This is a genomic window from Bacteroides sp. 3_2_5 (assembly GCF_000159855.2).
Classification (GTDB): Bacteria; Bacteroidota; Bacteroidia; order Bacteroidales; family Bacteroidaceae; genus Bacteroides; species Bacteroides fragilis.
Map to the genome: position 1 here is coordinate 1,076,527 of NZ_JH636044.1, position 57,671 is coordinate 1,134,197.

Consider the following 57,671-nt stretch of genomic DNA (forward strand, 5'->3'; position numbering starts at 1 on the left):
GGATTTTTGTTTCATCAATATCGAAATGGTAATGTTCCCAGGTACACCATCCCAGATAGTTCAGAGCCTCAAAATAGTTCTTTTCCGTGCGCTTTTGCAGGGCCGATACGTTCCGGTCGGATATCAGGGTTTCGTAAGCCTGCCGGAATACCTGATAAATGTTGCCGGCACTTTGAACCAGTGCTACCGGTACTTTGTGTTCGAGCCGGTCGGTTCCCAATGTCGATACATATAAATTGAGCGAGCCGTCGGTATTTACCTGAAACCAGCTGAGGCTGTTATCACCCGCTACTGCTTTGGTGAACAGATAGCTTCCATCGGTCAGTTGCAACAATAAAGCGTCTCCCAGTGTAGAAGGACGTGCGTTGGAAGGAATACCCGGATAGTCGTCCCGGGTAAGGTCTGTCAGATGATTGAACATCCAAGGTAAGAGGCGATTGGTATTGTTGGGCCATTCGTAATCTCCGGGGCGGGAATCCCGACTGAAGAATGTCCCCCGTACATAAGACGGCAGTTGGATGCGGTAGCATATAGTGGTTGCATTCTCAGGAACTGCATTCTCATAAATGACCGGTTCTGCCGTTCTGTCCAGGCGGATGGTCTGAGGCATTGGAGAGGCGTTTACATCTTTAAACGATTTACCTTTTTCGTAGATAAAAGAACTTTGGGCAAATACAGCCGTCAAAGGAGCGACCGTACTTGCCAAAGTAAGCAAACTTATGATGAAATATCTTTTCATGCGTATGAATTAGTTGACAGAAAAAGCACTGAAATTGATAATATCGGGTAATGCAGTGGATTGCAGTACGGTTAGCCGTAATGCCGTAGCTTCTACCGGATCGAATTTTTCGATGCGTTTGTGTCCGACAGATTCTCCGGAACAAACTGTTTGCCACTTTCCATTTACCTTGGCTTCTACTTTATATTGGCGGATACGTTCTCCGTTCTGTATGTTTTCTTGAATGATGCAGTAGTTTACCGGTTGCTTTTTGTCCAGTTTCAAGGTCAAACTTTTTTTCTGTCCCGATATCTGGGCTAATGGAGAAGAGAAGCGACGATTGATTTCTGTCCCGAATTCTTTCAGGCGTTGTTCGTCTCCTGTAGGTATTAATCCGTTCGGGTCGGGTGTCAGGCCTAAAATCAGGGTAGCGTTCCGTCCTACTGATTTTTCATATTTATCCATTAGTTCGTTCAATGGATAGATGTTGTTTTCGTCATCCGGTTCCCAGAACCATTCGTGACGTCCGTTGGCTCCACGTAAAGGAGTATCTGCCATGGCCGGTACCCAGTATTTTCCATCTTTGTCGCCATGCTTCAACAGTTCGATTTGATCGACATTGCTTTCTATCCGTTTGTGATGTGAACAGGGAGCGGGGAAGGTGGACCAGCAGGGATAACCTACGGTACCGGTCTCGGAACCACCCCAACGGAAATCTGCACGATCTATATTATGATAGAACAGGCAATTAGGCTGATATTTATTCACAATAGGCTCTACGTCCGGTCCGTCTCCACGAGGATCATCGGCGCCGCCGTCAAACCAAATCATGTATAGATCTCCATAACGGGTACAAAGTTCGGTCACCATCTTTTCACACAGTCGTTTGTACCATGCTTGCCGGTTGTGAGCAAATTCTCCTTCTCCTTCTGCCTTAAAGTTATGTATGCCCAAAAGAGAATTCCACCGGATACCGATGTAGATACCCGGTTGTAAGCCGTATTTGCGGCAAGAGTTGACAAAGTCACGGACGATATCCCCTTTGCCGTCTCTCCATTTTACGGCTTTGAGGCAATAAGGATTTACGTCACTCTGCCAGAGACCGAAACCGGTTTCATGAGTGGCAGTCAGTACGGCAAACTTACATCCGGCTGCTTTGGCTGCCAGCACCCACTGGTCTGTGTTTAGTTCCGTAGGGTTGAATATGTTGTAATCTTCTATCGGATTGATGCGGTTGTTGCCTTGTCCGTAGCGTACTCCGTCGAACACATGCAGATCATAATGGAATACGGCTCCCATTTCCGCTTGATGCCATTTCAACTGAAAGGGCTTGGGAACGGGGATAGTAGCCTGTTGCGCCAAGCAATAGACTGAGCAAAAAAGTAAGAGTAGGATGGTGTTGATTCTGTTCATGATTATTTAAGTTTTATATATTGGGCAAATGGGTCATTGGTCTTTTCAAGCCATGTTTTCAGTTGCCGGTTAAATGTATGGGTAAGTTTCAATTGTTGGCTGGCAATGTTATTCATTTCATGGGGATCATTGGTACGATCGAAAAGAATGACATTATCGATCTTTCCGTCTGTTGCGTGTACGGCATATGTATATCGGTCGGTACGGAGTCCGCGATAACCTGTTGCATGGTTATCGAATTTTACGAAATAGTATGGTTGTACAAGATCTTTTTTGTTTTTTCCGGTCAGTACTTCATTGGACAGGTCGAATGTCTGTACTGTTTCCGGGATTTCTTTACTGAATCCCATCATTGACAGGAGTGTAGGGTATAGGTCGGCAAAAGCAATCATCAACGGGTCGCTTTTACGTGGTTTTATTTGATCCGGCCAAGATAGAATCATGGGGATACGCATAGACTCTTCATAGAAGATATCTTTTCCGGCATTTTCGTGAGCACCCATACAGATTCCATGGTCAGAGGTAAAGACCACGATCGTATTATCAAATAAATTATTTTGTTTAAGGGCCTCGATGATTCGCCCTACATTTTCGTCTACACCGGTGATGCAGGCATAATAGTTCCGGATGTTATTTCGGAAGTAGTCTCCCATTTCCGTACCTTTGGCCGGGATATCGGGACGTCCTTTGCAAAGCGCCTCTACATCCAGATCTTTGTATATCTCTTTATATCGGTCCGGCACCAATTCATATCCCGTGTGTGGAGGATTCATCGATACCACCAATGCAAACGGTTGTTTTTGGTCTTTCTGTCCGTTGATGTATTCGATAGCTTTGCTTGCCTCGTATTCCGGACCCCATTGGTTGACATAATAGAAGCTGTCTCGTGGAGCAGTGGTATTCCAGTACATCGGTTTCAAATGGTAATCATATGTTCCATAAGCTATCCAATGGTCGAAACCGTGGCGACGTTCGGGGGGACACCATTCGTTCCATGCCACTTTCCCGCGATTATTGTAAGTGTCTACATAGGGCTTGTAGGGTGCATCCAGATGCCACTTTCCGATGTATCCCATATTGTATCCCTGATCTTTAAGCACATCGCTCCAACAGCGGGCGTTTTGGGAAAGTTCCACTCCGTAAGGAGCGGTTTCGGAGTTACAGTTCCCGGTTACTTTACTGCCAATGGGATACATACCGGTCATTAGCATTCCTCTTGCCGGCGATGATACCGGATAACTACTGATAGCATTGGTGAAGTTAATTCCTTCGGAGGCAAGCTTGTCCAGGTGGGGAGTCTTTACAGGTTCTTTACCGATGCAACCGATGGCATCTCCACGATATTGGTCGGCCATGATGAAGACTAGATTGGGAGTCGGTTGCTTTTCTTGTGCTTGTAGTCCAGTGCTCAAAATAGGCATGGTAAGCAGTGCTTGAGGGATGATATTTTTCATAATGCTGTAAAGTTACTCTTTTTTGGGTAGAATACAATTTTTATTGAAAATAATAAGATCTCCTCCTTTTTTGGGGGAGGAGATCTTGTCTTGAGTAAGATATTTAATCTACTGAAAACTAATCTCCTTCAGGGAGACTACTCGTTTCTATCTTCCATCCTGGATTTTGATAAATCGTAGAGGTTGTATAGTCGGTTGATCCTTCTTCTGCTGTCGTCAGACGGAAGTGGTCAAAAGCAATTGGATTTAAATATTTATTTTGGTTCCAATTATAGCCATTGTATGCAATGTTGTTTGTATTGATCCGGTAAGGACGTAAGTACTGACTTTCTGATTTAGCTGATACATTAGCATTATTGTTACCTGATTCAATCAGATTAATGACAGAGAGAGTGACGTCTGCAACTGGTATTGGGCTAGGAGTTTTGTAACGTTGATAATTTTCACTCCATAAATCGAATCCTTCTACGTGATAACCTTGCATCATGTCTAGTGCACGCCAGCGTTTCAGATCATTTAGGCGTAATCCTTCGGCCGCAAATTCGATGCGACGTTCCCGACGAATATTATACAAAGTGGTTGAAACAAATTCAGAACCTGAATAGCGGGCAAAATCGATCTCTTTACTCAGATCTGTAGCGTCTATTGTTTTTTGAAAATCGGTATCCATTCCTGCTCGATTTCGTAAAGCTTTCCAGTATTTGGAACTGTTGGCATCAAGCGAGTTATTCAGTTCATAATCAGCTTCCATATAATTCAAGTATGCCTCTGCTGCACGGAATATGACACAGGCTGTAGTTGATGGGAGTGTAGGTCCTTGTGCGGCATCTGTTGCTAATCCCTTTTTTACTGAATAGCCGGTGGGACATTTGTTTTCGTCCTGTCCAAGTACAATTGGTGCACGATAATAATAACCATATCCTTTGACTAGATATTCAATGTTACTTCCTCCTTCAGATAAGAGATCTCCAGGTAATAAAGTATTATAAATCAGTCGTGGATCACGATTGGTTGCAACTGCTTCATAAGTTTTATCTCCTTGATAACCAGAATTGTTTGCGTATATTGGCAAGCCATTTTCCATCAAATAACTTTGCATCATACTACGAGTCCATCCGGTATTCCCACCTCCATTGCGTTGGATGTAACCGACAACAAAATGGTTGACTGCCGGAGTTAAACTGGCGTCGTAGGCTCTCCACAATAACACTTCCGAAGCGTTAGCTAATGATTGGCTGTTGAATAACGACGGATAATCGTTAAATAAAGTGTATTTATCAGCTACTATTTGAGCGGCAGTTTTAGCTTCTGTCAGGAAGTATTTAATTTCAGAATCAATATTGATAGTGAAGTCCTTTAAATAATCTTTGTTTGCTCCTGGCCATCCCGGACCTCCTGGTACACGTGCGGTCCCTTTGTGGTATTTTTCCCAAGTACCTTCAAATAATGCCACACGACTTTTCATGAGGGCAGCACAGTCTTTGGTTAGGCGATTGCTCATTGGTGGGGTTGCTTTCATATAATAGTAAGCAGAATCTAAATCTTGTATGATGAAACGTGCTACTTCATTGCGTGGGCGCCGTTTACTTGCCTCTCTAACTGTTTCATAATCTTCCGAAATCCAATGTTTTAAGATAGGGAAATCACCGAGTGCAACTAATTTAGTAAAGTAAATATAAGCGCGAAAGAAATACATCTCTCCCAGATAGTGCATATTGTTAGCTTCTACTCCACTAAGTTCGCCGGCTTCCAGTCGGGGACGTACCTTATTGATGAAATAATTGACATTCCGGATTTTCCCAAAATCCCAAGCACCTCCACTTTGAGCCACACGTGTTTCTCCCTTTACAAATGAACCGTTTGGATTACTTGCTGCTTGGTTGTCACTATTATTGTCTGTTGCAAATACTCCCATACTGTATTGGCCTGGAGTGTGGGATGGAAGTTGATCATATAGATTAGCCGAATAGGCTGCTAAATCGCTTTCTGCCAAAAGATATTTGTCGGTAGGTACGGCATCTAGTGGCTCTTTGTCGAGAAAGTCATTGCAAGAGCATAAAACACTTGCTAAACTAAAAATATATAATAGATTCTTTTTCATTGTTCTTGCTTTTTAAAGAGTAATATTTAATCCAAATGAAATAGTCTTTGACAGCGGATAAGTCTTTCCGTTGCTAAATCCGTTACCGGCTGTTGCTTCTGGATCGAACATATCGGCAATACCACTGATTGTGAATAAATTCTCTCCACTGACATAAATGCGGAGCTTTTCAATTTTTGCTTTATTCATCCAAGCTTTGGGGAATGTATATCCTATTTGCAGATTTTTCATACGCATGTAAGCACCATTTTGCAGATAACGCGTTTGAGTTTGCTTGTTTTTGTTTCCTTTGTCTCCTAAGTAGGCTTTGGGATAGTAGGAGTTCAAATTTGCTCCGAATATAGAAGTTGTATTTTCAGGACGGAAATAATCAAGATGTTCGTCAAAACCTACTGATTGCCATTCTCCTCCATCTGCTCCCCAGAACATTGGTCCGCTCAACCATAAATCACGTTTCATGACTCCTTGGAAAAACATTTGAATATCGAAACCCTTCCAGTCAGCTCCTAAGCTTAAACCGAAACGAAGGCGTGGAGTGCTATTTCCGATTTTCTTTAAATCACCATGGTCTGTGGCAGTACTGTTTCCTTTGTCTACTATACCATCACCATTAAGGTCTCGATACATGATATCACCTGCACCCCAAACTGAACCTATTTTACTCTGATCATTGCTAGCCAGCCATTCGGTCATCTGTGCGTCTGTTTGGGCAATACCTTCAGTTTCATACCCCCAAATTTCCCCGATAGTCATTCCGTTGTAATAAAGAGTATTTCCATTAGAATCCCATAGGGCTTTAGAAGCGTTTGGATATGAAATTACTTTGGCGCGGTTGTCAGAAAGGTTAAATCCTATATTATAGTTAACTTTTCCAATATTATCTCTCCAATTGGCCTGTAGTTCCCATCCTTTATTTTTCAACTCAGCATTATTGGTATTTGGCAGAGCAGTTCCTAATATTGCACCGACTTCGGCTGCAGGGCCTACCATGTCTTTCGTTCTACGTATGAAGTATTCAAAAGTCATGTTCAGACGATTGTTGAACATACCAAGGTCGATGCCTAAATTGGTATTATAGATTTTTTCCCATGTGAGTGTACTGCTGACCATTCCAGGAACTCCGGCTGTTGTTGGTCTACTGCCGTCCATTAGCCAATTGCCACCATTGGCTGTTACACTTTGTGTTAAATAGAACGGATAGTAAGAGTCTGTGTTCTGGTTACCGAGCATACCCCATGATACGCGGGGTTTTAGTGTATTAATAATGTTGTTAATTGGTTCAAAGAATGATTCACGTGCTAAGTTCCATCCCAAAGAGAAAGAAGGAAATACATTCCAACGTTGATCTTTTAAAAAGCGGGATGATCCATCGTAACGAACATTTACTTCAGCCATGTAGCGGTCTTTGTAACTGTAGTTGAGACGTCCGAAGAACCCGGCTGTAGACCAATCATTGTATTTTGAACTATTGATTTTATCTTCTCCCGTTGCTGCACTAATTTCTGGAATGAGACTACTAATCACGTCAGGACGTTGTGCGGCAAGTTCGCGATATACATATTCTTCGGTATTCATTCCGACTAAAGCTTTGAAATAATGATCTTTTATTTGTAATGTGTAATCGGTGTACACACTTGTCGTATAAAAGTTACTATTGTGGTATGCTGAACGTGCAAATGAAGATCCTGGTGAGTAACTTCCGCTGAAAGCCAATGCTAATGGATTACCGTTTACGTCGTGCTCATAGATTGGATTAAGGTTGGTTTGCTTATTTTGGTTGATGACTCTCATACCTGCTTCTGCATAGATATTCCATCCTTTTAGCGGATGAATAACTAATTGTCCCTGAAGATAAATATTGTCATTATGTGTTTTGGCACGTCCACCGTCAGTCAATTGATTGAGTTTTCCATTTCTCATATAATAACCGTTCGGATCTTTAAAAGGCATCATAGGCCACATACGTGCAATGTCATGATAAAGAAGTCCACCTTCCTCAAGATATACTGGATTGTCAAGATCAAAACGAACAAATTTGGTATTAATGTTGAAATCTACATATTTGTTGATTTGGGTATTGACTTTTGCTGTTGCGTTGTAACGTTTATAATTATCATTTCCATAACGAAGATTACCATCTTGGTTTAAGTAGCTCCCTGAAACATAGTATTGTAACTTCTCTGTTCCTCCATTTAAACTGATATTATGTTCGTTTGACCAGGCCCATTGAAAATGTTTTTTCCACCAGTTTACGTTATCATTTGCTTTTTCGTGGAAATGCCAGTTGGTACCGTTAGCTATGGTGGTGGTTGTAATCTCGCCTGCCATATACTTTTGGATACGGTCAATGGTCTCTTCATCAAAGATCACACTTCCTCCTTGATTAATGGCTGCATCATTGAAATAATTGGCAAAACGATAGGAATCAAGTTGATTAGGAAGGCTGGTTGGTCCGGAATAGCGGAAACTATTGTTATAGTTCACTTGCATTTTGCCCGCTTTTCCTTTCTTTGTAGTGATTAAGATAACACCGAATGCAGCACGTGAACCATAGATGGAAGAAGAAGCAGCATCTTTCAAGACAGAGATATTTTCAATATCTTCTGGATTCAGATTATTCATATTGCCTTCCATTCCATCAATCAGTATAAGTGGTGAGGCACTTGATCCTTTACCAATGGTTCCTGTTCCGCGGATGTTTACGTTCATTGTTTGTCCCAACTGTCCCCCTAAATCAGGAGTCGATAGATTTAAGCCTGGAACTACACCTTGCAGGGCTTGACCGACTTGTGATACCGGACGTGATGCTAGTGCTTTGGTATCTACACTTGTAACCGCTCCGGTCAGATTTACTTTTTTCTGAGTACCGAAGCCTACTACCACTACTTCATCAAGAGTTTTTGAATCTTCACTTAACTCAATCCTGAAGGATGTTTGTGTACCATTGAGAGGAATTGACTGAGTGGTGTAACCTATGTAGGAAACAGTCAGTATACCTCCTTTGCTAACGTTTTTTAGAGAAAACTTACCTTCCATGTCCGTGATGGATCCATTGTTCGTCCCTTTTACTTGGACTGTGGCACCGATGATTGGCTCATTGAGCTTTTTGTCAATCACAGTACCCGTAATGTTCAATTGCTGTGCATATAATGTAGTAATGCCAAGCAACAACATGAATAAGATTGAAATTTTTTTCATTCGTTTCTTATTTAAAGTTATACATAAGGTTTAATTACATGGCAAATGTACAGGGATTGAGAGATTACGTAGGGGCATGTCTATATCATTCAGCATACACGTTTAATTCAATACCATGTTTTTTTTGAATCTCTTTTGTATGTTTAGGCTTTATTTCGTTCTTTTGCAATAAATTGATTATTAATATGAAGAAGCTAAATCTCTTTTTATTGGTTTTGTTTATATGTAATTGTCCGGTCGTTTCTGGTTATGCTTTTTTTGATAGAGATATTCGTCTGTTAACCATGCAGGATGGGCTGGCGGATAATACTATTACATCTATCTACAAAGATCGGGATGGCTTTATGTGGTTTGGTACTAATAATGGCTTGAGCCGTTATGATGGTAAATTAATAAAAAACTTCTCTTCTTCACCAGCGTATATGTATGTTTCCGAAATTGTAGAGATGTCAGATCGATATTTGGGAGTTATCGCTGGAAATACTTTATATTGTTTTGCTCGGTCGCTGGAGAAATTTATACCGATCGTCCATGCAACGGATTATAGTTCTGTACATGTCTCTCACTTATTACCTATAGATAATAACTCTTTTTGGGGACTGTCAGGGAATAAATTATATCTATATACACAGGAAGAAGTTAAAAATGAGAAAGGAGAGGTTGTTCAGATTAAATTGAAATGTGAGAAACAGTATAAAGATTTGATTGATTCTGGTGATAATTTCTGTGCAATGTGTTATACTGATAATCATGAAATGTTATGTTTGGTTACACAGCAAGGAAATTTGCTATTGTTTCAGCCTGAATCTTCGGAGAAATCTAAAAAGATATCTTTGTGGAAAAATAAAACTTGGGATGCAACTTCGGTATTATATGATAAAGGAGTGGTATGGGTTTCTACTATTGGACACGGTATTCTGCGTTATTACGTTTCTTCTGGGTATATAGACAGAATTACTTATAAGGAAAATAATAAAGAAAACAGTCTATCCCATACAGATGTTTTTCAAGTTATTCCAATTAATAATAATCGTTATCTTGCAGTGACTTGGAGTGGGTATACTTTATTATTTCAGGATAAGAATGATCCGAAAAGAATGATGACAGAAATATACTATAATACAGCTTCACAACTTCACCGCAACTTAGAAACAAGAATGATTTCAGCGTATTACGACCCCAGTGGGATTGTTTGGATAGGTACTAATGGGGGAGGAGTGATTTATTCTGATCTACGGTCACAATTTTATAACCAATTTCATCAAGAGAGGCATAATGAAATTTGTGGTATAGTCATGGATAATAGAAAATATGTTTGGATGGCTACGTTTCATCAAGGGATTATGAAAAGTGAGCAACCTTTTGAACCAGGAAGACGAATGAATTTTACTAGGGTTGGTACTCCGGATATTCAAAGTAAAAATACAGTTCTTTGTGCCATTAATGATAATAGAGGTTCACTTTGGTTTGGAAATAGGGATGGAACATTAACTTCATATAATGAGGCAACAAAACAATTTCGATTACATTTTTTACAAGATAGAGGTAAAGTGAATACTGTGTCAATTTGGGCATTATATTGGGATACTAATCGAAATTTATGGGTAGGTACTAATGATGGAGTTTGGAAATTGAATATAGATTCTGGATTTTGCAAAAAAATCCCTATTGAGATTTTGTTTAAGGACCCTACTCCTATTTGTATACGAGCTATTGCCGGCACGAAGGACGGAACTATATGGTTAGGTACAAGTAATGCAGGAGTTTGCAAATTGAAAATTGATTCTAGAGGAGAGATGTCTTTAGAGACAGGCTATGAGAAGAAAGCGAATATCAAAAATAATTCGGTTCGTTCTTTGTTAGTATCTTCTGATGGTAATGTATATGTAGGTTATATGGATGGTTTCGCTATTCTTTCACCTAAAAAGGATGCAATACGTGAGTATTATACAACTAGAAATGGATTATGTAGTAATTTTATAGGATGTCTGGTCGAAGATAACCGAGGACATATTTGGTTGGGAAGTAATTCGGGAGTCTCTCGTTACAGTAGGCATCAGCACCTTTTTTATAATTATTATATAAGTGGAAGCAATCGTTCGGCATTACTTGCTGATAATACACTATTTTTTGGCAATAATAAATCGCTCACTTATTTTGATCCGGATGACGTGGGTGGTCATTTGGATGAAGATCAGGTTCTTATTACTGGACTTGAGGTAGATGGTCGTCCTGTAGGGATTGGGGATAAAATAAATGGGCAGACTGTATTGGCAGAAGGCATTTCATATACTAGTTCGATTACTTTGAATAATGAAAATCGTGACTTTGTTTTATCTTTTAATAATCTTTCTTATGCAGAGGAACAACAGAAGTACAATTACCGCTTATTACCATATCAGACGCATTGGTTGGTTTCTAATGATGGAGAGAAGGCTACTTATATGAACTTACCCGAAGGGGATTATACATTTGAAGTGAAGAATATTTATCCTGACGGGAAAGATGGAAAGGTTACATCACTCCAAATACATATTCTACCGCATTGGAGTCGTACATTGCCTTTCCGATTATTTATTTTACTGTTATTGGCCGGTGGTGTGGCTTATTTGATTCGTCTTGTCAAACATCGTCAGATGCGTATGGAACGTGAAATGCGCATGGAACATGAACTTCTGTCAGTAAACTTAGAGCGTGAGAAAGAGCGACAAATCCGGATGGAGCGTGAGAACTTTTTTACAAGTGCGGCACATGAACTACGTACGCCGCTAACCTTGATTCTTGCCCCATTACAGGAATTATTGGAACACATAAAGGCATCCGATCCACTGTATAGCAAGCTATATACCATGTATAAAAACAGCTCCTCGCTACATACACTGGTCGATCAGTTGCTCTATGTACAAAAAATAGAGGCCGGGATGGTGAAACTGCGTTTGTCAGAAGCGGATATTGTGGAGCTAGTGAGAGAAGTAGCAGAGTCTTTTCGCCAAATGGCAGGGATAAAAGGATGTACATTTCAGGTAAGACTTCCGGAAGATCCTGTTTTCCTATGGATAGATACGGAGAAAATAACTTCGTCGGTCGGAAATCTACTATCTAATGCTTTTAAATACACTTCTCCCAATGGAGAGGTATTGCTCACTCTTACCCGTATGGAACAGGATGGAAAGCCTTTTTGCCAGATAACAGTATCGGATACGGGTGAGGGAATACCGGATGAGTTTCAGAAGCGCATTTTTGACTCTTTCATTACGGGTGATAATTCACCGGCTTTCTCTACTAAAGTAGGCATTGGACTGCGGATTGTGAAAAATACGATGGATCTGCATCATGGACAGGTCATTCTTGATAGTGAGCCGGGAAAAGGTTCTACATTCGTATTATTGATACCGGAAGGTAAATCTCACTTTACTGGTGATTTATATGAAATAGTAGATTATCGCGGGCATGAAACGGAACCGCAGTTTCAACCTCTATCTGTACAGGAAAAATCGGAAGAAGGAGTTCCGGTCACAAAGAAAACATTGCTGATTGTTGAAGATAATGTAGATGTCCGTCAGTATATTCGCTCTTTGTTTGTGACAAAATACACGGTACTTGAAGCGGCTGATGGTGAGGAAGGGGTCCGGATTGCTACCAATGAGATACCCGATCTGATTATCTCGGATGTAATGATGCCGGTTAAAGATGGGTTTGCCTGTTGCCGGGAGATACGTGAACGGCAAGAGACCGCTCATATTCCTATCCTGATGTTGACGGCCAAGGCAGAAGATGCAGATGTATTGCAAGGATCTTATAGTGGGGCGGATGACTATATGATGAAGCCTTTCAATCCGGAAGTATTGAAAGCAAAGGTAGAGAACCTGATTCTTCAGCGCGAACGTCTGAAACGCATTTATACCAAAGCATTGATGTTGAAACGAGAATCGGTTGAAGATGAAGAGGCAGATGACGAATTTATACAAAAACTCATTCACGTGGTTGAGAAGAATCTGTCTAATGAGAACTTCAACGTTAAGATGTTGGCCGAACAACTTCACATGAGCCAACCTACTTTATACCGGAAGGTAAAGCAACGCAGTGAGTTATCTGTGGTCGATATGATCCGGAGTGTGCGGGTGAGTAAGGCTGCTTCGTTGATTATGGAGAATCGTTACTCCATTCAGGAGATTTCCGAAAAAGTAGGATTCAGTGATGCCCGGACATTAAGGAAGCACTTTACGGAACAATTTGGTGTGCCCCCTTCAAAATATATGGAGAATAAATGAATAAATTTGAAGGAAAGAAAGCTCATCACAGATTAACAGATTACACTATGAGAAGATCGGCCGGATTGATAATCTGCACATTGTAGGTTACTGTAATCTGTTGATCTGTGTTGAGAAAGACTTTCGACTTCATTCCTAAAAGTTAATCCTTCTTTTAAGTTGGTTTTTAATTCAGGATAATGGGTTTATATTTAGGAACTAATGCCTTCATAACGATCCATCCAATCAGGTAGGCTACCGAGCAGATACAAAAGATAACGAAATAACCAGCCGGTTTCCCGATAAAGCCCATAAATACCATTTGAGTTTTGTCGGCATGTACAAACAGCTCGCCGGCTGAATACTGGAGAATCATAGAACCTACTCCTCCTGCCATACCGCCAATACCGGTGATGCTGGCAATGGCGCTTTTAGGAAACATATCGCCTACGGTAGAAAAAATATTAGCCGACCATGATTGGTGGGCAGCTCCCCCGATACCGATCATAATAACCGGAAACCAGGGAGAGATGGTTCCTAATGGCTGGGCAAGTAATACCAACAGAGGAAAGAATGCAAAGATCAGCATAGCTCTCATACGTGCGGCATACGGGTTTAGCCCGGTTTTATGAATGATGATCGTAGGGAGTTTCCCTCCATAGATCGATAACATTGTTATAGCGTAAAGTGTAAAGATCAATGCTCTTCCCAATCCTTCGGAGGTTTTGATGTCGAACTGGGTATTCAGGTAAGAAGGTGCCCAAAAAAGGAAGAACCACCACACTCCATCCGTCATAAACTTACCGAATGCAAATGCCCAGGTTTGTCTGTAGGTGAAACATTGCCGGAAAGTCATACTTTTCTTTTCCTCGTTCTCTTTTACAGTTGCTGTGTAGGTTTCATGTTTGTCTTGCTCGATATATTCGAGTTCGGCTGAGTTTACAAATTTGTTTTTAGAGGGAGCTGTGTACATGAATACCCAAAATCCCATCCACACGAAGCCAAGAGCACCGATGATGACGAATGCCATTTCCCATCCCCAGGCTTTAGCCAGTAATGGAATGCTGAGAGGGGCAATCAGGGCACCGATAGAAGCTCCGGCATTAAAAATGGAAGTAGCGTAAGCCCGGTCTTTTTTCGGGAAATATTCGGCGGTAACTTTAATGGCAGCCGGAAAATTGCCGGCTTCACCGAGTGCTAAAATACAGCGTGCGACTAAAAAACAATACATGCTTATGGTGGCAAGTACCACTACTACATCACCGGTAGCAGCGATTAGTTCGGCTGCGCTATGCATTCCTACATATTCTTCGGTTATAATTCCACAGAAAGCGTGAAGGCAGGCACCGGCCGACCATATACCGATGGACCAAAGGTAACCTTTCTTTGTTCCCATCCAGTCGATAAACCGGCCAGCAAACAGCATACAAATGGCATATACAATAGAAAAGACAGCAGTAATGATGCCATAATGTGACTCGTTCCAATGAAATTCGGGTTTGATAAATTCGTCCCAGGTCAGCGATAGTACTTGGCGATCAAGGTAGTTTATAGTTGTTGCGAAAAATAACATGGCGCAAATCGTCCATCTGTAGTTTGTCATTTTCCCCATTGCATTTTGGAGTGTACTCATACTATTTGATTTAAAATTTTCAGGTTTAATTTCGGACCAAAAATACACATTATTTGATTTTATCCAATAATAACTGCTATTTAATTTGATGCTTCAAGGGATCTTTTTATGATAAATACACTAAAAGGAATAATAATTTCGTTATCGAACACAATAATTATCGTTTTCGCACACGACTATGTTTGTTCTATAATTGGGAGGAGGTGGCTGTTATAGCTCTTTTTCTTCGGATGAATCTGAATATATGTGCAGGGGATATATTCTTTGTAAGATTGTAATTGTAAATTATTAGTGATTTGTTTGGAGTGCTGACTCCGTATGTGTCTCGGTTGGTGGGTGAGGCCGGAAGAATCGGCTTGCTTTTATGTTCTTCCTTTTATTTTGTATTTTAAGATAGATATTTTATCTTTGCCTTAATTGAGACAAAATATAATTGAGATAAAATGAAAAACAACCGATTGATCATTACCCTTATTGCCTTGTTTCTCCTAGGATTCGGGCTGAAAGCCCAAACTGCTTCTACTGAAGAAACTGCTGCTCAGAAAGAGAAAAGAATGGAATGGTTTGCCCAGGCCAAGTTAGGAATCTTTATCCATTGGGGAATCTATGCCGTGAACGGAGTATCAGAGAGCTGGTCATTCTTCAATAACTATCTTCCTTATGAAGAGTATATGGCTCAGGAAAAAGGCTTTACGGCATCGGCCTATAATCCTCAGGAGTGGGTGAAACTGATTAAAGAAAGTGGTGCACGTTATACGGTCATTACCACCAAGCATCATGATGGCGTAGCTCTTTGGGATACGAAGGCGGGTGACCTCAGTACTGTGAAAAGTACTCCTGCCGGGCGTGACCTGATTGCTCCTTTTGTGAAGGAAGTACGTAAACAAGGGCTGAAGCTCGGGTTCTACTATTCGCTGCTTGACTGGTCACATCCGGACTATCCCAACAAAACCCGTACGGAAGTACGTTACAAAAACGATCCGGATCGTTGGGCTAAGTTTGTTAAGTTTAATTTTGGACAGCTTTCCGAGTTAAACAAAACTTGGAAACCTGATCTTTACTGGTTTGACGGAGACTGGGAACAAACTGCTGAGGCTTGGGATTCGAAGGGCATCATCAACCTGTTGCGTTCTACTAACCCGAATGTTATAGTAAACTCCCGTATTCAGGGGTATGGCGATTATGCTACACCCGAGCAGGGAGTTCCTGTAGTACGTCCTGCCGACAAGTATTGGGAGCTTTGTATGACCATGAACGATTCATGGGGGTATCAGCATGCCGACACTAATTATAAGACTCCGTTTATGCTGTTGCGTACTTTTGTCGATTGTCTCAGTATGGGAGGGAATCTGCTATTGGATATTGGTCCGAAGGAAGATGGAACTATTCCTGCCGAACAGATTGCTGTTCTGAAAGAATTCGGCCGTTGGACTAAGAAGCATAAAGAAGCTATCTACGAAACACGTGCCGGCATCCCGTGCGAACATTTTCAGGGATATACCACACTGAATAAAGCGGGTGACATCCTTTACCTCTATTTACCCTATAAGCCTAATGGCCCGATCGAAGTGAAAGGTCTTGTCAATAAGGTAAATCGTGTATGGGTAGTGGGGAATGGAGCTATGCTGCCATATAAGGTTTATAATAAGAACTACTGGAGCGAGGTGCCCGGAAACCTCTATATTGATATACCCGAACGTGTACAGGATGAGCAGATCACTGTGATTGCCGTATTGCTGGACGGCCCTATCAAGCTTTATCGCGGAGTGGGACAAGTGATTGAAAGTAACTAAATAAAAAAATAAATTCTTATGAATATCAGATTAACTTCTTTATTCGTTTCTTTATTCCTTTCTGTTCCGGTATGGGCGGGCGGGCATAAAAATCTGCCCGCTAAAGGCGATCTTCATATTCCGGTTTTTGAAAATGTGAATGTGCGTTTCTCTCCCGATACGTATCCTGATAATTATAATGAAGCAGATGGTACGGGCGTATACCATTTGGTCAACGGACGTATCATTCTGAAAAAGATTACTCTTCCCGAATACAAACGAAATGTGTCGGTAAGCCTGAAAGTAACCCTCGCCTCCAATGGAGATCGTTGGGACAAATCGGGTTCTTGCTTTGTATTGCCTAAATCATCGGCTATTAACCTACTGACTATTGCCCGTGACGGCATGAAGTTTCCTTCGGTAGATAGTTTGAAGCTGGAGAAAATGGTAGGTATTGTTCCCGGAAAGGATTATTTACCCACAGTGGAGCTGATGCGTTTCATGACTCCGTTCGGTGTAGGACACTATAGCAATAATAATGATTCGCTGAGCAGTAAACGTCGTCCGGTCTATATCCCCAAATGGGAAAGTAATGTCACCTGGCAACAAGATATAACCGATCTTTATCCGTTGCTTGAAGGCGAAGCCTATGTCGGTATTTATATCGATACATGGACTTCTGAAGGGTATTTGGCCAATGCGGATATCGACGTAAAAGAGAGTCGTCTGGCTTGTGACGTACTTCCAAAACGTCATGTGGAGCCGTTGATGAATACGGTTTACTACATGGGACAAAGTTATCCCGATATCTTTGCCCGGAGAGATGTATCTACTGATTTTACAGTTCCTAAAGGTGCCAAAAATATCCGGTTAAAATATATAGTGACCGGACATGGCGGACATAGCGGCGGGGATGAATTCGTGCAAAAACGCAATATCATTTCTGTAGATGGAAAAGAGGTGCTCAACTTCATCCCTTGGCGTGATGATTGTGCTTCTTTCCGTCGTTTCAATCCGGCTACCGGTGTTTGGTTGATTAAGCGCTTGGCTTCTTATATTGGTGAGAAAGGATATACGGAGAAAGAAGTGGAAGAACCTCTGGCTTCTTCAGACCTATCCCGTTCCAACTGGTGTCCCGGTTCGGATGTTGTACCCGAAGAGGCTGTTATCGGTACACTTGCTCCCGGCAAGCATACTTTTACAGTCAGTATTCCCGAAGCTCAGGCTGTGGATGGCAATAAATTGAACCACTGGTTGGTTTCGGCCTATCTGGTGTGGGAGGAATAATTATAGTGAATTAAGATTCACTGCGGTGACCCGTTCAAAGCCATAAGGAGATGATCGAACCCTGTATCTGCCGAATGGAAGCATAAAAAAAGCCTCTTCTCACGAAGGGGCTTTTTAGGTTTACTTTCTTTTTATGCTTTTGCTCAAAAAGAAAGCAAACTTTAAGATGAAAAAAAGGGAAGTCTCACGACTTCCACAATTCTTCTAACCTTAAATCTAAATCTCTATGAAAAAAACGTAGTGCAAATATAGCGGTTTGCAATATACTGAGGTGTTAACGAAGTTCAGAAAGAAAGAATAAAAGCTAAGGACTGCAAAATTAAGATAACGGTTCCTGTTGTTTTATTAATTTTATCAAACTGTCATAAATCGGGTTTTGTTCCAATAATCGGGGAACCCCGGTGATGAACATTTGCTTGCGTGCTCTTGTCAATGCGACATTTAGTTTTCGATCTATGAATACTCCGTTTTCCTCTGTCAGGTTGGAAAGGAAACGGAGTTGATAAGGATAGTTCACACAGAAAGAATAGATTATCACATCCCGTTCGCTGCCTTGAAACCTTTCTACCGTATCGACTAAAATGGAGTTTAGTTCCGGAATACCCATTTTGACAATCTCTTTTCTTATTAATGCGATCTGACTCCGATAGGGAGTAATGATACCCAGAGTACGCATTCCGTCGAATGTTCCACCATATTGCTGGTAAACGTCGGCTGCGATTCGGGCGACGATCCGTGCTTCGGAATGGTTGACTTTGGCCGATGTACCTTGAGGTTCGGGTTCGGAAGGTAGAAAAACCATTCGTTGCACATCTTGGTTGTCTTCCATTTGATGAGGCAATCCCACCGGTAACAGGCGTCCTTCATAAAATGCCTGATTGGCAAAATGAGCTACTTCCGGATGCATACGTCCTTGTTTGCAAAGCATGTCGAAGGAGCGATGGTTCGGAGCCGATACCGATGCTGAGTCGGGAAAGAGATCCTCGGAAGAGGTTTGCAGGGTGCGGTAGAGGCGTTCGAAAAGAGAATCCTTGAGATTTTTCAGTCCGGCGCTACGTAAGCCTTCATCGTAGATTTCCGATTGTTCGGTATTTTGCAATACGACGGCAGGCAATTGTTTATGATCACCGATCAGTATGAACTTGCCGACGGCATTCTCTCCATTTTCGCTCCGGGCACATAGGATACCTAATAGTTGAGGTTCCAGGATTTGGGTCGCTTCATCGATAATGGCTACATCGAATCTCTTCAGGCGGAACAGTTCGGGTTTTCCGGAGATGGAAGCAACTGTGCCTACAAAAATACGGCAACGGGCGATGCGTTCTGCTACTTCCGAGCGGCGGGTACAAAGAGAAAGTTCGTTTTCAATCAGATGATGCCGGTAAGCTTCGTCACAAGACAACTCACTGCCGACACGAATAAAGTCGACCTCCGGCCGAATGGATGAGATGGCTTTGCAAATTTCGTCCACAGCCCGGTTTGTATACGAGAGCAGGAGGATTTGGGTCTGCGCTTCGCAATGGAAAGTTTCCACCATTTTTTTCAAGGCGCATGAGGTCTTGCCCGTTCCCGGCGGTCCTACCAATAGGAAAAAGTCTTTGGCAGCCAGTGCTTTTAGTGTGACCCGTGTAAAATCGTCCGGGGCGGTTAGAATCTGTTTGTCAAGTCCGTACTCGAATTCGGGCATTCGTTGTGCCAATAAAAGATCACGCCGTTCTTTGGTTGCCGAAGCGAAAGCCGATAATGCCTGGTACATGCTCCGGAAGGTAGTATCCATTGTGTCGTGCTCTATTGCATAGAGGCTGTCCGGCGGAAGCACGGAACTATTCTGCTGAGTGGCACGCAGGCGTATACCTATCTCTTCTTCTGTGATGAACTCGATATTGCCTTTGAATACCATCTTATTGGTGACGTTATCTTCGTTCCGGTTGCGTTCATAAAGTACAATGGCATCCCCCTGACGGAAATTAGGCAAGGCCTGTGCTCCTTTTTCTACCTCAGAGGATATTTCGTTAGGTTCCGGGGATAGTTTATTTTCTCCGTATCCCTCTTTCCTTTGCTCAAGGAGGATATATGCTTTATGTTCATCGGCAGCATGATTCTCTTTGATGCGCAGATCGTAAAGAATCTCACCGGCTTCGCATTTCTCTGTCAGGGTAGATAGCCACAGGGCGGCTGAGCCGGTACGTCCTTCGTAATCGACGTCTCCGGACTTGGAAGTATACAGCTCTTTGGTTATGAAATTATAGAGTGCGTAGAAGTACGACTGTTCCAGCGGGGTAAGTGAAGCCAGTTTCTGCGATAGATTATCGATGGACGGGCGGAGATATTGTTCCCAGAACCGGCCGGATAATCCTCGTTCGTTGAGTATGTCGGAACGTATGGCTTGGAGTTTGGAGGCGGTATACTCCACACTGTTTCGTAACTGGATTCCATATTCATCAGATACGATCCGGTTGCGCAGATTGATGATCCGGCGCACCATGGCCCACGACGGACGTGCCGGATAAAGTAAAGGGTAGCGTGTGTAGAGCAGATAGGCTTTTACCCGGTGGTGGTCCATTCCCATCGAGTATTGCAGCACTGCCTGGTAGAGCAGCATTTGTACTTTATTGTTTTCTTTGGGCTCTACTTTGTTGCGGATGGAGAATTCGTCTGCTTTCCCCGATTTCATCTCAATAAACGATGACATGTCACGCTGCATGTAGTCCAATCGTCCTTGCAGTCCCAATGCTTCGCAAATGTACGAGGGCTCGAGCACTGCATCAGTCTTATCCAATTCATAGCCCGGCGCACGGAAGGTGTCTGTCACCACTTCGCGGATATGTTCGAAGTGTAGTTTGCAATCGTCAAAGAACTGTCGTTCCTTCTCTCTGTCACGTAGGTCGGTGCAGGCAGCCAGTTCAATCGGGTAACGGCGAAAGGCTTTTTGCATACACTCTCTGTAGTCCGGTGCGTTTTCTGCATGAATCCATTCGTCCAGGAAAAGGTTGGCAATGTTTCCCAGTAATAATGGCCGGGCATTGTCGATGGGTTGGAGGCGGGCCAGTACATAGTTGGCGGGATGATGTCCGTAATCACGAAAACATTCTGCCAACGAACTGATGTCGATTAAGTAATCCGGTTCGAGTACGATGAACGAAGGAGTCAGGACACCGGTTTTGTCAATGGCCACATCAAGTAGGTTGAGTTGTGCATGACACCATAAAATTTCGCAGGTTTGAGCAAACTCCTCGTTGATCTGCGGCACATTATAACGTATCCTCAGATATTCGTCAGCAATGGTATCGACCGGAGTTACATATAGATACTGCTCGTCGGCATATTGATAGCATACACGCATTCGCTCTATTCGCTTTTTAGCCGGAGGTGCTACGAGGTAAGTTGCGTCGGCACGCGGCAGTAAGTGGTAGAGTTCGCCGGGAATCTCGACTTCGTAAAGTTTACGTATAAAGAAGGCAAGTGTCTTGGCATCCCGCAGTAACTTTTCGCGTACAGGTTCCTCTTTTCGATTGAGAATAGCGTTTGAGGTCAGGCGAAAAGTGTGTAATCGGTTTTGTTCAACAATTGTCAGCCCTGCCCGTGCCGATACAAAACTGATCCGTGCTGAAAGGTCAGTCATCTGAAGACTTTCATCCTGCATTTGTGCCCGGCACAATCGTTCGAGCAAATCACGCAACTGTTTGTAAGCCACCGCCAGATTGCTGTCTGCTGTCCGACAGGCTGCAAGCAGGATTTCAAAAGATTCGTTTACCTCATTTTCCATACAGCAAAAATACATGATAATTCCCGGATTTTCATGCGGACGGATGAAAATGTGTACGAAAGTATCATTACTTCGATATCGGAGTTTCTGTAGGCAATTTGTTTTGTGAACTATCTGTTTAGTAATGTTTTTACTCGTTTATTCATAGGCTTCTCAAAATAGTAGTAAGAAAGCAGGCTTAATAGAATGATGATACTGAATAAAATCGGGACGGAAATGTACCATTCCGTATGAAGATTATTTTCTTTTTGCCATTCTGAATATGTCAATAAGACAAATAGATGGATCAAATAAAAACTGTAACTGATTTCTCCCCCTATCACTAGAAAACGGTTGGATAAAATGCGGGAAAAGATACCTTTCTGAAGTGAAAAACTAATCAGAATCACCGCAACAGGGAGCCAATAATAACATGAATATCGGTATACTTTAGGTATATCGGCGGCATAGAGGTAGAAAATTAAAAATAAGATAATAGATGAGATTTCAATGATACTTCCTTGCAAGGCAGTGATATTCTTGTTTTTCAAGCGTTCATACAATTGGAACAGTAACATGCCGACAATGAAATCCGGAAATCGGGTAATTGGATTGACATACCAGAAGCCTTTTATTTCATCTTCCGGAGTAAAGTACATGCCGACGACCATTAGTATCGCTACAATTCCAAAAACAGAAAGCAAATACTTGTAATTTTTTGCTAAAGGTATAAGGAATGGGAAGCAGATGTAAAAAAGCTGTTCACAGCATAAACTCCATGAAGGGCTGTTGAAAGAGAAAAAGTAGTCGGCTCTGGGAATATAAGCATTTGTCAAAGTGAGCGAAGCTAAGAAATGCTTAAGCCAATCTAAAGTTCCCGATGCTATAACGTAACTCCCTAAAATAGCAGCAATAAACAATGTCAGCCAATGTAAAGGATAAATACGCGCAATGCGTGCTACCCAGAAAGTGCGTTTGTCTATTTTGTTGTCTTTCAGTTTCTCTTGATAATTATATGCTATAATAAAGCCGCTTAGCACAAAAAAGAAGCTGACGCCTACAAATCCCTCTTTGAAAAAATGGGTATTGAAAACATTGTCTATAACATAGCAATGTGCTCCAAAAACCATTATTGCAAATATGAATCTCAACGATGTTAAAGTATTAATCATAATTTCGTATTGTCTTATCGTTTTTTTATTTTCATCATTAAAGATGTGATGTGTGTTGAATACTGCAAATATATGGAAAGTATAGTTAGTATGAATCAAGAAGTATGCTTTTTTCTTGTATGATAATGGAATAAATGAATTGTGGCTTGATATTCAAGCCGTATCGAGAGAAACTGATATATGCAAAGAAGAGTAGGTAACCAGGATCTACGAGCGGTTTTTGTCTTTAATCATCAATATGCTCATTTCATAAAGCAGATAGAGGGGAATAGCTACGATGCTGAGTGTGAAAGGGTCTCCTGTTGGAGTAATGACAGCAGCAGCGATGACAATCAGGACAATGGCATGTCTCCGGTATTTTCGTAAGAATGATTTGTTTACCAATCCAAGCAAGGAAAGCAACCAGGTTACCAAAGGTAGTTCGAAAGCCAGCCCCATGCAGAGCACCAGCATCATAAAATTGTCGATGTAAGAGTTCAGGGAGATCTGATTCTCTATTTCTACGCTGAGTTGATAGGTAGAGAGAAAACGAAGGGTGAGCGGATAGACCATGAAATAACCTAAAAGGACTCCGATAAAAAACATGACCGTGCCGATGGTCAGGGCTTTGCGGACTCCTTTTCGTTCATTAGGGTAAAGGGCAGGACGTATGAAACGCCATATCTCGAAAAACAAATAAGGTGTGGCAGTGACTACAGACATCCAGAAAGCGGTGGACATGTGGATAAAAAAAGGTGCTGCCAGATTGATATTTACCAGCTTGACTTTAAACTCACGGGTAAAGAAGTCATCGGTAAGGTCGAATGCCTGTCCGATGTCCCGCAGAAGATGGTAAAAGATGAAATCGTTGTGGCAGGGAGCCAGAATGACATGGTCGAACAGATAGGGCATAGCAATGAAATAGCCTACAGCCAAAACAAACCATACACCTATAATTCGAAACAGCACCCGGCGCAGTTCATCCAGGTGATCCCAAAAAGTCAGTTCTTTAATTTCTGCCATTATTAAGAGAAAGGCGGTTGAAATTTACTTTCGTTCTATTTTCATCTCATGTAAGAGACGGAAACAAAACAGGATATCAGTTATCTTTCTTTTCTTTGTTTTCCGGTTCGTCGATTTCTTCTTTTGCTTTGTTTATTTCCTCTTTGGCTTCATTCACCCCTTCTTTAAAACTTTTCACTCCTTTGCCGAGCCCGCGCATCAGTTCGGGAATCTTTTTACCACCAAAAAGCAAGAGTATAACCAACAAGATGATAATCCATTCGGAACCACTGGGCATGAATCCTAATAAAAAAAGGTTTGTCATAACGGTATTGTATTAGTTTGTGTGCAAAGATAGACTATTTTGAATGAAAAAAGAAAGGCAGAATCATAAAAGCGAAAACCAGGCTCATAAAAACGAAAAGTGAAAAGCTGAAGGAGGTTAATGTCCGTTACTTTTCACTTTTCCGACTGAATCTTTTGGAGTTAATCTTGATAATATACTCTCTTGACCCGGGTTGAAATACCTGTCAATACTTCATAAGGGATGGTTTCGAGCGCATCCGATAAGACGGTAATCGGTAATTCGTCACCGAAGATGATAGCTTGATCACCTTCTCTACAATCAATATCCGTTACGTCGATCATGCACACATCCATGCAGATATTTCCTACGTATGGGGCTTTTTTGCCATTGACAAGGCAATAGCCATGTCCGCATCCCAAATGGCGGTTCAGGCCGTCGGCATATCCGATGGGTATAGCAGCGATACGTGAGGGACGTATCAGATGCCCTTTGCGGCTATAACCTACAGTATCTTCTTCCGCCACGTCCCGTATTTGGAGAATCGTTGTTTTCAAGGTACTCACGTTGTTGATGATTGAGTTATCGATCGGACTGATTCCATACAATCCGATGCCAAGACGAACCATGTCGAACTGTGCACCGGGGAAGCGTTCGATACCGGCTGTGTTGCAGATATGGCGCAGTATTTTGTGCGGAAATGCATCTTGCAGTTCCTTTGACATCTTTTCATATCGTTCTATTTGCTGCCGGGTAAAAGCGTCGAACTGGGCAGAATCACTGCCTACGAAATGGGAAAAGACAGAGCGGGGGATCAGTGCATTCTGGTTCTTTAACCGGCGAATCAGTTGCGGGATGTCTTTCTCTTCGAATCCCAATCGGTGCATACCCGTATCCAGTTTTACGTGAATGGGGAAGTTGGTGATACCTTCTTTTTCGGCGGCCTTTATCAATGCGTCGAGCAAATGGAAATTGTATACTTCCGGTTCCAGTTTATAGTCGAACATGGTTTTGAAAGCGGTCAGTTCGGGATCCATGATGATAATGGAGGCTGTGATCCCTGCTTTGCGAAGGTCGGAACCTTCATCGGCTACGGCCACTGCCAGATAGTCAGCGTGATGCTCCTGAAGGGTTTTGGCTATTTCGTACGAACCTGCTCCATAAGCAGACGCTTTCACCATGCACACCATTTTAGTTTCCGGTTTGAGCATCGAGCGGTAGTGATTCAGGTTGGCTACCATAGCTCCCAGGTTTACTTCCAGGATGGTTTCGTGTACTTTCAGTTCCAGTTCTTCCGAAACGAGGTCGAAACCGAAGTTGCGGGAGCCTTTTATCAGGATGATTTCATTTCTGAGTTTCTTAATTACATCTGATGCCAGAAGTGCCTTGGTATCGGGGAAGAAATATTTTTCTATATCAAACTTTGATGCGCATGAGGATATTTCGGCACCTACACCGATAATCTTTTCAATGCCGCGGCTGTGAACCAGTTGTGCCACTTTGCGGTAGAGTGTTGTCGTGCTTTGTCCGGTTTCCAGGATATCCGAAAGGATCAAAGTGCGCTTTAGGCCTTTTGACTGCGAACGCCGGTAAAGAAAGTCGAGAGCGATATCCAGCGAAGCAAGGTCCGAATTATAACTGTCATTGATCAAGATACAGTTGTTCTTTCCGTCTTTTACTTCAAGGCGCATCGCTACAGGTTCGAGCCGGGCCATTCGTTCGGTGATCTGGTCGGCCGGTACCATCAGGTACAGGCAGGCAGCGAGGCAGTTCAGTGAGTTCTCTATGGAAGCATCATCGATAAAGGGAATACAGAATGTATTGTCCATCTCCAGATAGCGGTAGGAGATGACGGTATGATCTTCTTTCTTCTCAACCCTGCTGATATAGAGCGGACGTTCGATATCCCTCATGCTCCATGCGATTTCACGGGCAGTCAGCATTGACTTTCCTACGCAGTTGCTTATCATTTCGTTGTCGCCATTGTAAATGACTACGTCGCAATCTTTAAACAGGCTTAGTTTTTCCATGCACTTCTCTTGCAGTGAAAAGAAGTTTTCCTGATGTGCTCCGCCAATGTTGGTCAGGATGCCTATTGTCGGCTTAATCATATTCTGTAACGGACGCATTTCGCCCATTTCCGAAATGCCGGCTTCGAAAATGCCCAGTTCGGATTCCTCGTTCATTTGCCAGACTGACAGCGGGACACCGATTTGCGAATTGTAGCTGCGCGGTGAACGCACGATAACCCGGTCGGGGCTGAGCAATTGGTGAAGCCATTCTTTTACAATGGTCTTTCCATTGCTGCCCGTAATGCCGACTACCGGAATCTGGAAGGAACCACGGTGTTGTTCGGCCAATTTCTGAAGTGCTTTTAAAGTATTGGGGACAATAAGGAAATTGCATTCCTGAGCCATTGTCACTTTTAGTTGCTCACTGTCCATGGTGAGCCCTTTGAAATCTTCGCTTGTGACTACAAAATTGCGCACTCCCCGTTCATAAAGGTCAGGGATGTAGCGTGCGCCGTTGTTTCTTTTGGTGGGAATGGCAAAGAAGAGGGTCTCTTCCGGAAAGCATAACGAACGGCTGTCAGTCAGTAGCCAGTCGATGGCAGCAGGCTTGTTTCCCAGACGCCGTGCACCTATTTTTTCAACGATTGATTCAATTGTATATGACATAATATTAAAGCATTGGCATATTTGCACATTTATTGAAGCGCCAATCGGCACATGTTTGTTTCTTTTTCGAAATCTAAGTACGGGTATTTTCCGTTAAGTCGTTCTATTTTTAACACAATTTGTCCTAAAAATCTTTTATGCTCTTCCGACTCGGGATGGAAAGGTTTGTGCGCAATCGCTTTTCGTATCGTTTCACACTCTTTGATTAGGCTTTGGGTTTCGGGGGTGAAGAAAGTCTCCGAAAAACGCTCCCATAGATAATTGACGGTCAACGTGGATGGGTGTACCATGTCATCTGCATAGAAGCGATAGTCCCGAAGTTCATCCAATACTATTTCATAAGAAGGAAAGTAGCAAGTGACCTGTGGATAACGTTGCATCAGTCGGTCGATGGCAAGCAGCAGCACGCTTTTACTGAGTTGGTTGGCATGCATTCCGTCTCGTATGTGGCGAATGGGGCTGACTGTGAACAAGATCTTTAGTTGAGGATTCAAAGAGATCAATTCGTCCAATAGCAGGGTATAGTCTTCTACTATCTCGTCTATCTCAAGGCGGCGGCGTATAAAATTCTTTTCAGGCAATTTGTGACAGTTGGCCACTACCTTTCCTGTCTCTTTTTGTTCGTATACGTATGCGGTGCCGAAGGTCAGCATAAGCCGGTCAAGTTGTTTCAGCTCTTTATGTGCCTGTTCCACACGGGATTGGATATTCCGTAAGGTGTTTGCAAGGGTGGCGGCGGAGAAAGAGCCGTGATGCATCGGGCTGTGCCAACATTCACGATGCAGAAACAGATCGGATGCTTTGTATTGCTTTTGGCTGATGATTTCGCGCAAAGCCATTGAGATGGATCGTGGATTATATAAGATACCGAATGGATTGATATCGATCCGGAATTTATTTTCAGCAAGCAGGGTACCGATGTTCTCTGCAAAGCAGGAACCCATAATCAGCAGTTGCTGGGCATGGCTGATGGGGGTGAATCCAGATGGAATCTCTACCGGAGTATTCAGGTTCATAATCAAGTAATTCTATAAACGGGAGTACAAAGGTACATGATAATTTCGGGAAACGTATGCAAGCAGCTGAAAATATGCCGTATCGTTGTTGCGGATACCTGAAACGCTTGCCCTCTTGCGTAACCCTACGCATTCACGCTCCTGATTTGAAATACCATCTCCTGCAAAAGATGGTTCTTCTTCAAATTTGGTGGTAAATTCTTTATTTCTTTATTTCCAAGTTGATAATTGTCCTTTTTTGTTTTGATAAAAAAATACACACCGGATGAATAAGATAACTCAAGTTTCGGAAGCGAGTTTACGCCGTCTGAACCGGTATCTTCATCCTTATACCTTTTTTCAATTAACATTGTTAACGTCTTTTGCAGGTTGTCAGGTTCTTGTGCGCAAATAACAAGTCTTTTGCATTTAAAGAACTTCTTATTCACATCCAAAGAACAAGCTTTAACTCTGTGTTAAAACAAAGCTTTTGAGGACAGAAATCTTACTTCTTAAAGATATTGATTTTCAGATGGTTTAGTCTAATATTAGCTTCTTCACCTCACGGATGGACTCTTCGGGCGAAAGCCGGGATACTTCCTTTTTTGTCAACTATAAAAGAGGGCTTACACGTCCGAAAACTGAATTAGATTCCATGAGTAAAAGAAAACTTACCACCAAATTTGAAGAAGAACCCCCAAAAAATCGATCTTTCATCTTCCACCCTCTGTTTTAAGGTGATATTTCACGTAAGTATCTGAACTACAGATATAGATTGCACACTTCTTAAGCAAATATACCTTTTAAAGTATTTTGTTTTTTCGTTGTTTAATTAGGAAATGGTGCAGTCCTTATTTCGTCCCGTGTACCTGAGCCCATAAGCCCCGGTACGCGGACCGGGATAAAGGTGCTGAGATAAGAAGTAAGATATTGATATACGATGCTTTATAAGTATAGCAAAATTAAGATGTTTATTTACTTAATTGGCAGGATAAAAAGAACCGCTGCTCTTTACGGGGGGCAATAAAGAAACAGCGGTTCGCATCAACTGGTTGAGTTTGTTGTAGAGATCTGGATTTAAGAATGTATATAAAGGTTCAAACTGAAAGAAAAAACTAAAATGAAAATGGAATCTTTGAAATAGGTATGAAACTCCGGGGACACATCGTCCAAATGATGTCTGATTTACAAAATCGGGTGGCGGTGCAGATCTGCCGGATACGGGATTTATACTTAGTGATATATGAGTAGCTTGGACTTAGTATCAGGCGGGAATATCTCACCTTGTGAACTTTGAAGATGTATTGGGCTGTATCGAGAATCGTTTCTTTCCGTTCGGCTAAACAGGAAGAAGTGAAACAGTCTGAATATTCAAAGTCCTTGGTTTCTGTGGCATAGTATAGAATCTTTCTGCCTCGCTGAATGATGTAATTCAATCTGTAATAACCATTGGCGTCGATTCCCCGGCGTTGGAAATATAAAATTCTGATAATAGGTTTGCCCATGGCTTAAACGTAATAGGCAGGGAAAAATGAACGGCCCTGCTGACCCGCTGTACTACGCATATTTGAATCCAGAGGATAGAAAGCATGCAGTTTAGGCCATTACAACCTAATCACGGGGGCAGAACCGTTGTCTTTATGACAAAGCCGTGAGCATATAACTAAATTATATGCTCTTGGCTGTTGTAAGACAAAAAGTTTGCTTTCTATTGTCTCTAATAAAATTCAAAAAACGTAGTACACTACAAAGGTGAGAATTATTTTTGATTTAGCATAGCAAACGGTTAAAAAATGTATGAAATAACACTTTATCGGCTGGTAATGTTTTGCATGTATATGCTTTATCATGAAACTATCCGCTTTAGTTTTAATTAACTGCTGAAATTAGTTTTTGAACTAAATCTTTTCGTTATTTGTGTTCAAATGAAGAAAAGGTTATGAAAAGATTAACAGCAAAAGAAGAAGAGATTATGGGATTTTTCTGGGAGAAGGGTCCTTTGTTTGTGAAAGAGATACTGGCATTTTATGATGAGCCAAAACCACATTTCAATACTTTGTCTACAATTGTGCGCGGATTGGAAGAGAAGGGCTTTTTAGCACATCATACTTATGGCAATACCTATCAGTATTATGCGGTAGTCAGCGAATCGGACTTTAGTAAACGTACGCTGAAAAGTGTAATTAGCAAGTATTTCAATAATTCGTATCTCAGTGCTGTGTCGTCATTGGTGAAGGAAGAAGATATTTCGCTTGACGACCTCAAGAAGTTGATTCAGGAGGTGGAGCAAAAGAACGAAGAATAATTAAATGATGCGGATATGATGGGACTCTTTTTCGTTTATATAGTAAAGTCTTCTGTTTGCTTGGCAGGTTTTTATCTGTTTTACCGCTTGTTATTGAGCAAGGAGACATTTCACCGATTTAACAGGATCGCTCTGTTGACTCTGTTGTTGCTGTCTCTGTTGTTGCCTCTTGTTCAACTGACTACTATCGAACAGACAGAAGTACATCAGACGATGCTTACTATCGAACAATTATTGATGATGGCAGATATGCCGGTATCGGAGGTGACACCTGCCGAAGCGGTGACTTTATCCGGCATACAGATTCTTTTGATGGTTTATTTATCAGGAGTTCTCTTTTTCGCCTGCCGGCATATTTATTCTTTGGGGCGTCTGTTGATGCTGCTGAGGTCAGGGGAGAAAGAGAAGATGGAAAACGGAATGACCTTAGTGATTCATCAACAAAAGATTTCACCTTTCAGCTGGATGAAGTATATTGTTATCTCTAAAGTGGATTTGGAGGAGGATGGCAGAGAGATACTCATTCATGAGGCAGCACATGTTCGTAATCGTCACTCTGTCGATTTGCTGATTGCCGATATCTGTATTTTCTTTCAATGGTTCAATCCGGCTTCCTGGCTATTAAAGCAGGAACTTCAGAATATTCATGAGTATGAAGCGGATGAGTCTGTTATCAGAGAGGGAGTTAATGCCAGGCAATATCAGTTGCTACTGATAAAAAAAGCTGTTGGCACAAGGCTCTACTCTATGGCCAACAGCTTTAATCACAGTAAACTTAAAAAACGTATCACTATGATGTTAAAAGAAAAGTCAAATCCATGGGCACGATTGAAGTACTTGTATGTACTTCCTTTGGCCGCCATTGCTGTGACTGCATTTGCCCGTCCTGAGATTTCGGGTAAGATGGATGAAATCTCGGCCGTGAAAGTGAATGATTTCGTGCAAATAGTAGGGACTAAAGTGCCTGAAAAAAAGGTTGAGGTGTTGAAAGATACTGTGAAAAAAGATGCTCCGAAAGAAGAAGCTTTTGAAGTATCCCGGTTGGAAACGGTACCTACGCACTCGAAAGTAACCATAACGGATGGGATGAAAAGAAGCGGGATGGATTTGTTTTCGGTTAGAAATGCCGGTTCTCAACCTCAGCCCTTGATCCTTGTGGATGGAAAAGAGATAACCGGCGAGCAGATGCAACGGGATATCAATCCGGATATGATTGAGTCTATCAGTGTTCTGAAAGACGAAGCGTCGACAGCCATATATGGAGATAAGGCCAAACATGGCGTAATTCTGATTACACTGAAAGGAAAGGATGTGCAAAATGTGCTGTCTCTTTCTGCTTCGGATCCGGAAGACGGGGTGAAGGTTGTAGGAGTGGTCAAAGATCATCTGGATAAGCCATTGGCGGGGGCATCTGTATTTATTTCGGGAACCGTCTCGGGAACAATGTCTGATGCTTATGGACATTTTGTTCTTTTGGCTCCCAAGAACGCTATGCTCCGTATTTCATATACGGGCATGACAACAGTTGAAAAGGCTGTGGCTCCGGAGGTAAACGTGACATTGAATCCGGCAGACTAAAAAATATTTATTGTGGGGTGCTACTCCCACAGACCAATGTGTCAAAACTCACCATGGAGGACAAGTCTTCTATCCCCAGTCGGAAGGATGGAAAAAAATGGGAAAATATCGATTTGAAAGAACTTTATCAATTATATAATGAAATAGATTCGTATATTAGCCAACGATATAACGAACTGTTTGGACTCTGAAGCCATGTTTATTCCGAGTCGGAGGATTACACTTTAACCATTATGTATTTATGAAGAGATTATTATCCGTTTTTTTATTTCTATTTTGCTGCGTTATAGCGGCCGATGCACAAGACGATGCCGCACAGTATGATTCGATAATGAATCTGATGAAAAATAAAAAGATTCCTTTGATGGAACGTTATTATATGACCGGGGATATCGAATATCTTTCACGGGAGCATCAGATTGCCGTGCTGAAGCAATTGATTCCGGAAGCGAAAGAGGTGGAGGATAAGGCGGTCATTACCCGTCTTTATTCCATTGTAGCCATGTTCGAAAATCAACTTGGACATATGACTGAGGCTAAAGACTATCTGGACAGTGCTTTTATGAATAAGGGAAAGTTTGAAAACAACAATATTTCCGGTATGATGCACTACATTGCCGGAATCTATTATTCGGATAAGAATTTGATGGAACAGGCACATGAGAATTATTATCAGGCTGCTGAGTATTTTAATCGCAATGAAATGAAGCCGGCCATCTTAACGGAGATTTATTATGATCTGTCTATCATTTACTCGATGTGGCAAGATGATGAGGGATTACATGAATTGTCGGAAGCGATGAAAGACTTACCGGTAGACTTCCCTTTTCAGCAGATATTGAAGTGGACCATAAAGGCGAAATACTTTTATGCCTTATATCAGAATGAACACCGGGTGGATTTACTGGATTCTGTAACGAAGTATAACCAGGAGGCTTTTAAGGTCTACACATCCACCGAAAATCCTTATGACGTGGGATATGTCATATCCGACAATTATTTGCACCAGGCAATAGTTTACAGCGAGGCGGGAAAAATCAAGGAAGCCGAACAGTGCTTTGAAACGGGTAAGAAACTGATGAATCCTAAAAAGATTGACGCCAATGTTTCGGTCAGTTATGTTTCGGGAGTAATTGCCTATTATCAGGCAGATTATGAATTGGCCGAACAACATTTACAGGACGGACTGCGTGAGTTGAAGCGGATGGATGAAGAGCAGGAGGTGGATTACTATCATGCTTTGATTGAATTCTATACACTGTTGGCTAAGGTATACGAGAAGCAGGAACTTTATAATAAGGCTTTGGAGGCAGCCCGTAATTCACTGAAATATGAAACTCGTTTGTTTGACAAAAATAGCAATAAGACGATCCAGAAATTACGGACACAATATAATCTGAATGAAAAGGAACGGGTTGTGGAGCAATTGTCCGCTATTAACGAAAAGAACCGACGGATTAATATTCTTTCGGCCATTCTTATTGTTCTGGCACTGGTCACTATCTTTTTACTTTTGAAACGCTATCGTTCGCGCCAGCGTATTCATGAAGGAATGCTGCAGATTGCCAAACTAAAGCAGCAGGAAGCTGAACTTCTGGTTAAGTTGCAGAAGACAAAACTTGAGGAAAGGGAACGGGAGTTCCAGTCTTTAGTGCATGAAGCGCAACAGCGTAAAGTTCAATATTATCTGGAAGGTCTTGAGGTGGAAAGAAAGCGATTGGCGAAGGAACTTCATGATAATGTTTCCAATGAATTATTGGCCATCAAGATGAAAATCACCGATGGAACAAGTAGTTGTGAGGAGATCATGGACACGTTACAAACTTTGCAAGCGGAAGTACGGGGCATTTCGCATGACCTGATGCCACCTATTTTCAAATACGCTTCGTTATCGGAGATTCTTCAGGATTATGTATATCAGCATAATCAGCCGGGGCAGACCGAACTGGAGCTGTTGCTCGAACCGGAGGATAACTTTGACAATTTATCGCAGAAGGTGTCGCTGGAGATCTATCGAATTGTACAGGAAGCTGTTGGTAACTCGTTGAAGCATGCACAAGCCACGCTGGTGAAGATTATCCTGGTGCGGGAAGATAACAAGGTGAAATTGACAGTTTCGGATAATGGAAGAGGATTTGAGCAACAGGCCGGGAAGACGGGAATTGGTCTTACTATCATAAAAGAGCGTGTGGAAAACCTGAGGGGAACTCTGACTTTGAACTCTGCTCCGGGAAAAGGAACAGAGCTGATCGTGGAAATCGATCTGGAGAATCTGGAAAAATAAAAGAGAGATAACAGTTTGTTTACCACCGATTACGTAAACCGGGATAACCGTTTGGGTAATCGGTGGCGTTGGAGATATATCCTATTGTCAAATATTTATTTTATCTGATAGCTGAAAATGATAGGATTAGAGTCGCTGTCCAATGATTCTGTCAGTTTATATAGTTTATCGGACATTTTATCCTTGAAAGATGGATGATTGTCTACGATAGCTTTGAGGCTGAACAGGGTCGTAGGATAAACCGTGAAGAATACACGGTTGTTGGCTCCTTCCACCGGTATGTATTGGTGTAAGTCTGTTTGGTATCCCGTATTTCGTATCTTATTGTATTTCAATAATTTGTTTTGCGTTTTATCAAATACATATACACCGAACAGATTCGTACTGAACATTAAATACTGGGGAGCATTTGCCACATTAGCCATTAAATATACATATCGATCCCAGGTGAACTTATTAAGCTCACGACAGGTGTATTCTTTGTCTTTAGCAGCTTCCGGAAAATTCTCGTTCATAAAATCGAAAGAGTAGTAAGGGGTTATCTTTCCGTCTTCCAGTTGGTAGATGGTGTTATCGAATTTTCTGGTAAATACAATAGGAGTGGTTCCATTCAGCCGGCTTTCTCCGATAAAACAATAAGGAGCTATTTCTCGGAGTGGTTTTAATAGTTCAGTCTTTTGGTTGTCCGGGGCTATTACTGTGATGGACGATGTGGATAACTGATTATTAATATATGTTTCGTTTTCTAAGTATATCATTCCGTTATCAATAGCTATTGAATGATAGTATCCTGGTAGTTTGGTGGTTTTAATGAAGTTTCCTTGCAAGTCATAATATATCAGTGAGGTCGGGTCAGCCAGGAATACTAAATTTTCATTTTGCCTGTCTATGGCTATATCCAGTATGCTTCCATATTCTCCTTTACCTATCCCTACACGGTGTATGGTAAATAGGTGTCTGCCTTTGTCATTGAAAGCCAACACTTGCTTCATGGATTTATCTAAAATATAATAGGTGTTTTTCCATTCTATTACCCGATTTATACGCTTTATCAATGCATTGTCTTTGGTTTCCAAGCAGAAGACTTGAGGATTTTTTAGGAAAAGAGTGTCATCCACTACTTTTTCTACTGTTTCTAACTTTGCGACCGAACCTGTTATTTCATTCTGGGTCATACATCCGCAGAACATTATAATCAATAGGAAGCTGGAGAAAAATATTTTTTTTATCATATTAAAGAGGTCTTTGACTAATATCTGCACTAAAATCATATTCGCATGCGATTATATCCATTATTATATTCGTATCCGATTGGTGTCAATGCCCCGATATTGGATAAAAAATTGAAGATTGAATTTAATTGTAGTGATTATGCGCAAGACAATGGGTGGGTGCTGCAATGCCGGGTAAGAAAAGTACTCGTTTTCGCATAGTGTTAACTTTTAAGGGATATTCTTATTATCGATAAAGATACTAAAAATATTATGTAATAACGCTTCCTTTGCAACTCTTTTTATTTTATCCGGCTTTTTTCTCTTCTTTGTTAAGAATTTATCTTCTATATAAACCTGTTTATTTAATTGAGGCCTGAAGATACGATAATATTTCTTTCTCTTGTTCAGGATGGAACCATCTGATCTCTTCATCCCGTTTGAACCAGGTCATTTGTTTGCGTGAGTAGATACGTGAGTTCTGTTTTATTTTTTCGATAGCGAAGTCAAGATCCCACTCTCCATCCAGATATTTAAATATTTCCTTATAGCCTACAGTGTTCAGGGAGTTCAACTCTCGGTGGGCATATACGGAGCGGGCTTCTTCCAGCAATCCTTCGTCCATCATCTGGTCTACACGACGGTTGATGCGATCATATAATTCGGCGCGATCTCGCGTCAGTCCTATTTTTAGGATGTGGAACGGGCGTTCCTTTTTTTGTTGTGTACGGAAAGAGGTATAAGTTTTCCCTGTCATGTAACAGATCTCCAAGGCGTGGATGACCCGTTTGGGATTTTTTAAATCTACAATTTTATAGTACTCCGGATCCAGTAGCTTCAGTTCGGCACAGAGATTATCGAGTCCTTCTGTGTCATATTTATGTAGCAAGAGCTCACGAGTCTCGGCATCTACTGTCGGTATGTCATCAATGCCTTTGCAGATGGCATCCACATACATCATAGAGCCTCCGGTGAGCAGGACGACATGATGTTGTTGAAATAACTGTTCGAGAACACTCATTACTTCCGTCTCGTATTGGGCGGCACTGTAATAATCGGTAAGTTGCAGGGTACCTACAAAGTAGTGTGGAACCCGTTTTAATTGCTCCGGGGTCGGAGCAGCCGTTCCTATCTTAAGTTCGGCGTATAACTGTCGGGAGTCAGACGAAATGATACTCGTCTTGAAATATTCTGCTATGCGGAGGCTTAACTCCGTTTTTCCTACACCTGTAGGACCTATAAGTACAATTAAAGTTTTGGCAGTCATAACGATTGGTCATGTGATAATGTACCCATGTGACAGCATAGGGGGCGGGTAGTAAGATGTCATAACCCACCGGATGTGGTCACATGGGCATATTATTCAAAATTTATCTTCGTCGTATGAACTTCCACCTCCGGCTGCACCGTCATTTACATCAAATCCTTCGGCATCAAAGTCTTCCATATCGAAGTCCTGGTCACCGTAGAAGTTTTCATCCAGATCGAGTGAGCCTCCTCCGGCTGCCATCTCTTCGAAATCGACTGTTTGCTTGGGGGCTTCACCCGATTTCTTAGTACATTTAGCACCTTTTATTTCTTTTCCGGTGATGATTTCGGACAATTCGATGAAGAAACAACGTTCAGTCATGTAATCGAATACGTAAAGCAATTTTTGCTTTTCATCTTCAATCAACTCGTTGAGGCGGGTCTCTTTCATAATCCAGCTGTCCATTTCCGGATTATTGTCCATCTCTTCCAGTGTAATTTCTTTTTCTTTTTCCCAGTCATCATCACAGATAAAGAAAGAAGTCATCTGGTCGTTTGTATAGTTTGCTGCTTTCAGGATAGCTTCATGAAGATCGAAGAAAGTAGCTTCCGGGTCAATCTGTATCTCTCTGACGAAATCGTCAACCTCATCAGATATAATGGTAAATCTGTATATCATAGTTGTTACTGTTTTATTGATGGCGTAAAAGTAATAAAAAACCGAAAGATTGCAAATAAGATGGCTGGGTTTATTCCACAAAAAAGGAGGATGCTTGGAAAACATCCTCCTCTTCTTATTGATTTCTATTTATTTACCTGATAATTCCCCGTTCCGAGTTGCGAATAAAATCAACGATGTATTCTATTTCGGGGCTGGCCGGCACTTCTGCTTCAACCTTTGTGAGAGCATCCGAAGTGTTGAGTCCGCTTTGATAAATGATGCGGTAGGCATTGTGGATATTCTCTATAATCTCGTTCGAAAAACCACGACGACGGAGTCCGATGATGTTGATTCCACTGTAAGCGATAGGTTCGCGTCCGGCTATGATATACGGAGGAATATCTTTACTGAAACGGCATCCTCCCTGAATCATGACGTATCCGCCTACCCGGCAAAATTGGTGCATTAACACATTGGCACTGATGATGGCATTGTCATCGATGATGATTTCTCCGGCCATTTTGGTGGAGTTACCAACGATACAACCGTTGCCGATCAATGCATCGTGGGCCACATGGACGCCTTCCATCAATAGGTTGTTGTTACCTACAATGGTTCTGCCTTTAGCTGCTGTACCTCGGTTGATGGTCACGTTTTCACGAATCAGGTTATTGTCACCTATTTCGGCTGTACTTTCTTCACCTTTGAATTTCAAATCTTGTGGGATTGCTCCGATAACGGCTCCCGGAAAGATTGTATTTCCGTTACCGATACGTGAACCGTACAGGATGTTGGCATTAGCCATAATTTTATTGTTATCTCCGATGACTACATTTCTATCAATGTACACAAAAGGAGCTATCTCTACGTTTTCACCGATTTTTGCTTCGGGATGAATATACGCTAAGGGACTTATCATGCTTAATAAATTATTTGTTTTTTACTATTTGAGCCATGAATTCGCATTCACAGACTACTTTTTCACCAACGAAAGCATAGCCTTTCATGGTTGAAATGCCCCGGCGGATAGGAGCCAATAACTCAACACGGAATATCAGGGTATCGCCCGGAACTACCTTCTGACGGAACTTCACACCATCGATTTTCATGAAATAAGTAGAATAACGCTCCGGCTCATCTACTGAATTCAGAACGAGTAATCCGCCGATTTGAGCCATTGCTTCAATTTGCAGTACACCTGGCATCACAGGTTCCTGAGGGAAGTGTCCCTGAAAGAAGGGTTCGTTGGAGGTTACGTTTTTTACACCGACAATGTAGTTGGCACCAATTTCGATCACCTTATCTACCAATTGGAATGGATAACGGTGGGGGAGTAGTTCACGGATGCGGTTCACATCCATAATCGGAGCACGGTTGCAATCATAGGTAGGCGCCTGTATCTCGTGCAGGCGAATTTCTTTGCGCATCTGACGTGCGAATTTATTATTGATGGTGTGTCCGGGACGCGTAGCAATGATTCTTCCTTTAATGGGTTTACCGATCAGAGCAAGATCGCCGATGACATCCAACAATTTATGGCGGGCACATTCGTTGGGCCATACCAGAGGTTTGTGGTTAATGTATCCCAACAGCTTGGCATCCATGTGAGGGACTCTCATGACATCGGCCAGCTTGTCATAGTTTTCCTGGGACATTTCACGTTCGTAGATAACGATGGCATTGTCCAGATCGCCACCCTTGATGAGTCCGGCCGACAACAGTGGCTCGATTTCACGGACAAATACAAAGGTACGGCTGGGGGCAATTTCATCTTTGAACTTCTTCATATCCTCCAGTGTGGCAAACTGGTTGGGGATGATGGTTGAATCGTAAGATACCAATACGTTCAGGCTGAAGTTCTCATCAGGAAGTACAATGATAGACGATCCTGTCTCCTCGTCACGGAATTCTATTTTTGATTTGATGATATAGAAATCTTTAACGGCATTTTGTTCTTCGATTCCTACTTTCTCTATTTCTTGTACATAATATTGTGCACTTCCGTCCAGAATCGGAAATTCCGGTCCGTTGACTTGGATCAGACAGTTATCGATGCCCAAGGCATATAGAGCCGCCATTCCATGTTCAACTGTGCTTACTTTTACTCCATTTTTTGACAGCACGGTCCCTCTTGTCGTTTCACCTACATTGTCGGCTACGGCATCGATAATGGGTTGCCCTTCCAGATCCGTACGCTGTATTTTGTAGCCATGGTTATCCGGGGCGGGGTTAAACGTAACAGTCAGGTCAAGTCCAGTGTGAAGACCTTTTCCTCTCAGTGAAAAGCTCTCTTTCAGAGTTTTTTGTTTCAGCATTGGTTACTTATTTAATTGTTGTTTTAATTCTTCTATTTCTTTGCGGAGATTGCGTAACTCAATCTGCATCTCCGGAAGGCTTTTTTGTACAATGGATGCTTTGAAAAATTGTTTTAGCTCCATAGGGGGAGTTCCGATAAGTTGGCTACCGGATTTTATATTTCCGGGAACACCCGATTGGGCTCCCAGATTCACTTGGTTGCCTATTTTGAGATGTCCGGCAATGCCTACTTGTCCGCCGAACATACACCATTCGCCTACCTTGGTAGAACCTGCGATGCCCACTTGGGCAGCCATGACGGTATGCGAACCTATTTCATCGTTGTGGGCTATCTGGACCAGATTGTCCAACTTTACTCCGCTATGAATAACGGTTGCTCCCATGGTTGCACGGTCGATGCAAGTATTGGCGCCGACTTCTACATTGTCTTCCAGGATAACAATACCGATTTGGGGAATTTTTTCGTATCCTTGTGGGGTAGGGGCAAAACCGAAACCGTCTGCTCCGATCACGCATCCCGCATGCAGAATACAGTTATTACCTACCCGGCAATCATGGTATACAGTCGAGTTGGCGTACAAGATACAATTGCTGCCTATCTTGGCACCACCTCCCACAGTGGCATGCGGATGAATCACTGTGTTGTCTCCTACTTCCGCATGATCACCGATGCAAGCGAAAGGAGCTATATATACGTCTTTTCCTATTTTAGCGGTTTCCGCTACATAGGCACGTTCGTCAATACCGGTTCTTTTGGGTTTGCTCATTTCATACAGATTGAGCAACTTGGCAAGGCTCTCGTAAGCATTGTCTACTTTGATTAACGTTGCTTTTACTTCTTGTTCGGGAGTAAAATCTTTGTTCACCAACACAATGCTAGCTTTAGTCTCATATATATAAGGTGTATATTTCGGATTGGAAAGGAAAGAGATAGCGCCTGGTATTCCTTCTTCTATCTTTGCGAATGTATGTACAGTAGCGTTTTCGTCACCTATAATTTCCCCTTGGATAAATGCTGCAATTTGCTTAGCCGAGAACTCCATAATCTTACTTTAAAATTTAATTAGTACGCAAATAACGGACTTTTTTTTTATATATCCTTACTCTTTGATGAATATTTTATACTTATCTATCCCAACGCAAGTAGCAGATATAGTATTTCTTTACCTTTTTAGAGAGCAATGAAATGTTTAGCATGTCCGATGCTTCTGCAATATTTTTTATTGTTCCGTCCTTATAAATAATATCAATGCTGTCATCAGCCGAATCATACATGTTCTTTTCGATACTGGGAGTAGAGACAAAATAGTCCGCTTCGGAAAGAGTAATGCCTAATTGCCGGCTGATCAGTAAAGTCAATTCTTTTTTTCGTTCTTCACTAATAGGTTCGGAGCATATCTCCACCTTGAAGATGTTGCGATTAATCATACCCAGGCTTAATGTAGATAAAACCTTATCCGTGTGGGTACTCCATACCTTTAAAGCTGTCCAGATGTCATTATCGTCCAATTGAATAAAGTTCTCCAGACAGTCCGGGTTATTGTAAAACACTTCCGGATCGATGTGATTATACAGAAAAAATTTCAATGCCGGTGAAGCAAATAATTCGACTCCTTTTGAAGCGAGTTCTTTGGCACGTAACAGGGCACTGATCAACATTCGTTCATAAGCTACCGATGTTTTGTGCAGATAAACCTGCCAATACATCAATCGCCTTGCAGTCAGGAAATTTTCTATGGAATAGATTCCTTTGGATTCCACTACCAGATGATCGTCTGCCACATCGAGCATTTTGATGATACGGGCCGAACCGATGTTTCCTTCCGAGACTCCGGTGTAGAAGCTATCACGACGCAGGTAATCTAAACGGTCCATGTCCAGTTGTCCGCTTACTAACTGATGTAAGAAACGTTTGGGATATTCATCTTTGAATATCTGGATAGCCAAACTCAGCTGTCCGTTCATCTCCCTGTTCATCCGCTCCATCAGCATCAAAGAGATTTCTTCGTGAGATACTCCTTTGACAATGGTATCTTCAAGTACATGCGAGAAAGGACCGTGACCGATGTCGTGCAACAGGATGGCTGCCTGTACGGCTTCGGCTTCACTGTCGAATATAAAGTTACCTTTGGAAGCCAGTTGTGTGATGGCCTCGCTCATCAGGTAGAAGGCACCCAGAGAGTGTTGAAAGCGGGTATGCTGTGCACCGGGATAAACAACAGACGAAAGTCCTACTTGCTTGATGCGGTTTAAGCGCTGCAAAAGGGGATGCCGTACGATGTCGTACAGCAACCCCTTTGGTATGTTGATAAACCCGAATACCGGATCATTGATAATCTTCCGTTCGTGAGGCATTATAAAATAGCTTTCAGCTGTTCTGCCATTTGCTCTTGCACTTCTTTGGCAGCAGCACGGGCGGCAGCGGCAAAATTCTCTGTTTTATCTACATAAATAATTCCGCGAGAGGAATTCACAATAAGTCCACAGGTGCTGTTCATACCATATTTGCATACTTCTTCGAGAGAACCTCCCTGAGCACCGATACCCGGGACCAAGAGGAAGTGATTGGGGACAATTTTACGAATATCTTCGAAAGCACGTCCCTGAGTGGCACCTACTACATACATCATTTGTTCGTCGTTAGCCCATTCCTGTGATTTTTTTAGCACTTTTTCGAACAGACGTTCGCCGTTGGCATCTTCTGTCAGCTGAAAGTCATGAGAACCTTTATTTGAAGTCAGTGCCAGCAAGATTACCCACTTGCCTTCATAAGACAGGAATGGAGTAACGCTGTCTTCTCCCATATAAGGAGCTACAGTGACAGAGTCGATGTCCAGTTCCTCGAAGAAAGTACGGGCATACATTGCTGAGGTATTGCCTATGTCACCACGTTTGGCATCGGCGATGATAAACTGATCGGGATAATTCTCCTTGATGTAGTTCACGGTCTTTTCAAAAGCGGTCCATCCTTTTACACCCATACTTTCGTAGAAGGCCAGATTGGGTTTATAAGCGATGCAATAGTCAGCCGTTGCATCGACAATTGCTTTATTGAAAGCGAAGATGGGATCCGGATCATCCAACAGGTGATCGGGTATCTTCTTGATATCTGTGTCAAGTCCTACGCAAAGAAATGATTTTTTGCGTTTGATGTTTTCAAATAATGATTGCTTGTTCATCTTTACTTAATTTACAAATTTACGATTTACAATTGAAGTAACCGTCCGTTACAATTCACTCTCTTTCAAGCGCTCCGCATTTTCGGCCACAGTCAGTTTATCGATACATTCCTGAATATCGCCGTCCATAAAGGCAGCCAGGTTATAAATGGTATAGTTGATGCGGTGGTCGGTGATGCGTCCCTGCGGATAATTATAAGTGCGGATTTTAGCCGAACGGTCACCTGTCGAAACCATTGTTTTACGCTTTGAAGCAATATCGTCGATATACTTCTGATGTTCCTTGTCATAGATAAACGTACGGAGGCGTGCCAGGGCGCGCTCTTTGTTTTTCGGTTGGTCGCGGGTTTCGGTACATTCAATTAAGATCTCTTCTGCTACTCCTGTATTCGGATTCTTCCAAATGTAGCGCAAACGGACACCCGATTCAACCTTGTTGACGTTCTGTCCACCTGCACCTCCGGAACGGAAAGTATCCCATTTGATTTCACCTTCGTTGATCACTACATCGAACTCTTCGGCTTCGGGTAGTACGGCTACCGAGGCTGCCGAAGTGTGTACACGTCCCTGGGTCTCTGTTGCAGGTACTCGTTGAACACGGTGTACTCCCGATTCGTATTTTAGTGTACCGTATACATTATCGCCTGTAACGCTGCAAATGATCTCCTTATATCCGCCGGCAGCGCCTTCATTGGCACTGGATACTTCCATTTTCCAACCTTTCGTTTCACAGAATTTGGCGTACATCCGGAAAAGGTCGCCTGCGAAGATCGCAGCTTCATCACCACCTGTACCGCCACGTATTTCAAGAATGGCATTCTTACCATCCTGAGGGTCGGCCGGTACCAGTAATAATTTGATTTCCTCTTCCAATACAGGGAGACGCTCCTGGCTGTTGTCCATTTCCTCTTTTGCCATTTCTCTCATATCAGCATCCGATTCGTTTGAGAGAATATCTTTAGCTTCTTCGATGTTAGCCAGTAGTTGCATGTATTCTTTACGGGCTTTCATCAAGTCGTCCAGCTCCTTGTATTCTTTGGTCAGTTTTACGTATCGTTTCTGGTCGGCAATCACTGCCGGGTCAGTAATAAGGGTAGACACCTCTTCGAAACGGGCTACAAGGCCGTCGAGCTTTTCTAATATACTATTGTTGTCTGCCATCTATTTCTTTTTCTTCTATTTCTCTGGGATTTGTGATTTTACAGATCGATTCTTTCCTATACATTAATATCTGAATTCACCGAATTCACTTTTGATAATCAGTTCTTTTTTATCACTCTCTTCAATACGTCCCACAATTTGTGCCGGGATACCGAAGGACTCACTGATGGCGATCACTTCGGCTGCATGTTCCGGAGAGAGATATACTTCGAGGCGGTGTCCCATGTTGAATACCTTATACATTTCAGCCCAATCGGTACCGCTTTGTTCCTGAATGGTTCTGAACAATGGAGGTACAGGGAAAAGGTTATCTTTGACTACACGTACGTCGCCTACAAAGTGCAATACTTTCGTTTGTGCCCCACCTGAACAGTGCACCATTCCGTGAATCTCGGGACGCAGTGCATCAAGCAATTTTTTCACTACCGGTGCGTAGGTGCGGGTAGGAGAGAGTACGAGTTTTCCGGCATCGATCGGAGATCCTTCTACTGTATCTGTCAGTTTTAGTCCGCCCGAATAAACCAGTTCCTCTGGTACTGCGGCGTCATAGCTTTCGGGATATTTCTCAGCCAGATACTTGGCGAATACATCATGACGGGCGGAAGTCAGTCCATTGCTGCCCATACCGCCATTATATTCTTTTTCATAAGTGGCCTGTCCATGAGAGGCAAGTCCCACAATGACATCTCCCGGACGGATATTGGCATTGTTGATAACATCTGCACGTTTCATGCGGCATGTCACTGTACTGTCTACGATAATAGTGCGGACGAGATCACCTACATCGGCTGTTTCACCTCCAGTGGCATATACGCCTACTCCCATTTCACGAAGTTCGGCCAGCAATTCGTCTGTTCCGTTAATGATGGCGGAAATTACTTCTCCGGGGATAAGCAACTTGTTACGTCCGATAGTAGAGGATACAAGAATATTGTCAACGGCACCCACACAAAGCAGGTCGTCTATGTTCATGATCAGTGCATCTTGTGCAATACCCTTCCAAACGGAGAGATCTCCCGTTTCTTTCCAATACATATAGGCCAGGCTCGATTTGGTTCCTGCACCATCAGCATGCATGATATTACAATATTCGGGGTCCCCACCCAAAATATCAGGGATTATTTTACAGAATGCTTGTGGAAAAATTCCTTTGTCGATGTTCTTGATGGCATTGTGCACATCTTCTTTTGATGCGCTGACGCCTCGCATCATGTATCGTTGATTACTCATGAGTTATTTGGATTTTGTATACAACGGCAAAAGTACAGCTTTTTTTCCTTATAGCCAACAAATTGGAGGATATAACGATCCGGTAATATGATGGGGGAGAGGGTACATTCTTTAATTTGAAGTTTGAAATGAAAAGTTTAAAAGAATTTTGTGTACCGTTTCTGAATTGTTTGTGGGGAAAGGAAGCTCTTTCGACGATTCTTTGTTTTGACGGTTAAAGATGGACTTTAGTTGCCGCCTGAAATAGATTTTCTACCGCTGCTTTAGGAATATAGACAAAAAAATATTTTGTTTTGTAATTAATATCCTGAGTGGATGCCACTTTTCTATCAAAATTGTATGTCACGAAAATGACTGGGCCTGAAATGGGTTTTAAGAGAAATATGGAGAATGTGGGAATGTAAAAATCCCCTGACTCTTGCCTTGTATCGTGATCGACTAAGGCCAAAGCAGGGGGATTTTTATATCGGAACTTGCAAATAATAAGTAATGCTGTCTCGTTTTTCTATTTGAAGACAATCTCCTTTTTGGGGTAAGATCGTGCATTAACAATCATTGCCTGTGAGAAAAAATGTGTGTGACCGATCAGAATTTTACTTCCGGCGCTTTTTCCGTTCCTTCGGCGGCTTCGAAATAGGTACGTTTCTCGAAGCCGAATACAGAAGCAAAGATGCTTTTGGGGAAACGGCGGATAGATGTATTGTATGCTTGTGCAGCATCGTTAAAGTTTTTGCGGGCAACGTTGATCCGGTTTTCTGTACCTTCCAGTTGTGCTTGTAACTCAAGGAAGTTTTGATTAGCTTTCAGGTCCGGATAATTTTCGGTAATGGCAAGCAGCTTGCCCAATGCGGATGTGACGGCTCCCTGTGCTTTCTGATATTCGGCTAACTTCTCCGGAGTGAGATCGTTGGCATCTACTTTGATCTGGGTAGCTTTACTACGAGCCTCTACAACTCCTTCGAGAGTCTCTTTTTCGTGCGAAGCATATCCTTTAACCGTGTTGACCAGATTGGGGATCAGATCTGCACGGCGCTGATATTGTGTCTCTACGTTAGCCCACTGGCTACTTACATTCTCGTCCATGGATACCAGTCCGTTATAGGCACTGATAGCCCAGATAATGATAACTGCCACTACGGCAATAAGGATAATAACTGACTTTTTCATATTGTTTCTTTTTGTATTACTGATTAATGACTCATGCAAATCAGAGGGAGCAAAAACTTTAATTCCGGATTCGCATATTTTATGGATTGATTTTTTAGAAACGTGAGCCGGCACCTCCACCGCCACCGGAACCGCCTCCGAAGCTTCCACCGCTGAAACCGCCTCCACCACCGGATCCAAAACTTCCTCCTCCGAATCCTCCGATGAAAGGACCTCCTCCTCCGCGTCCCCGGTAATTGTCGTCATACGATTGTTGGCGTCGGACTACAGTATGTCCGCAATTGCGGCAGGTATATATAATGTCCTCGGTCTTTACTCCATTACGGTTCGATATCAATTTCGTACTACTGCGCTGGAGTTGATGTTTACCACATTTAGGGCAACGGGTACTTGCACGTACTGCCAGTATGCCGACCACTCCCGCTATCGTAATAAAACCTAAGATGACAACGAGAAGCATGGAGACAGATATCCCTTCTTCTCCACGACCTTCATCATCGTTTACCATCGAGCCGTCCAAGCGCTGGCATACAGCTTTTACTCCTGCCAGCATTCCTTGGTTCCACTCTCCTTTCTTGAGATAGGGGATCATCTCTTGCATTTGTATACGTTTGCATATGGCATCAGGCAGAATGCCTTCCAATCCGTATCCGGTATAAAACTGGATACAGCGCTGATCGGTAACCAATAAGATAACCAGTCCGTTATCTTTACCTTTTTTGCCTACTCCCCATTGATTGAGTAGCTGATGGGAGAATTCAAAGCAATCTTTATCTCCGATCGATGGCACTATGGCAACAACTGTTTCAATCCCCGTCTGCTGTTCCAGTGCATATAGCATTGCATCTATTTCGTCACAAGCTTGCTGTGACAAGATGCCGGCAGGATTACAAACATACTGCATCTTGTTCTGCAAGTGCACTTTAGGGATGTTGTCTACGGTATATATTTTTTCTTCTGCTTTTAATGGGAGGAGTATCCATATAAAGAGCAGGTATGTGAGTATCTGTTTCATATCAGTGAATGTAGCGGTCTGTAAATTCTTTGACTTTCCGGGTGTATTCTTCCTTGTTCTCTTTATAAGATACGGCATGTGCAGCTCCCGGTACAATCCAGAGTTGCTTTGGAGCCGATTTGGCTTCATAAAGAGGATAGACCATCCATGTAGGCACGTATGTGTCTTTGTCACCGTGAATGAAAAACATCGGTAGATGACTTTTTTTTACTTGATTCAAAGAGGAGGCTTCTTCAAAATTCCATCCGTATTTTTTCTGGCATAGCCAGCTGGTTGTATTCATCAGTGGGAATGACGGGAGGTGAAAACTCGATTTCAGTTCATGTGAAAATTCATCCCATACACTGGTGTAACCACAGTCCTCAACGAAACATTTTACGAAATAAGGTTGTGCCTCTCCCGAAACCATCATGGTGGTAGCTCCTCCCATTGAAATACCGTGTACTACCATTTGGGTACTGTCCCCGTAAATCTGGTTGGCGATGTGCATCCATTGCATTACGTCCAGGCGGTCTTTCCAGCCCATCTGGATGGCGGGACCACCACTCTCCCCCTGATGTTGAAGGTCGGGCAATAGTACATTGTATTGCAAATCATGGTTATACAGGTAACCTATCATAAACATGCGAATGGCATTGTCTGTATAACCATGTACAATGACTGCCGTCTTTTTGGTTGGTTGCGGAGCCGCAATGTAATAAGCATGTAGCCGGATACCTTCCGGATTTAAAACAAAAGTGTCCCGAAGTGCATGAGCCTGATTGAGACTATCCACCCAGGGACGCAGAAAAGGATAATTCTTGTACATGAAAGGATAGGAGTCAGCATTTTTGGCACGTATCTTCGCTTCCGGACGAAGCGAATAATTGAGCATGAAAAAACTTCCGCCTATCGTACATCCGGTAAGCAGCAATAATAATGTTATGACGCCTATCTTAATTCCCTTTTTCATTTACTTATTCCATATTTCCCATGCGGCAAACGCTTGTAATAGTAGCATTTCAAGCCCATTTTTGGTTACTGCCCCATGCTCTTCTCCTTTCTTCATGAAAAGAGTAATGTTAGGATTATATAACAAATCGTAGAGTAAATGGTTTGGGGTTAGCAACTCATAAGGTATGGCAGGACAGAAGTCTACTTTCGGATACATACCTACCGGGGTACAGTTTACAATCACCGTATGCTCTGCCATAACTTCCGGTGTCAATTCTTCGTAAGTCAGCATACCTTCTTTCTTGGTGCGTGATACGAAAACACTGTCGATACCCAGATTCTTCAGGCCATGATAAATCGCTTTTGACGAACCGCCGGTACCCAGGATTAAGGCTTTTTTATGATAAGGTTGCAACAAGGGCTGAATGGACTGGCTGAATCCTATAATATCAGAATTATATCCCACCAGCTTTATTTTTCTTTTAGGGGTACGAATTATTTTAATAACATTGACCGCACCGATTTTTGCAGTGTCTTTATCCAATTCATCAAGGAAGGGGATTACCTGCTCTTTATAAGGGATTGTCACATTTAGTCCGCACAGATTGGGGTTCTCTTCAATCACCTCCATAAAATCATTGATTTCAGGAATTTCGAAGTTTACATATTCGGCATCTATGCCTTCAGATTTGAATTTTTCATTGAAAAAGCCGATAGAAAACGAATGTTTCAGTGGATAGCCAATTAAACCGTACTTTTGCATAAAGGGGGAAGATGTTAAATTAATATTTATTTCGTAGCCGTATAAAGTGTACAGATACCAAATGTCAGCCGCCTGAACTGAACTTGGCTGAAACCCACCCGTGAAATAACATTTTTCATAACTTCTCCTTGGGGAAAAGCTTTGATCGTTTGGGGTAGATAGCTGTAAGCACTGTTGTCTTTTGATAATAATTTGCCGAGAGTCGGGATAACTATCTTAGAATAAATGGTAAACATTTGCTTCATCGGAAAACGATCCGGAGTTGTCAGTTCGAGAATGACTAAATGTCCGCCTGTTTTGAGGACACGGTACATTTCAGAAAGTCCTTTATCCAAATCTTCAAAATTACGGATACCAAAAGCGACGGTGATAGCGTCGAAACGGTTGTCGGCAAACGAGAGAGAGGTACAGTCTTCCCTTGCAAAAGATATTTTTTCGGAAAGACCTTCCTTTTTTACCTTTTCACGTCCCACATTCATCATTCCTTTAGAAATGTCTGTTCCGATCAGTTGTTCGGGTTGCAATTCATGGCATGCCAAGATAGCAAAATCACCGGTGCCGGTTGCTACATCCATTATTTGTTGCGGACGGAAAGGTTTGAGCCAATTGATTGCCTTTCGCCGCCAGCTCCGGTCGATCCCTAACGATAGAGTATGATTCAACTGGTCGTATGCAGGGGCAATGTTGTCGAACATTTGTTCTACCTGTTCGCTCTTTTTCCCATCGTTGCTATAAGGTTTGATCTTTTCTTGTGGGTAGTTCATTCTTTTATTCGATTTTATTCACTACGGAGTTTACAGAGTTTTATGGATCGTAACAGTCTGCACGTTCCGCACACTCCGTATACTCTGTAGTGAATCTTAATTCGTTTCTGATTCAGGTTTCCTATTTTGCAAGGAATGCCATTACGTTCTTTTCGATACGTTCAGCAATGTTGCTGGTATCCTCTTTCACGAATTTTTCGCCGGTGATGTTTTCAAACAGCTCGATATAACGCTCGCTGATGCTTTCCACAATAGCAGGAGTCATTTCAGGAACTTTCTGTCCTTCTTTGCCTTGGAAACCGTTTTCCATCAACCATTCACGTACAAATTCTTTGGAAAGTTGTTTCTGTGCTTCGCCTTTTTCAAAACGTTCCTGATAACCTTCGGCGTAGAAATAACGGCTTGAGTCCGGAGTATGGATTTCGTCCATCAGATAGATGGTACCGTTGTGCTTTCCAAATTCATATTTGGTGTCTACCAAGATTAAACCGCGTTCCGCTGCTATTTCGGTACCACGTTTGAACAAAGCTAATGTATATTTTTCGAGGATGGCATATTCTTCCGGAGTAGCCAGTCCCTGAGCCAGGATTTCTTCTTTGGAGATATCTTCATCGTGCAATCCCATTTCTGCTTTTGTAGTCGGAGTGACGATCGGTTCAGGGAACTTTTGGTTCTCTTTCATACCTTCAGGAAGTTTTACGCCACAGATTTCGCGTACGCCGTTTTTGTAAGCACGCCATGCGCTTCCGCAAAGATAGCCACGTACGATCATTTCTACCGGGAAACCTTCGCAGAGTACTCCCACTGTAACCATTGGGTCGGGAGTGGCGAGTTTCCAATTCGGACAGATGTCTGTGGTTGCATCCAAGAATTTTGCTGCAATCTGATTCAGCATTTGTCCTTTATAAGGGATACCTTCGGGCAACACTACATCAAAGGCCGAAATACGGTCGGTAGCTACCATTACGAGTTGTTCGCCATTGATGTTGTACACATCACGCACTTTTCCGTGGTACACACTTTTTTGTCCCGGAAAGTTGAAATCTGTTTTTGTTAATGCTTTCATACTTTTATATAATTATGAATTACAAATTACCAACGTTTTGCCGTTCTTTACTTATTGTAAGCCGTTCACCGTTTAATTTTTCCCGTTCGGCTTTCTTTTCCTTATCGAACTTTTCGTAAGCGTCCACGATACGTTCTACAAGCTTGTGTCGCACAATGTCTTTTTTATTCAGTTCGACAAAGCTGATTCCTTTCACTCCTTTTAGAATACGCAATGCCTGTACCAATCCCGATGTTTGTGAGGCCGGAAGATCGATCTGGGTCATGTCACCGGTAATGATCATCTTGGTATTCATTCCCATACGGGTGAGGAACATTTTAATTTGTTGGGTAGTGGTGTTTTGGGCTTCGTCCAGGATGACTACTGCGTCATTGAGTGTACGTCCGCGCATAAAAGCGAGCGGAGCGATCTGAATGATGTTCAGTTCCATATATTCCTTCAGCTTGGCTGCCGGAATCATGTCTTGTAAAGCATCATAGAGTGGTTGTAGATACGGATCGATTTTATCTTTCATATCTCCGGGAAGAAAGCCTAACTTTTCACCGGCTTCTACCGCGGGGCGACTGAGAATTATTTTCTTGATTTCTTTGTTCTTCAGTGCACGAACGGCCAGAGCGATCGCTGTATAAGTCTTGCCCGAACCGGCCGGTCCGATAGCAAATACCATGTCGTTTTTGGCAAACCCCTCCACTAATTTCAGTTGGTTTTCGCTACGTGGAATGATGGGTTTCCCTGTGACGCTGAATACAATAACATTTCCCGCTTTTTCAGCTTGTGGTGCATTACCTTTAATGATGTCGATAATGACTTCTTCTTTCAGCGAATTGTATTCGGCACAATATTTTTCAAGCTTGGTGATATTTTCCTCAAAAGCGCACATTTCTTCCTCATCGCCCAGCACTTTGATGACATTGCCTCGGGCAACAATGCGTAGCTTTGGATACAAAGCTTTTATTAATTGTATGTTGGCGTTGTTTACGCCGTAAAAGATGACCGGATCAATATCCTCAAGAACTATCAGTTTTTCTATCATTGAATCAATTTAAAGGTTCACGCATATGCTGTGAAATGGACTGCAAATTTAATGAATCGTTCTCATACTTTGCAGATTCTTGCCGAATTAATTTGCGATGCTCTTTCCTGAAAAAGACAATTCCAGTATATTTGCACTCTGGGAACTTATAAAAAAGACTAATTATGAATCAATCTAAGTGCAGGAGCCACTTTGTAATTTCTATCTTTTTATGCTTTATATTGCCTTGTCTGGCGGGTTGCAAAAAGAAAGACATGTCTCTTAAGCTTAACGAACCGCGCAATATTAAAGGAGTGGTGAGCTATAAACGTTCGTTTGGAGATCTGAATGATGTACAGTTAAAAGCAGCACATGCGTGGGGCATTGCACCATTGGCTTCGCGCGAAGAAGCGGAAGAGATGGATGGAAAGTTGGTTCATATTGTCGATAATGACTTTTATGTGGTAGATTCACTCACTCATTCTATTCCTTATTTAGTGCCGCGCGCCAGTGCGTTACTCGATACGATAGGGGCAAATTTCTTGGATTCATTGACTGCTAAGGGGCTCAATCCGAATAAAATTATTGTAACTTCCGTACTTCGGACGGAGAATGATGTAAAACGCTTGCGTCGTCGAAATGGGAATGCATCGAAGAATTCTTGCCATTTTTATGGAACTACATTCGATGTGAGTTGGAAACGGTTTAAGAAAGTGGAAGATGAGGAAGGACGTCCTCTTCAGGATGTGAGTGCTGATACTTTAAAGCTGGTATTGGCCGAAGTCTTGCGGGATGTTCGTAAGGCGGATAAATGTTATGTAAAGTACGAATTGAAACAGGGATGTTTTCACATAACAACACGCTAAGTGTGAGAAACGGTGAACGATGAACGAATCAACGATGAACGGGCTGCGCTCAGCCTATTCATCGTTTACTACTTATTTATGGTTCATTTTTTCTCTGTTTCTTCTTTCTTTTCTTCCGGATGAATCATATTTTTCACTGTTTCTCCGATAGGTAATTTGTCTAACACGCCCAAACTCGGCGCAACAGTTTTCACCAATGTGTTCAGGAAGTTGCTCGTGCCCCCATTTCCTCCGTCAAAGACGGTGATATTGCCTAAGTTTATATGTTCGAAGGCTTTTACCTGTTCGCCTGCTATTTCTTTCCACTGATCTACCATCTTGTATTGGATAGCAATCGCCGGATTCGATTCGGCTGCTTTAACCATGGCTTCAAAACCTTCTGCCTCGGCCAGCAATGAACGTTTCTTACCTTCAGCCTCCGCTTCAAGTTTTAATTGAATGGCTTTTGCTTCTGCTTCAGCTTGTGCCAGTGTCGCTTTGGCACGTGCTTCCGCTTCGCGAGTGATTTTCTCAGCTACGGCTTCTGCCTGTAAGATGGCCTCTTGGCGGGCAACCTCTGCCGGAACTATCTTTTCTGCTTTCAGAGATGATTCCACTTTACGTGCTTTCGCCTCTTCCACTTCTTTTTGTGCTATTTCCTTAGCGGTTTGCACGGCAGCTTCCGATTTAGCGGATGCCTCACCGGCTTGTTTATCGGCATTAGCTTGGGTTACAGCTAGTTCGGAGTTAGACAACGCAATCTCTTTTTGTGCTTCGTTTCGTCCGATGGCAGCTTTCTTTTGTGCTTCTGCCTGTTTGATTTCCATGTCGGAATTCAGTTCCGCAATGCGGCTTTCTTTTTCGGTATTGGCCTGTTCTATCCGGATGTTTTTTTCAGCTTCCGCTTTGGCTACCTGTGATTCCTTCTCCGCATTGGCAATAGCAACCTGAGAGATACGGTCTTTATCAGCGTTGGCTACAGAGATTTCTTGCAACTTCTTGGTTTCCGCAATGGCAATGTCTTGGTCTTTACGGGTTTCGGCCACTTTGGTTTCGCGTTCTTTTATCTGGTTGGCAATCTTGATAGCACCCAGTTTTTCCTGTTCTTCAATATTGGCCTGAGCTTCGTTCTGCGCTTTACTTTCGGCCTCTTTTCCTAAGTTGACAATATAGTTGGCAGCATCACGAATATCGCTGATGTTGATATTCATCAGGTATAAACCGAATTTGCGGAGTTCTGTATCAATGTTGTCTTTTACTTTGGAAAGAAATTTATCACGGTCGGAGTTCAACTCTTCAATTGTCATGTCGGCAATAACCAGACGCATCTGTCCGTAAACCACATCTGTAATCAGGTTTTGTTTATCGTCCATGGTCAATCCCAACATACGCTCAGCCGCATTTTGCATTACTTCGGGATCTGTGCTGATAGCTACTGTGATAGTAGTGGGTACATCTACACGGATGTTTTGAGCCGAAAGTGCTCCTGTCAGCTTGCAGTCTATCTGCATGGGTTTCATTGACAAGAATTCATATCCTTGTACAATAGGCCATACAAAGGCGGCACCACCATGATATAACTTTGCCGATTTCTTATCTCCACCTGTCTTACCATATACTACTAATACTTCGTCACTTTTACATTTGCGGTAGCGTGAAAGAATACCGATAAATGTAATTAAGATTACCGCCACAAGTATGGCAGCCATGATCATCATTTCCTGGGTCATAGTTCTCTTTTTTGAGTTTATTAATTATTGAATATATAAAGTTCCATCTTTATAAGCAGTAATTGTTGCTTTATCTCCCGTCTGGTATGATTTACCCGATTCCGTGACAACATCGATTTCTCTCATGGCTCCGTCACGACTGATCTGCACAGTGTACTTCTTTTCGTTCTGTTTGAAATAAATAGTGCATTCTCTTCCTACCAATTGTTCTGTTCTTTCCGAATGTGTGGTCTGCTGTAGTTGGTAAGCCTTTTTATATAAGAACCAAACGGCAAATACAAATATGAGTCCGATGGCGACACCCGTCAGGTAGGTCTGTATCTCGGTGTTATGCTGCAGATACATATACCAACCGAATCCTATCCCAAAGTGAGTTAATCCCTTAAAAGAAACCACACTGCTGATATCTGTGTCGATGTCAGCATCTGCATCGATATCACCAAAAAATATAGATAAGATAAATTGTACTGCGAAGATGCCTGTTGTGACAATAGCAATGGTGAGGAAAATATTACTACTCATGGCAATAGGTGTTTAATGATTTATTTTATAGATATAGTTCCCAAATATACACCTTTGATTTTTATATGCAAAGGTAAACTAATAAAAAAATGGAAGAATCGGAAAATGAATGTATATTTGTACCCTAAATTATTAAACAGAAATAGAAAAAACTATGAAGACAATCCTACTCTTTGCTCTGAGTCTGTTGCTCTCTTTATCCGTGTCGGATGTTTGTGCACAAGAGCGTGTTTATGACATTTCCCAGTTTGGCTTGAAAGCTAATAGTAAGAAAAATGCGTCTCCTGTGGTTCGTAAGGCCATAGCGAAGATTAAAGCTGAATGCCGTGATGGGGAAAAAGTGATACTTCGTTTTCCTGCCGGACGTTACAATTTTCATGAAGCGGGTTCTACCGTGCGTGAATATTATATTTCCAATCACGACCAGGACAATCCTAAAAAAGTGGGGATTGCCTTGGAGGATATGAAAAACCTGACTATTGACGGGCAGGGTTCCGAATTTGTGTTTTATGGAAGGATGATTCCGGTTTCTTTGCTTCGTTCGGAGAATTGTGTATTGAAAAGCTTTAGCATTGATTTTGAACAGCCCCATATTGCTCAAGTACAAGTGGTAGAGAATGATCCGGAAAAAGGAATCACGTTCGAACCTGCACCATGGGTCGATTACCGCATCAGTAAGGATTCGGTATTCGAAGGACTGGGTGAAGGCTGGGTGATGAGATATTCATGGGGCATTGCTTTCGATGGCAAAACGAAACATGTGGTATATAATACCAGTGATATCGGTTGTCCTACCAAGGGAGCTTTTGAAGTGGCTCCCCGCCGGATTTGCTCTCCAAAGTGGAAAGATGCACGTCTGGTGCCCGGCACAGTGGTGGCTATGCGTGGATGGGGACGTCCGACTCCGGGCATTTTCATGTCACATGATGTGAATACTTCCTTGCTTGATGTCAAAGTACATTATGCCGAAGGTATGGGATTGCTGGCACAGCTTTGCGAAGATATTACGCTTGATGGTTTTGGAGTCTGCCTGAAAGGCGATAATGATCCGCGCTATTTTACAACGCAGGCAGATGCTACGCACTTTTCCGGATGTAAGGGAAAGATTGTCTCAAAGAATGGTTTGTATGAAGGAATGATGGATGATGCCATTAATGTACATGGTACGTATTTGAAAGTCATCAAGCGTGTGGATGATCATACGCTGATAGGACGTTATATGCACGATCAATCCTGGGGCTTTGAATGGGGACGTCCGGGTGACGATGTTCAGTTTGTACGTTCGGAAACAATGGAGTTGATTGGCAAGCAGAATCAGATTACTGCCATTCGTCCGTATGATAAGGGTGAGATACAAGGTGCCCGTGAGTTCAGCATTACTTTTAAAGAGGCAATCGATCCTGCTATTAACGAAAAAAGTGGCTTTGGTATTGAAAACCTGACATGGACTCCTGAAGTGTTATTTGCCGGTAATACGATTCGTAATAACCGCGCTCGCGGTACACTATTCAGTACTCCTAAAAAGACGGTGGTGGAGGACAATTTGTTTGACCATACTTCCGGTACGGCTATATTGCTGTGTGGCGATTGCAATGGCTGGTTCGAGACAGGTGCTTGCCGTGATGTCACCATTCGTCGCAATCGTTTTATCAATGCGCTTACTAATATGTTCCAGTTTACCAATGCAGTAATCTCTATCTATCCGGAAATACCTAATCTGAAAGATCAGCAAAAGTACTTCCATGGTGGTAAAGATGGAGGTATCGTGATTGAGGATAATGAATTCGATACGTTTGATGCACCGATTCTTTATGCAAAATCTGTAGATGGGTTGATATTCCGTAACAATGTGATCAAAACTAATACAGAGTTTAAGCCCTTCCACTGGAATAAAGATCGATTCTTGTTGGAACGAGTGACAAACGTGAAGATTTCAGAGTGAAATCCGCCTCTGTAAAAACACTTATAAATGTATGAAAAGAATTTTATTGTTCCTTTTGGCCTGTTGTCCTATGCTTCTTTGTGCACAGGAAGATAACAGTAAATATCTGGCCGGTGCAGTACCCGTAGTCAACGGAAAAGTCATTTTTGCAGAAGTAATTCAAGCTTCCGATATGTCGAAACGGCAGATCTATGATGCTTTGTTAAAATGGGCAGAGAAGCGTTTTACACCTTCAAAAGGACAGAAGGGGAGAGTCGCCTATTTTGATGAGAAAAAAGGGCAGATTGCATGTTTGGGTGAAGAGTATTTGCAACTTTCGGCAACGAATAGCTTCTTCTTGGATCGTGCTACTATTAAATACCGGCTGGTGATTAACTGCCTGGACGGTTCCTGTAAGATGGAGATGTACAACATTTCTTATTTTCATGGTGATGATACAGAGATGGAGGCGGAAGATTGGATCACGGATGAGACCGGATTGAATAAAGCCAAAACGAAAGTGGTTGCCAAATATGGAAAACTCCGTATCAAAACAATCGATCTGTTTGATGACTTGACGGAGCAGGTTACGAAAACGCTGGGAGGAGCAAAATCAGAGGTTCCTCTATTGGCAAAAGAACCTAAAGTTACTCCGGAAGTGTTCGATCGGGAACTTCCAAAGGCTGTGGAGCAGGGAGCTATGGCAGGGTATAAACATATTTCTGCTGATAAGATTCCGGGTAATATCATTAAAATGCTCTCTGAAGATTGGATGTTGATTACAGCCGGTACGGAAGATAAATACAACATGATGACAGCCAGCTGGGGCGGACTGGGGTATCTCTATAATAAGCCGGTTTCATTCTGTTTTATTTATCCTACACGCTATACTTATCAATTGATGGAAAAGAATGATACATATACTATCAGCTTTTATACAGAGACTTATCGGGATGCTTTGAAATATTGCGGTAGTCATAGTGGCGGAGATGTTGATAAAGTGAAAGGCGCCGGATTGACTCCTCTTACTACTCCTTCGGGCAGTAAAGCTTTCTCTGA

General features: G+C 42.3%; 41 protein-coding genes (2 of these 41 only partly in view). 9 read left to right on the plus strand and 32 right to left on the minus strand.

What is annotated here, in order from left to right:
- From BSHG_RS13490 to BSHG_RS13470, 5 genes are all read right to left on the minus strand, one after another.
- Window positions 1-739, minus strand: the beginning of a protein-coding gene (locus BSHG_RS13490) for a Sip1-related alpha-galactosidase (RefSeq protein WP_008658693.1). The gene continues 1,337 nt to the left of window position 1, outside the view; 739 of the gene's 2,076 nt are visible here — the first part of the coding sequence; the start codon lies at window positions 737-739; its stop codon lies off the left edge, out of view.
- A gap of 9 nt (window positions 740-748) precedes the next feature.
- Window positions 749-2,131, minus strand: coding sequence for an alpha-L-fucosidase (locus tag BSHG_RS13485; protein ID WP_008658696.1), 1,383 nt, complete (start codon window positions 2,129-2,131; stop codon window positions 749-751).
- Window positions 2,132-2,133: 2 nt separating this feature from the next.
- Window positions 2,134-3,585 (minus strand): sulfatase, encoded by a 1,452-nt coding sequence (locus BSHG_RS13480; protein ID WP_005785076.1) that lies wholly within the window; start codon window positions 3,583-3,585, stop codon window positions 2,134-2,136.
- Between the two features lie 118 nt (window positions 3,586-3,703).
- On the minus strand, window positions 3,704-5,686 hold the full coding sequence (locus BSHG_RS13475; protein WP_008658698.1) for a RagB/SusD family nutrient uptake outer membrane protein: 1,983 nt from the start codon (window positions 5,684-5,686) through the stop codon (window positions 3,704-3,706).
- A gap of 12 nt (window positions 5,687-5,698) precedes the next feature.
- Window positions 5,699-8,884 (minus strand): SusC/RagA family TonB-linked outer membrane protein, encoded by a 3,186-nt coding sequence (locus BSHG_RS13470; RefSeq protein WP_005801316.1) that lies wholly within the window; start codon window positions 8,882-8,884, stop codon window positions 5,699-5,701.
- Window positions 8,885-9,069: 185 nt separating this feature from the next.
- On the opposite strand from BSHG_RS13470, the gene BSHG_RS13465 reads away from it, so the two are divergent.
- Window positions 9,070-13,155, plus strand: coding sequence for a two-component regulator propeller domain-containing protein (locus tag BSHG_RS13465; protein ID WP_008658701.1), 4,086 nt, complete (start codon window positions 9,070-9,072; stop codon window positions 13,153-13,155).
- A 166-nt stretch (window positions 13,156-13,321) separates the two neighbouring features.
- On the opposite strand, the gene BSHG_RS13460 is transcribed toward BSHG_RS13465, so the two are convergent.
- Window positions 13,322-14,767: an MFS transporter gene (locus BSHG_RS13460; protein WP_005785084.1), complete on the minus strand. Its 1,446-nt coding sequence runs from the start codon at window positions 14,765-14,767 to the stop codon at window positions 13,322-13,324.
- Between the two features lie 443 nt (window positions 14,768-15,210).
- Between BSHG_RS13460 and BSHG_RS13455 the strand changes: the two genes are divergently transcribed.
- Together BSHG_RS13455 and BSHG_RS13450 are read left to right on the plus strand one after the other, a co-directional pair.
- Window positions 15,211-16,560, plus strand: coding sequence for an alpha-L-fucosidase (locus tag BSHG_RS13455; RefSeq protein WP_005785086.1), 1,350 nt, complete (start codon window positions 15,211-15,213; stop codon window positions 16,558-16,560).
- An 18-nt stretch (window positions 16,561-16,578) separates the two neighbouring features.
- Window positions 16,579-17,826: a PNGase F N-terminal domain-containing protein gene (locus tag BSHG_RS13450; RefSeq protein WP_008658704.1), complete on the plus strand. Its 1,248-nt coding sequence runs from the start codon at window positions 16,579-16,581 to the stop codon at window positions 17,824-17,826.
- A 319-nt stretch (window positions 17,827-18,145) separates the two neighbouring features.
- Here the strand turns inward: BSHG_RS13450 and BSHG_RS13445 are convergent, their stop codons facing one another.
- The 7 genes from BSHG_RS13445 to BSHG_RS0220235 all read right to left on the minus strand — a co-directional run bounded on the left by BSHG_RS13445 (window position 18,146) and on the right by BSHG_RS0220235 (window position 28,072).
- Window positions 18,146-21,607, minus strand: a complete 3,462-nt coding sequence (locus BSHG_RS13445; RefSeq protein WP_008658705.1) for an AAA domain-containing protein — start codon at window positions 21,605-21,607, stop codon at window positions 18,146-18,148.
- Between the two features lie 95 nt (window positions 21,608-21,702).
- Window positions 21,703-22,743, minus strand: coding sequence for an acyltransferase family protein (locus tag BSHG_RS13440; RefSeq protein WP_005801308.1), 1,041 nt, complete (start codon window positions 22,741-22,743; stop codon window positions 21,703-21,705).
- A 207-nt stretch (window positions 22,744-22,950) separates the two neighbouring features.
- A complete protein-coding gene (tatC, locus tag BSHG_RS13435) occupies window positions 22,951-23,745 on the minus strand; it encodes a twin-arginine translocase subunit TatC (protein WP_005785093.1) in 795 nt (264 codons plus the stop codon).
- Between the two features lie 76 nt (window positions 23,746-23,821).
- Entirely contained in the window at window positions 23,822-24,049 is a 228-nt protein-coding gene (locus BSHG_RS13430; protein ID WP_005785095.1) for a twin-arginine translocase TatA/TatE family subunit, read from the minus strand.
- Between the two features lie 161 nt (window positions 24,050-24,210).
- Window positions 24,211-26,706, minus strand: a complete 2,496-nt coding sequence (locus BSHG_RS13425) for a bifunctional UDP-N-acetylmuramoyl-tripeptide:D-alanyl-D-alanine ligase/alanine racemase (protein ID WP_005785097.1) — start codon at window positions 26,704-26,706, stop codon at window positions 24,211-24,213.
- A gap of 29 nt (window positions 26,707-26,735) precedes the next feature.
- Entirely contained in the window at window positions 26,736-27,722 is a 987-nt protein-coding gene (locus tag BSHG_RS13420; protein WP_008658708.1) for a GSCFA domain-containing protein, read from the minus strand.
- Between the two features lie 125 nt (window positions 27,723-27,847).
- Window positions 27,848-28,072, minus strand: a complete 225-nt coding sequence (locus BSHG_RS0220235; RefSeq protein WP_032497364.1) for a hypothetical protein — start codon at window positions 28,070-28,072, stop codon at window positions 27,848-27,850.
- Between the two features lie 1,568 nt (window positions 28,073-29,640).
- Here BSHG_RS0220235 and BSHG_RS13415 point away from each other — a divergent pair.
- The 3 genes from BSHG_RS13415 to BSHG_RS13405 all read left to right on the plus strand — a co-directional run bounded on the left by BSHG_RS13415 (window position 29,641) and on the right by BSHG_RS13405 (window position 33,868).
- Complete coding sequence (locus BSHG_RS13415; RefSeq protein WP_008769502.1) at window positions 29,641-30,006, plus strand: BlaI/MecI/CopY family transcriptional regulator; 366 nt, start codon at window positions 29,641-29,643, stop codon at window positions 30,004-30,006.
- A 15-nt stretch (window positions 30,007-30,021) separates the two neighbouring features.
- On the plus strand, window positions 30,022-31,584 hold the full coding sequence (locus BSHG_RS13410) for a M56 family metallopeptidase (RefSeq protein ID WP_008658711.1): 1,563 nt from the start codon (window positions 30,022-30,024) through the stop codon (window positions 31,582-31,584).
- A 241-nt stretch (window positions 31,585-31,825) separates the two neighbouring features.
- Entirely contained in the window at window positions 31,826-33,868 is a 2,043-nt protein-coding gene (locus BSHG_RS13405; protein WP_008658712.1) for a sensor histidine kinase, read from the plus strand.
- Between the two features lie 95 nt (window positions 33,869-33,963).
- Here the strand turns inward: BSHG_RS13405 and BSHG_RS13400 are convergent, their stop codons facing one another.
- From BSHG_RS13400 to BSHG_RS13320, 17 genes are all read right to left on the minus strand, one after another.
- On the minus strand, window positions 33,964-35,139 hold the full coding sequence (locus BSHG_RS13400; protein WP_008658713.1) for a 6-bladed beta-propeller: 1,176 nt from the start codon (window positions 35,137-35,139) through the stop codon (window positions 33,964-33,966).
- A gap of 301 nt (window positions 35,140-35,440) precedes the next feature.
- Window positions 35,441-36,346: a tRNA (adenosine(37)-N6)-dimethylallyltransferase MiaA gene (gene miaA, locus BSHG_RS13395; protein ID WP_005785112.1), complete on the minus strand. Its 906-nt coding sequence runs from the start codon at window positions 36,344-36,346 to the stop codon at window positions 35,441-35,443.
- A 96-nt stretch (window positions 36,347-36,442) separates the two neighbouring features.
- Window positions 36,443-37,006 (minus strand): IS1096 element passenger TnpR family protein, encoded by a 564-nt coding sequence (locus tag BSHG_RS13390; protein WP_008769509.1) that lies wholly within the window; start codon window positions 37,004-37,006, stop codon window positions 36,443-36,445.
- Between the two features lie 133 nt (window positions 37,007-37,139).
- Window positions 37,140-37,907 carry an acyl-ACP--UDP-N-acetylglucosamine O-acyltransferase gene (lpxA, locus tag BSHG_RS13385; RefSeq protein ID WP_005785118.1) on the minus strand — a complete coding sequence of 256 codons (768 nt, stop codon included), beginning with the start codon at window positions 37,905-37,907 and terminating at the stop codon, window positions 37,140-37,142.
- Window positions 37,908-37,917: 10 nt separating this feature from the next.
- The gene (locus BSHG_RS13380; RefSeq protein ID WP_005785120.1) at window positions 37,918-39,303 is read right to left on the minus strand and encodes a bifunctional UDP-3-O-[3-hydroxymyristoyl] N-acetylglucosamine deacetylase/3-hydroxyacyl-ACP dehydratase; all 1,386 of its coding nucleotides are present in this window, start codon (window positions 39,301-39,303) and stop codon (window positions 37,918-37,920) included.
- Window positions 39,304-39,306: 3 nt separating this feature from the next.
- Window positions 39,307-40,347, minus strand: coding sequence for a UDP-3-O-(3-hydroxymyristoyl)glucosamine N-acyltransferase (gene lpxD / locus BSHG_RS13375; RefSeq protein WP_005785122.1), 1,041 nt, complete (start codon window positions 40,345-40,347; stop codon window positions 39,307-39,309).
- An 82-nt stretch (window positions 40,348-40,429) separates the two neighbouring features.
- On the minus strand, window positions 40,430-41,659 hold the full coding sequence (locus BSHG_RS13370) for an HD domain-containing protein (protein WP_005785125.1): 1,230 nt from the start codon (window positions 41,657-41,659) through the stop codon (window positions 40,430-40,432).
- A complete protein-coding gene (gene pyrF, locus BSHG_RS13365) occupies window positions 41,659-42,483 on the minus strand; it encodes an orotidine-5'-phosphate decarboxylase (RefSeq protein WP_008658721.1) in 825 nt (274 codons plus the stop codon). The genes BSHG_RS13370 and pyrF overlap by 1 nt, the downstream gene beginning before the upstream one ends.
- 48 nt (window positions 42,484-42,531) lie before the next feature.
- Window positions 42,532-43,644 (minus strand): peptide chain release factor 1, encoded by a 1,113-nt coding sequence (prfA, locus tag BSHG_RS13360; protein WP_005785133.1) that lies wholly within the window; start codon window positions 43,642-43,644, stop codon window positions 42,532-42,534.
- Between the two features lie 63 nt (window positions 43,645-43,707).
- Entirely contained in the window at window positions 43,708-44,874 is a 1,167-nt protein-coding gene (locus tag BSHG_RS13355; protein WP_005796039.1) for an AIR synthase-related protein, read from the minus strand.
- 585 nt (window positions 44,875-45,459) lie between these two features.
- Complete coding sequence (locus BSHG_RS13350) at window positions 45,460-46,041, minus strand: LemA family protein (RefSeq protein WP_005785140.1); 582 nt, start codon at window positions 46,039-46,041, stop codon at window positions 45,460-45,462.
- A 94-nt stretch (window positions 46,042-46,135) separates the two neighbouring features.
- A complete protein-coding gene (locus BSHG_RS13345; RefSeq protein WP_005785143.1) occupies window positions 46,136-47,056 on the minus strand; it encodes a TPM domain-containing protein in 921 nt (306 codons plus the stop codon).
- Window position 47,057: 1 nt separating this feature from the next.
- Window positions 47,058-48,008, minus strand: a complete 951-nt coding sequence (locus BSHG_RS13340) for an alpha/beta hydrolase (RefSeq protein WP_005785146.1) — start codon at window positions 48,006-48,008, stop codon at window positions 47,058-47,060.
- Window positions 48,009-48,752 (minus strand): shikimate dehydrogenase family protein, encoded by a 744-nt coding sequence (locus BSHG_RS13335; protein WP_005785149.1) that lies wholly within the window; start codon window positions 48,750-48,752, stop codon window positions 48,009-48,011.
- Window positions 48,753-48,778: 26 nt separating this feature from the next.
- On the minus strand, window positions 48,779-49,516 hold the full coding sequence (ubiE, locus tag BSHG_RS13330; RefSeq protein WP_008658727.1) for a bifunctional demethylmenaquinone methyltransferase/2-methoxy-6-polyprenyl-1,4-benzoquinol methylase UbiE: 738 nt from the start codon (window positions 49,514-49,516) through the stop codon (window positions 48,779-48,781).
- A 121-nt stretch (window positions 49,517-49,637) separates the two neighbouring features.
- A complete protein-coding gene (locus BSHG_RS13325; RefSeq protein ID WP_005785154.1) occupies window positions 49,638-50,582 on the minus strand; it encodes a phosphoribosylaminoimidazolesuccinocarboxamide synthase in 945 nt (314 codons plus the stop codon).
- Window positions 50,583-50,601: 19 nt separating this feature from the next.
- A complete protein-coding gene (locus tag BSHG_RS13320) occupies window positions 50,602-51,615 on the minus strand; it encodes a PhoH family protein (protein ID WP_005785156.1) in 1,014 nt (337 codons plus the stop codon).
- A 164-nt stretch (window positions 51,616-51,779) separates the two neighbouring features.
- Between BSHG_RS13320 and BSHG_RS13315 the strand changes: the two genes are divergently transcribed.
- Window positions 51,780-52,460 (plus strand): DUF5715 family protein, encoded by a 681-nt coding sequence (locus BSHG_RS13315; protein ID WP_008658728.1) that lies wholly within the window; start codon window positions 51,780-51,782, stop codon window positions 52,458-52,460.
- Between the two features lie 83 nt (window positions 52,461-52,543).
- Here the strand turns inward: BSHG_RS13315 and BSHG_RS13310 are convergent, their stop codons facing one another.
- Window positions 52,544-54,169 carry a flotillin family protein gene (locus BSHG_RS13310; RefSeq protein WP_005785160.1) on the minus strand — a complete coding sequence of 542 codons (1,626 nt, stop codon included), beginning with the start codon at window positions 54,167-54,169 and terminating at the stop codon, window positions 52,544-52,546.
- Window positions 54,170-54,193: 24 nt separating this feature from the next.
- Window positions 54,194-54,691, minus strand: coding sequence for a hypothetical protein (locus BSHG_RS13305; protein ID WP_005785162.1), 498 nt, complete (start codon window positions 54,689-54,691; stop codon window positions 54,194-54,196).
- A 154-nt stretch (window positions 54,692-54,845) separates the two neighbouring features.
- Between BSHG_RS13305 and glaB the strand changes: the two genes are divergently transcribed.
- Together glaB and BSHG_RS13295 are read left to right on the plus strand one after the other, a co-directional pair.
- A complete protein-coding gene (gene glaB / locus BSHG_RS13300) occupies window positions 54,846-56,633 on the plus strand; it encodes an alpha-1,3-galactosidase (protein WP_008658731.1) in 1,788 nt (595 codons plus the stop codon).
- A 31-nt stretch (window positions 56,634-56,664) separates the two neighbouring features.
- Window positions 56,665-57,671 carry the 5' portion of a DUF4468 domain-containing protein gene (locus BSHG_RS13295; protein ID WP_008658733.1) on the plus strand. The gene runs 148 nt beyond the window's last position, so the window shows 1,007 of its 1,155 coding nt (coding positions 1-1,007); the start codon lies at window positions 56,665-56,667; the stop codon falls past the right edge of the window.

Excerpts from the sequence above, each read along its gene's own strand:
- BSHG_RS13485 (WP_008658696.1), bottom strand. The coding sequence starts at position 2,131 with ATGAACAGAATCAACACCATCCTACTCTTACTTTTTTGCTCAGTCTAT.
- BSHG_RS13480 (WP_005785076.1), bottom strand. The coding sequence starts at position 3,585 with ATGAAAAATATCATCCCTCAAGCACTGCTTACCATGCCTATTTTGAGC.
- BSHG_RS13475 (WP_008658698.1), bottom strand. The coding sequence starts at position 5,686 with ATGAAAAAGAATCTATTATATATTTTTAGTTTAGCAAGTGTTTTATGC.
- BSHG_RS13470 (WP_005801316.1), bottom strand. The coding sequence starts at position 8,884 with ATGAAAAAAATTTCAATCTTATTCATGTTGTTGCTTGGCATTACTACA.
- BSHG_RS13465 (WP_008658701.1), top strand. The coding sequence starts at position 9,070 with ATGAAGAAGCTAAATCTCTTTTTATTGGTTTTGTTTATATGTAATTGT.
- BSHG_RS13460 (WP_005785084.1), bottom strand. The coding sequence starts at position 14,767 with ATGAGTACACTCCAAAATGCAATGGGGAAAATGACAAACTACAGATGG.
- BSHG_RS13455 (WP_005785086.1), top strand. The coding sequence starts at position 15,211 with ATGAAAAACAACCGATTGATCATTACCCTTATTGCCTTGTTTCTCCTA.
- BSHG_RS13450 (WP_008658704.1), top strand. The coding sequence starts at position 16,579 with ATGAATATCAGATTAACTTCTTTATTCGTTTCTTTATTCCTTTCTGTT.
- BSHG_RS13445 (WP_008658705.1), bottom strand. The coding sequence starts at position 21,607 with ATGTATTTTTGCTGTATGGAAAATGAGGTAAACGAATCTTTTGAAATC.
- BSHG_RS13440 (WP_005801308.1), bottom strand. The coding sequence starts at position 22,743 with ATGATTAATACTTTAACATCGTTGAGATTCATATTTGCAATAATGGTT.
- tatC (WP_005785093.1), bottom strand. The coding sequence starts at position 23,745 with ATGGCAGAAATTAAAGAACTGACTTTTTGGGATCACCTGGATGAACTG.
- BSHG_RS13430 (WP_005785095.1), bottom strand. The coding sequence starts at position 24,049 with ATGACAAACCTTTTTTTATTAGGATTCATGCCCAGTGGTTCCGAATGG.
- BSHG_RS13425 (WP_005785097.1), bottom strand. The coding sequence starts at position 26,706 with ATGTCATATACAATTGAATCAATCGTTGAAAAAATAGGTGCACGGCGT.
- BSHG_RS13420 (WP_008658708.1), bottom strand. The coding sequence starts at position 27,722 with ATGAACCTGAATACTCCGGTAGAGATTCCATCTGGATTCACCCCCATC.
- BSHG_RS0220235 (WP_032497364.1), bottom strand. The coding sequence starts at position 28,072 with ATGTTAATTGAAAAAAGGTATAAGGATGAAGATACCGGTTCAGACGGC.
- BSHG_RS13415 (WP_008769502.1), top strand. The coding sequence starts at position 29,641 with ATGAAAAGATTAACAGCAAAAGAAGAAGAGATTATGGGATTTTTCTGG.
- BSHG_RS13410 (WP_008658711.1), top strand. The coding sequence starts at position 30,022 with ATGATGGGACTCTTTTTCGTTTATATAGTAAAGTCTTCTGTTTGCTTG.
- BSHG_RS13405 (WP_008658712.1), top strand. The coding sequence starts at position 31,826 with ATGAAGAGATTATTATCCGTTTTTTTATTTCTATTTTGCTGCGTTATA.
- BSHG_RS13400 (WP_008658713.1), bottom strand. The coding sequence starts at position 35,139 with ATGATTTTAGTGCAGATATTAGTCAAAGACCTCTTTAATATGATAAAA.
- miaA (WP_005785112.1), bottom strand. The coding sequence starts at position 36,346 with ATGACTGCCAAAACTTTAATTGTACTTATAGGTCCTACAGGTGTAGGA.
- BSHG_RS13390 (WP_008769509.1), bottom strand. The coding sequence starts at position 37,006 with ATGATATACAGATTTACCATTATATCTGATGAGGTTGACGATTTCGTC.
- lpxA (WP_005785118.1), bottom strand. The coding sequence starts at position 37,907 with ATGATAAGTCCCTTAGCGTATATTCATCCCGAAGCAAAAATCGGTGAA.
- BSHG_RS13380 (WP_005785120.1), bottom strand. The coding sequence starts at position 39,303 with ATGCTGAAACAAAAAACTCTGAAAGAGAGCTTTTCACTGAGAGGAAAA.
- lpxD (WP_005785122.1), bottom strand. The coding sequence starts at position 40,347 with ATGGAGTTCTCGGCTAAGCAAATTGCAGCATTTATCCAAGGGGAAATT.
- BSHG_RS13370 (WP_005785125.1), bottom strand. The coding sequence starts at position 41,659 with ATGCCTCACGAACGGAAGATTATCAATGATCCGGTATTCGGGTTTATC.
- pyrF (WP_008658721.1), bottom strand. The coding sequence starts at position 42,483 with ATGAACAAGCAATCATTATTTGAAAACATCAAACGCAAAAAATCATTT.
- prfA (WP_005785133.1), bottom strand. The coding sequence starts at position 43,644 with ATGGCAGACAACAATAGTATATTAGAAAAGCTCGACGGCCTTGTAGCC.
- BSHG_RS13355 (WP_005796039.1), bottom strand. The coding sequence starts at position 44,874 with ATGAGTAATCAACGATACATGATGCGAGGCGTCAGCGCATCAAAAGAA.
- BSHG_RS13350 (WP_005785140.1), bottom strand. The coding sequence starts at position 46,041 with ATGAAAAAGTCAGTTATTATCCTTATTGCCGTAGTGGCAGTTATCATT.
- BSHG_RS13345 (WP_005785143.1), bottom strand. The coding sequence starts at position 47,056 with ATGAAACAGATACTCACATACCTGCTCTTTATATGGATACTCCTCCCA.
- BSHG_RS13340 (WP_005785146.1), bottom strand. The coding sequence starts at position 48,008 with ATGAAAAAGGGAATTAAGATAGGCGTCATAACATTATTATTGCTGCTT.
- BSHG_RS13335 (WP_005785149.1), bottom strand. The coding sequence starts at position 48,752 with ATGCAAAAGTACGGTTTAATTGGCTATCCACTGAAACATTCGTTTTCT.
- ubiE (WP_008658727.1), bottom strand. The coding sequence starts at position 49,516 with ATGAACTACCCACAAGAAAAGATCAAACCTTATAGCAACGATGGGAAA.
- BSHG_RS13325 (WP_005785154.1), bottom strand. The coding sequence starts at position 50,582 with ATGAAAGCATTAACAAAAACAGATTTCAACTTTCCGGGACAAAAAAGT.
- BSHG_RS13320 (WP_005785156.1), bottom strand. The coding sequence starts at position 51,615 with ATGATAGAAAAACTGATAGTTCTTGAGGATATTGATCCGGTCATCTTT.
- BSHG_RS13315 (WP_008658728.1), top strand. The coding sequence starts at position 51,780 with ATGAATCAATCTAAGTGCAGGAGCCACTTTGTAATTTCTATCTTTTTA.
- BSHG_RS13310 (WP_005785160.1), bottom strand. The coding sequence starts at position 54,169 with ATGACCCAGGAAATGATGATCATGGCTGCCATACTTGTGGCGGTAATC.
- BSHG_RS13305 (WP_005785162.1), bottom strand. The coding sequence starts at position 54,691 with ATGAGTAGTAATATTTTCCTCACCATTGCTATTGTCACAACAGGCATC.
- glaB (WP_008658731.1), top strand. The coding sequence starts at position 54,846 with ATGAAGACAATCCTACTCTTTGCTCTGAGTCTGTTGCTCTCTTTATCC.